Raw genomic sequence first — 57,671 nt, 5'->3', positions numbered from 1 at the left:
CCGAAGGCCGTGCTGTCGGCCCCTCCGGCTTGAGCGCCGTGGCTGGTGTAATGGCGTGTGCGTAACTGATCGTCGGCTTCAAGGCGCACACTGCCCTGTGCGTCGCAGCCGAGCAGGGTGGTCCGACGGATGCCGGCCGCCACTTTGCTGATCGCGAACAGACCCTGTTCGCCCGAGTGAAATTGCAGGCAGGCATTGCCCGTCAGTTCATGGGTCAGCTCGTCGCCACTGAAAAAACTGCGATTGAGAACGCCATCGACGATGCGATCTGCCAGCCGGCCACGGGCAGTGTATCGGTACTGACAGCGCTGATTGTTGTAGTGAACTTCGGTCAGCCGATCCTGCGCGTTCCACACCATGCGCCGGCCCAGGCTGTCGCGGATGACTCGGCCACAGGCGTCATAGGCGAGCCTGATCACCCGCGGCCAGGCCGCTTGGGTGTGGGTGACCTTCACCAGTTGCACCGGGTTGTTCACGGCATAGGTGAACAGGGCCTGGTCCGAGCTGCCATCAGCGTACCGGGTGACCACCTTTTCGTGGCCGTCCAGTGCATTGAAGGTGAACGACTGGCGCAGGATCCGGTTGCCGAATGGATCCTCAGGCGCGCAAGACTCATCGGCAGCATAGTTGACCAGCCGGCCTCGCAGGTCGTATTCGAAGGTTTCCGTGCCCGTCTGGCCATTGTCGGCCCAACTGCGTGAAGCGATCTTGTCGAATGCTGAATAGCCAAGGGTCTGAGTGACTGTCCGGGTGGTAGTGTTTCCTGTTTTGTCGGCTTCAGTGCTGGTAAAGGTACGCGTGGATTCGCGGCCGAGGCTGTCGTAGGTCAGGGTGGTGGTGAGGGTGCGCTGGTTATCCGGGTCGTCCACGATGGTACGCACCAGACGCGACAGCGCATCGTAGGCGTAGTGGGTGGTGAGGTTGCCTTCCCGGGTGTGCGCCACCCGACCCTGGGCATCGAAGCTGCGCCGATGGTTGACCCCTTGCGGGTCGTCGAAGCCCTGCAGCAAGCCGTTGAGCGAGTAATGCCATCGGGTTTCGTGGCAGGCCTGGTCGATGGTCCAGTTGTCCTGGCTCGGTTGGCCAGCAGCGCTGAACCCGAATGCCTCGGTCCCGAGCGCCCCGCTGGCCGAGACCGGCATGCCCAGCCTGTGATAGGTGATCTGCTGCGGCGTTTCGCCTTCGGGCGTCACACTGAACAGGCGGTTGTTCAGGTGCGACACATAGGTGAAGGCCACGCGTTTGCCGTCCGCCAGCCTGTTGGCCGTAGGGGGCAGTTGCCTGTCGGTGTATTCGAAGTGGGTGGTGTAGCCTGCGGCTTGCACGGAGCGTTGACGGCCCAGGCCGTCGAAGGTCTGGCGACCCAGGATAAAGGGCGTATTCATGGTTCCAATCCTTGGAAGTGATGTTGAGGGTTTGCACAACGGCGTGTCGGCTGCCTCAGACAGGGGTCACCCTGCCGTCGGGGTGATAGATGTTCGAGCGGGCCTCGCGAAATGCAGTCTTCCACGCCTTGACCGGGTTACCGGAGGTGCGCAGGCGCTCAAGGTAGGGGATGGCTTCCAGCGGCGTATTGGATGGGTTGCGTGCGCCCTGGAGGCTGGCGAAACCCTTGACGTAGACCTTGTTGGTGAAGCCTTGCACCGGGCGGCCCAGCTCCCTGGCGATTTCCAGCGCCGCGCCATTTTTTCCTCCCCAGCACGACAAAAGCACAAAGGTGTCGTCCGCAGCCGCTCCAAGGGACTGGAGCCTGGGTGCGATCACATCTCTGGCGATGTCGGCTGCGCGCATCACGTTGCCATCTGCGCCCATGAGCAGCGCGCGGGCAGGATCGCCGTGGGTCAGTAGCGCGGCCCGGTTGGTGGAGTGATAGGTTTCGATGAAACCGACGTCCACGCCTCTGGACGTATGTTGAGCGAGTACTTCAGCGTTGCCCAGGCGCCCTGGTTTTGGGGACGTCCAGCCTTGCTTGAGGTCAAGGGATCGTTGGCGTAAGCCTGCCTGTCTGAGAGCACCCAGTTTCATGGCCGCCCCGGCACCCGCCAGGCCTGTGACCAGAGAGATGCCGCCGAGGATGTCCGAGGCGGTGCCGCTTTGCCCCGCGGCCTGAAGCACTGTGCTCGCAACGCCTGTGGCCAGGGACACGATATCCAGCGTTGCCGCCGCAAGGGCAATGATCTGTGCGGTGGTCAACGTACCCAGCCCGGCACTCAACAAGGCCCCGGCGGCAGGCAATGCAGCCTGCAGGCCGGGAATCAACGCCAACGCACCCAGCACCAGACCCGCGCCCGCCAGTGCGTGATTCACCCAACTGTGGCCGTCGGGGTCGACTCGGTTGACTGGATCTCCTGCGCACCAGGCATAGGGGTTTATCCCGCCGCGGCCGAAGGGGCTCTCGGTGTCCGGGGCCAGGAAGCACATCAGCAGCGGGTCATAGGGGCGGTTGCCACCGGGTATGTAAAACCCCGACAGGGGTTCGCGCAGCTCGCCAGCGTAGCCGAATGCCAGATTGCCGGATCGGGAGACGTCCGCGCCATGGGCGGTGTACTGGCGCCGGCGTACCGTGCTGTCGGCTTCCACGCGTACGCTGCCCTGAGCGTCTGTACCGAGCAGAATGGTTTTGCGAACACCGCCGCTAACCTCGTTGATCGCAAACAACGCACCCATGTCACCGATCAACTGGACGCTGTCGCTGCCCGTTTGCCTGTGGGTGAGTTGGTCGGCACTGAAAAAATCCCGGGTCAGTGTTTTGTTTACCAGACGGTCAGTCAGCTGCCCGCTGGGATCGTAGCGGTAGCTGCAAGTACCCGCCGCTGAACGAACTTCGGTCAGTCGCCCCTGGGTGTTCCAGCTCAGGTAACGACCGAGGCTGTCTGCAATTACGCGGCCGCAGGCGTCGTAGGTCAGCGTGATGTTTTTGGGCCATGAAGGGTGGGTATGGGTGATCCTCGTGACGCAGGTGGGATCGTCACTGGCGTAGCGGAATCGGGCTTCATCGCGGGTGCCGTCGGCATAGATGGTGACCACGCGCCTGTGACCGTTCAACTCATTGAACGTGAACCTCTGCTCGACGATCCGGTTGCCGAACGGGTCCTCCACTGCGGCGGCAGCGTTGGCGGTATGGCGCACGAGGCGGCCGCGCTCATCGTACTCGAAGTGTTCTTCGCTGCGTTGCTTGCCGTCGGTGCAGATTCTGGAAGTGATCTGATCGAGTGCCGAGTATCCCTGGGTCTGGGTGATCGTCCTGACGCTGGCTCCAGTGGCCTGCACGATGCTGAACGTGCGGGTGTGCTCGCGGCCCAACGGGTCGTAGGTGAAGGCCGTGGTGAGGGATTGCCCGGTTTGCGGATCGGTTACCCTGACGGCCAGCGGGCGCGACAGCTCATCGTAGTGGTAGGTGGTTTCCACGGTGCCGACGCAGGTCTTCGCGACGCGGCCTTGCGCATCGAATTCCCGCCGATGGCTCACGCCCTGGGCATCACTGAAGCCTTGCAGCAGGCCACTGAACGACTGTCGCCACGTGCTGGTGTAAGTCGTCCCGTCCACGGTCCAGCGGTCCATGAGCGGCTGGCCGGATGCGGTGAACTCGAAGGTCTGCGTGCCAAGGGCGCCTGTGATGGACGTGGGCAGGCCGTGTTTCGGATGACGGCTGATGAGTGTGGCCGTCTCGCCGTCGGCGGCGACACCGAGCAACGTTTGGCCCAGGTTTTTTTCATATTTGAACAGGGTGACCCTGCCATCGGCCAGGGTGTTCGACGCGGGTGGGAGTTGCCCCTTGTGGTAGTGAAACACGGTGGTGCTGCGGCCGACTTCGACGCTGAGTTGGCGGCCAAGGCCGTCGAAGGACTGCCGGCCGATGATGGTTGCTGTGTTCATGTCTTCGATCCTTGAAGAAATTACCGGCCAACGGGAAGCCTTCGTCAGGGCAAGCTTCCCGCCAATGTTCGTGGCTACCGAGAGGTCCTATCTGGAGTTGGCGCGGTGACGGCGATGGTTTCGGGATGGTTGCCATCGCTGTGCGGGGCGTATGTCCAGTTCACCACCGTGGCGTCGGCCAGCCGTTGTTCGGTGAACCGTCCGTATACATCCAGCTTCACGGTGGTCACGCGATCCGGCAGACCGGGCACCGCAAGGGTGGTGCGGGTGACACGGTCCAGCCCGTCGCGCAGCCATGCGCTGCTGCGAACCAGCGTGCCATGGGTGTCGTACAGCTCGGCGCGGATGGCGCTGCCGGCCGCGTTGTGCCAAGTCAGGGTGTGCGGGCCTTTCACCGTTCCGTTCTGGTGCCAGGCCTTGAGCGTGAGCTGCACCGGATCGTGCTGGCTATGACTCACGACCCCGTTGGGCGCGATGCTCTGGCTCACTTGCCCCCAGTCATCGTAACGGGTGTCGGTGGTCAGTTTGAGAGGGGTGACCAGTGCCGGGTTGTCAGGGTCGCGCAGCCAGTCCTGCTGGGTTTCGCTGATGGTTCTGCCTTCGGCATCGAACAGGGTGCGGCCGATCTCGCGGAACGTGCCCGGCGCGTGATCGAGGTCTTCCAGTTCGATACGTACGCTTCGCCCCTCGCCGTCGAGCCATTGGCGGTGATGCTGACCGGTAGCAAGCACGTTCTCGATCATCACCGGGTTTTCGCCCATGAGTACGTGCTTGAGTGCGACCTTGTCTCTCACGTGATAGGTGGTGGTGCAACGGGCTTCATAGGGGCTGCCAGCGGCCGTGACCACAAGTGTCACGCGGCCGAGGCTGTCGTACTCGTAGCACGAAACCGCTCCGGCTGCATTGGTTTCCCGGACCACTTGGCCGGTGCCCAGCGACCGCGTGCTGCTCTGGCTCGAACGCACCTGATCGGTGTTCTCGAAGCCGATGGTGGTGGTGCGAGTGGTCACTTCGCTGTCAGTCAGCTCATAGTCGTAGCGGGTGCTGGTGGCCTTGCCGTTGAGCGTGGTGACTTTGCTTCTGATGCGGGCGTAGTGCGGGCCTTTCTCCGTGATGTAGGTCTGGGTCGTGGACTCGATTTCCCGTGAGTGAGATTCATCGCAGGCCGTTTCATGTTCTACCACTACGCATGGGCGCCCGCCCTCGATGAGCGAATCCAGAGACTTGTAGGTATAAGTGGTGGAGGTCTCTGATGCCCCGCCAAAGCTGCCGTCGGCCAGGCCCAGCGGCCTGGTGGTTTTCTTTTTCAGAAACCTGACGATGCCCAGAGGGCTGGCTGGGCAGAGCTTGGGATTCTTATCACCTTCGGCAGGGTAATACTCGCTGTGCTCTTCGATGCCGTTGGGCGTGCGCGTGAACAGGACGTTGCCGAACCTGTCGTAGCGATACTCGGTCTGCTCGCTGCGCCTGAGGTTCGCGGCGCTGTGGTCGATGAAGGTCAGGGTCTGTTTGTGCGGCAGTTGGCACCAGGCGGGTTGATCCTTCCAGAGGGTGCCCGCAGCTATGCCGTAGGTGGTGTCCTGACGGATTTCGCAGTGGCCCCGGCGGCTGGTTTCCTGAGTGAGCAGGTGAAAGCGGTTCCAGGTCCGGGTGATAATAGACAGCGGCTTTCCCTTGGCGTCGGTCTGGGTTTCGACCACGCTGTAGCGGTATTCCTGCTCCACTTGGTAGAGGTTGTCGCGACCCTTCTGCCAGTCGAACGCCTGGGCGCTGGCGTAACCCAGGAAGTTGTGCGCGCCGATCCATTCATAGGTGTGGTGCAGCCGGGTATGGTCTGCGCCCGAAGAGTGGGTCCATCTCTGCACCCTCGGGAGGACCTCGAACGGCGCGCCGTCCGGAAGCTGATGGCCATCTTCGCCCTTGGCCCAGGTCACGGTGTCCGACGCCCCCAACGGGGTGATGAATTCGGTGGGCAGCAGCAGGTGAGTGGTTTCATCCAGAGGATGGTGGTCATAGGTGATGGTGCAGGGTGTCTTGATGCCGGGAAGGTGAACGGCCACCAGCTTGTCGTTGGTGGTGCGCATCCTCAAGGTATGTGCTTCGCGCCCGGGTGCAGAAAATTCAATCTCGCCTTCGTCGTAGGCGACCTGCAGCAGCGTCCGCGTTTCGTCGCGGATGCTCCTCAGCCGCAAGCCACTGCGAAACGGCGTCCAGCGCACATGAACCCGTCGACCCTCCGGGCTGCGCATTTCGGTGACCAGAAACCGGCTGCTGTCTTCCTGGCGGGTCAGTATCTCGCTCTGGCCATTCTTGTACTCCACAAGGTAGGCATCGCTGCCCAGGCACGTGACCGCCATCGACTTGAGCTTGGCATCGAGCAGTTTCAGTTCGCTGCCCGGGGTGGTGGCCGGGCTGTCGGTGTCGACTGCAAAACTCTCCCCCGACGACAGGCGCAACGAGGGAGCGTCCTGATTGAGGTCCAGTTCGCTCAAGTCCAGCGACCAGCCCAGCCCGAAACCCTTGTCGTGGGTTGAGCCCAGCACGCTGAACGACAGCGTGGGGTTGAGGCTGGGGCCGCACATGTTGTTGGCGGGGATGATGGGAAGCTGGAAGGCCAGGGTGAATTGGCCGGTGCGGGCATCGACACCGGTCTTGATGAAATCGGTGAAGTTTGTGGCTTGTGTGTGAACACCTGAAATGGGCATGGATAAATTCCGCAATGTCGTCGATCGTTGTCGGACGGGCACGCCGGTTCAACTATGACGGCTGAGAGGGCAGACCCGAGAGAAGTGAATGCACCGTGTTAACGAAGCATTCTGAAATCCATAAAGTTGCCCGCCCCCTCAATTGTCATTTTGATTTTGTACTTGTTACCGTACTGGTCGAGCACGGCGAAGGACCCTGGCGCCGGCGGCCCTGCCTCCGGTTTTGGGTCGATTCCACGTAATTGGAGCCGGATGAAATTCATGGCACCGGCGCGGGTGTTAATGGGGACGCTGAGGTGCCGATAGCCAAAGGCTTGAACTTGACTGAGAGGATCGACTAGATAGTGGAGGTTCATTTCCACCGATGGTGATGCAAAGTTGTTGCCCCAGAAAACTTCGCCGTCATCCCGTTCACCCAGAAAGGTTGCCGCCAATCCATCCTGAAATGCGGCATCGGCATCGACTATCCTGAAGGCTGGATTTTTGAACTCCAGATGATACAAGTCGATATCGACCGCCGTTTTCACTTTCCATGACTTGCGATCATGCTCGACGACGTCAGTCACGGTATCCATGAGCGCATCAACCCGCTCAAGCTTGAAGTCCGAACGCTGCCGGTTCGGACTGGTAATCGTCTCGACCTTGACCGATGAATTGAAGACGCTGGTGTGGCTGACGTAGTGGCTGTCTTCGTCACGGGTCACGGCGGCGTAGAGGGTCTTGATCGACCCTCCGGACGCGGTCGAGGAAACGTAGAATTTTCTGGAACAGGCCGTGGACTCCAGCAGCCGCGACGGGGCCATGCCTGTGTCGGCGTAATATTCGAACCGCTCATCCCGCTTGCGAGAAACCCGGTACTCGCCTGACAACTCTTGATACTGCCCATCATCATCAAGCGTGACCAGCCGGACGCTGTTCAGTTGCTCTTTGGTGATGCTCTCGTCCTTGCGGGGGGTCAACCCAACCGAAATTTGAAGCTGGTTGTTTCCATTGTTGAATATCCGGTTCGAGTTGGAAGTGATGTTGATGTTCAAGCGGCTCAGCCAGTTGGAATCGTTCATAGGTTTCATGCTGTAACCATCCTTGGTTTGTAATGGCAGGGTTGTAGTGGGGCTGCCTTGCAACGGGCTCCCCTTACTCTGTCGGGATCCCATAAAGTTCGAAATCGACCAGGCGTCCGTCATACATCGTGAAGTTGATGAGATTGCCGTCCTGCTCCTGCGTCATTTCAATCAGGTGTTCATGGCCGTATTGGTCAAAGACGCCGAAGATTCTGGGCGCCCGGTATGCTTCGCCCAGCACTGCACCTGCGCCGCGCAACTTGAGCCGTATGAAGTTCAGTGCACCGTCGCGGGTATTGGTCGCTACGCGGATGTGCCTGTAGTTGAACGTGCTGTCCGCAGCACGAGGGTCGACCACAAAATGAGCGTGCCGCTTGTATATTCGTGGCAAGGGCAGGGTGGGCCAGCCGATCGCCTCGACAGTTTGCGTATCGTCGTTGAAGTCGGAGTAGAAACAACCGGATCCGCTGAAGAACGGTACGCGGACATCGACGATCCTGAAGGCCGGGTTCTTGAATTCAAGGTAATAGAGATCCACATCGACAGAGGTCCTGGCTTCATAGGTGCTGTCATGCCAGCGGTAGGTATCGGTCACCGTGTCCTGAAGCAGGTCGACAGCCTCCAGCTTGAAGTCCGAGCGCTGGCGGCGCAGTTTGGTAATCGTCTCGATGGTCACCGATGAGTTGAAGATGCTGCTGTGACTGACATAGTGCTTGTCCGGTGCCTTGGCGATGGCGGCGTAGATGACCTTGCGCGAGCCGCCGGAGGCGATGGAGGTGACATAGAACTTCTTGCGATAAGTGGTCGACTCCAGCAGCGCAGAGGGGGCAGAACCGGTGTCGGCGTAATAGTCGAAGCGTTGGTCCCGCTCGTCGGCGTAGCCATACTCCCCTGACAGCTCCTGATAGCGCCCGTCATCTTCGAGAGTGACCAGTTGTATGCTGTCCAACTGTTCCTGGGTCACGGTCTGGCCGTTACGCGGCGTCAGGCCGATGGAAACTTCAAGCTCGTGGTTGCCGTTGTTGAATATCCGGTTGGAACTGGACGTGATGTTGATGTTGAAACGGCTCAGCCAGCCGGCGTCGTTGACAGGTTTCATACTCCGGACCTTCCGTGGTTGTTGAGAGGGCTCCAGAGTAGCGAGGCGCCTTGCGGGGGCTGATATATATATTTATCGCGTCCCTGGGGATCGGTATGCGAATGTGTCCGAGGCCTGGAAGCGTCGCGCCGACGCACGGCGGACCGATACCTGCGCATTTGGCCCCTTGGCCAAGGCCGGGCACGTTGGCGAAACGCCACGTTTCCTCTACATTGACCACTTCCCGGATGATCGATGTACCCGGCCTGCGATGCGACCCATGTCCATCTCGCCACCCAGGACGAGCCCCAGATCCATGACCAATCAACCTCCCGTAGCGGGATCGATACAGCGCCTGCTGTTCAAGCGCTTCGCGCTGGCAGCCGCCACCTACGTCCTGCTGACTGCGCTGGTCTGGGTGGCATTCTGCGCAGGCTATTACCATGCGTCGTTCTTTGGGGTGTGGCTGGCCAGCGTGCTGGTGCTGTTGTCGCAGGGCATCCTGAGCCTGGTGTTTTTCGGTGGTCACAACCAGCGATTCAAGGACCCCAGCCTCACTGAGTTTCAGGTGCTGATGGGGCTCGGCTGGCAGACATTCCTGCTGGCCCACATGGACGCTGCCCGTGGCACCTTCCTGGTGCTTTACGTACTGGTATTGTTATTCGGACTGTTTCACCTGCCGCCGAGAGTCTTCACCCGCTGTGCGCTGCTGGCGCTGGCGGGTTTCACCGGTCTGAACCTGTGGGAGGCCTTCAATGGCCAGCTCGACGACCCGGGCCTGGCGGCCCTCCAGACCTGCGCGCTGTTCATCGTCCTGGCCTGGCTGTGCCTGTATGCACGGTTCGTCCAGACGTCCCGACAGCGTATGCATCAGCGTCGGATCACGCTGCAGGCCCACCAGGAAACCCTGCGCGGCATGATGTTCCAGCTTGAAGAACTGGCCTCTACCGACGAGTTGACCAACCTCTACAACCGCCGCCATTTCCTGCGCCTGGCCACCCGTGAGCTGGAAACCATGGAAGGCAATTACACCCTCGGCCTGGCGCTGATCGACCTCGACCACTTCAAGCGGGTCAACGATCAGCTCGGGCATTCTGCCGGGGACCGGGTATTGCAGGTGTTCGCCACCACGGCCAGCCAGTGCCTGCGCTCCGATGACATTCTGGCGCGCTACGGCGGTGAGGAGTTCGTGTTGCTGATTCCCCGCGCCACCCGCGCGCAACTGGTCGATTGCTGCGAACGGGTGCGCGTGGCGTTCGAGCAGGTAACCATTCCCGGTCTGCCGGGTCTTGAGCTGAGCCTGTCGGTGGGGATGACGCTGATCGAATCCGGCGATGATCTGGACCGTGCCCTGCAGCGCGCCGACCAGTCGCTCTACCGCGCCAAACACCAGGGTCGCAACCGCTGCCATGGCGCCTGGGATTACGTCGATGCCTGAGCTGCGTGCCGGTGATCGGCAGTGGAGCGTTGCGCCGGGCGCCAGCCTGCTCGATGCTCTCAATGATGCAGGGCTTTCAGTGCCGTTCAGCTGCCGCGCGGGCAGTTGCCATGCCTGCCTTGTGCGCTGCACCAGTGGCGAGCCGCTGGATGGCCTGCCCGAAGCACTCGATGCCGCCAAGCGCGAGCAGGGCTGGCGCCTGGCTTGCCAATGCCGGGTGGTGGGCGATCTGGCCGTGGAAATCTTCGATCCGCTGCGTGACGGCCTGCCGGCGCGTGTCGCAAGTTGTGAATGGCCAAGCCCGCATGTATTGAGGCTGCGCCTGGCGCCCGAGCGTGGGTTGCGTTATCGCGCCGGTCAGCACCTGGTGCTCTGGACCGCCAATGGCGTTGCCCGCCCGTACTCGCTGGCCAGCTTGCCGGGCGAGGACCCGTTCCTGGAATTTCATCTCGATTGCCGCCTTCCCGGCGCCTTCACCGATGTGGCACGCACCCTTGCACCGGGTGATTCGGTGCGGCTGGGAGAATTGCGTGGCGGTGCCTTGCATTACGACCCTGACTGGCAAGCGCGGCCCCTGTGGCTGCTGGCGGCGGGCACCGGGCTTGGGCCGCTGTGGAGTGTGCTGCGCGAGGCACTGCGCCAGGAGCATCAGGGGCCGATCCGGGTAATGCACGTGGCCCACGAGCATTATCTGGCGAACGAACTTCAGCGGCTGGGCGAGGAGCATGCACGGGTGCAGATCGAGCTGGTCGGGCCGGATGCATTCCAGGCTGCACTAGCCGGGTTGCGAGTCACTTCTCGGCAAACCGTGGCACTTGTCTGCGGTTCGCCTTCGAGCGTCGAGGCGTTTTCGAAGCGGCTGTTCATTGCCGGATTGCCGCGAGGGCAGTTGCTGGCCGATGTGTTTCTGGAAAAGGCCTGAGCGTCTCTGCCTGAAATGAAAAAGCCCCGTGCTCTTGCGAGACGGGGCTTTTTCGGTCACAGCAGCGTCTTACACGATCGGGTCGCCGACGTGCAGGATCTTCATGCCGTTGGTGCCACCGATGGTGTGGTAGCTGTCACCCTTGGTCAGGATGACCCAGTCGCCTTGCTCGACCAGACCGCGCTTGACCAGCTCGTCCACAGCCGACTGGCTGACCTGACCCGCTGGCAACGAAGCCGGATCGAACGGAATGGTGTACACGCCACGGAACATGGCGGCGCGCGCCTGGGTTTCGCGGTGTGGGGAGAACGCGTAGATCGGCACCGAGGAGCGGATGCGCGACATGATCAGCGGGGTGTAGCCGCTTTCGGTCAGCGCGATGATCGCTTTGACGCCCGGGAAGTGGTTGGCGGTGTACATGGCCGCCAGCGCGATGCTTTCGTCACAGCGGGTGAACGAGTGACCGATGCGGTGGCTGGAGGTCTTGCCGGTCGGGTGACGTTCGGCGCCGACGCAGATGCGCGCCATGGCTTCAACGGCTTCGACAGGGTAGGAACCGGCAGCACTTTCAGCGGACAGCATCACGGCATCGGTGTAGTCGAGCACGGCGTTGGCCACGTCGGACACTTCGGCGCGGGTCGGCATGGGGCTGGAAATCATCGATTCCATCATCTGCGTGGCCACGATCACCGCTTTGTTGTGGCGACGTGCGTGCAGGATGATTTTCTTCTGGATGCCCACCAGCTCCGCGTCACCGATTTCCACGCCCAGGTCGCCACGGGCAACCATGACCGCGTCGCTGGCGCGAATCAGTGCATCGAGGGTTTCGTCGTCGGCAACGGCTTCGGCGCGTTCGATCTTCGCCACCAGCCAGGCAGTACCGCCCGACTCGTCACGCAGCTTGCGGGCGTATTCCATGTCGGCGGCGTCGCGCGGGAAGGAAACGGCCAGGTAATCCAGGTCCATTTCAGCGGCGAGCTTGATGTCTTGCTTGTCTTTTTCGGTCAGGGCCGGTGCAGTCAGGCCGCCACCGCGACGGTTGATGCCTTTGTGGTCCGACAGCGGGCCACCGATAGTCACGGTGCAGTGCAGGGCATCGGCGGTCTGCGTGTCTACGCGCATGACCACTCGTCCGTCGTCGAGCAGCAGTTCGTCGCCTACGCCGCAATCCTTGACCAGATCGGGATAGTCGATACCGACGATTTCCTGGGTGCCTTCAGTCAGAGGATGGCTGGTGGAGAAGGTGAACTTGTCACCGACTTTCAGCTCGATCTTCTTGTTGGCGAATTTGGCGATGCGAATTTTCGGGCCTTGCAGGTCACCCAGCAACGCAACGAAGCGGCCATTCTTGGCGGCGATGTCGCGGATCAGCTTCGCGCGAGCCTTGTGCTCGTCGGGCGTGCCGTGGGAGAAGTTCAGGCGGGCAACGTCCAGGCCCGCCAGAATCAGCTTCTCGATGACTTCGGGCGAGTTACTTGCTGGGCCAAGTGTGGCTACGATTTTGGTGCGACGAACGGACATGCACAAACTCCTTAAATGAAGCGCAGCGAGAGGCTACTACTGTATTGGCCTGTAGTCATTGTTCCTTTGCACTACCTTGTCGCCCAATCACTGGGCAATAGGCAGATCGGCAGTACCCTTCAATCGGTCTTGAAGAAATCCGGCGATGCGCCGATACAGTACAGAGCACAGGAGACTCTCATGCGAATCGTGATGATATTAGTGGCGCTGACTGCATTGGGCGGTTGCACACGCTGGGCGATGAACAGCCATCTGGACAATGCCAACCGCGCGTACGCCAAGGGCGACTGCGATACGGTCATGTACAACCTGTCCAAGGTCGACCGCGAAAGCCGTTCGCGTCGGTACGTTCAGCCTGAAGTGTCGATGTTGCGCGGGCAGTGCCTGGAGCGCCAGAAGTTCTACGTCGATGCGGTGCAGACCTATCAGTTCATCGTGACGCAGTACCCCTACAGCGAATACGCATTCCGGGCGAAGGCGCGTCTGGATACGCTGCATCAGTTGGGCTATGACAACCTGGCCCCGCCTGCCGTCACGCGACCTGCTTCACTTTAGTTACACTCATCTGGATAGACGGTGGTTTTTTTGAGTGGATGTCGGCGCAAGTTGAGCTAGGCTGGAAAACGGTAGGGACCTAAAGATTTCATCACAGGAGTGAGGAAGTGCGCGCTCCATTGCCGAAGCGGTTATCGACAGGCTTTGTTTATCGCCAAATCGAATAATCGGACGAGTGACTTCGGCAATCACTGGTGAGTCAGATGACGTCCCTGTTGTAATAAACAGGTTGGTTCGACTGTGCCTGACCGACAGACGAATCTCTTAGCATTAGCGCGGCCATGCTCAATGGCTACCCGAGGACCAGTGTCCAATGCTTAATGAAAGACGAATCGAACGTCACCAGCTTCCGTATTACCTGCAGGTGTTCAATCGCTACACCGACAAACCGATGGGCTGCCTGGGCAACGTCTCGGAGCAGGGGCTGATGTTGATCAGCGACCTGCCCATTCTGGTTGCCGCCGACTTTCAACTGCGCCTGAAAGTGCCGGATGAAAAGAACGGGCTGTATCACATCGATATCAACGCCAGTTGCCTGTGGTGCCAGGAAGACGAAACACCGGGTGTTTTCGACTCCGGGTTCAAGATTCAGGCTGCGCCACCAGAGTATTTCCACCTGATCCAGGCCTTGCAGCGCTATTTCAGTTTTTATCCACTGGAAGCGTCTGCCTGATACCGGTGCCCTATAGAGTGCCGGCTTTTTTCCAGGTCAAGTACCGATTGACCAACTGCGGCCCGAGTTCTCCCGGCCGCACATCCAGGACCGCAATCCCATGTGCACGCAGGCGCTCATGGAGGCCTGCACGTGCGTTGAGAAAATCCACCGTGCCGCAATAATCCAGCGCTTGCTGCCAGCTCTGTACCGGGGCAAGCCGCTTTTCGTCGAGCACCTCCTCGCGAAGGCTGGCGATCAATACGCGATGGTGGCGGCTCAGGTGCTTGACCGCAGCGAGCAGTTGATCGTCGTCCTCATCGCGCAGGTTGGTGACCAGCACCACCAGCGCGCGCCGTTTCTGCCGGGCAAGCAATTGCCGGATCGCCGCGCCGTAGTCGGCGGGGTGGCGGGTGCTGTCCAGGTCGTAGACGTGGTTGAGCAACAGGTTCAACTGGCTGGCGCCCTTGACCGGAGGGAGGTGACGATTCTGCTCGGCGGCAAAGGTCGAAACACCCACTGCGTCGCCCTGGCGCAGCGCGACGTAGCCCAGCAGCAGGCAGGCATTGAGCGCGTGATCGAAATGGCTGAGCTCGCCATCCTGGCTGCGCATCCGGCGCCCGCAATCGAGCAGGAAGACAATCTGCTGGTCCCGCTCGTCCTGGTACTCCCGGGCAATCGGGGTGCGCTGGCGGGCGGTGGCCTTCCAGTCGATCTGCCGCAGGCTGTCACCCTCGCGAAATTCGCGCAGTTGATTGAATTCCAGGCCCAGGCCCCGACGTTGGCGCTGGCGCACGCCGATCTGGCTGAGCCAGTTGTCGACTCCTTGCAACTGGCCGCCGTGCAGCCTGGTGAAGTCGGGGTAGACCCGTGCCGAGCTGCAAGCCGGCAGGTAGCGCCGCGACAGCCACAGGCGCAACGGGCTGCGCAGCTGGATCTCGATGCGCTCGAAGGTGAACAGGCCCCGGCTGGTGGGGCGCAGACGATAGCTCAAGCGTGCGCTGCGCTGCGCCCGCAGAACCACATCCTGGGACAGGTGTTGGCCTTCGAATCGGTTACCCGGCCCCACGGGCCCATGATCGAGCATCGTCAGCGGCAGGGCACGAGATGAATCCTGGGCGATCTCGATGCTGACGTCGCTCCAGCGACCCAGCGCCAGGCTGCCGGGCAGGTGCCGCTGGACGCGAGGGGAGGGCAGGCGCCACAACCAGAAGGCGTCCAGTGCTGCCAGCCCGCCGATCCCCCAGAACAGCACCCAGAACAGGCCATCGAGTTTTGCCACTGGTCCACGCCCCAGCGCCTGGAGAACCCCCAGCAAGAGGGCGATCCCGGTCAGGCTGGCAAGCCACCAGAGCAGGCGCGGGGAGGGCTTGAGCAGTTGCTTCATTGGCGCGGCGCCGGGACCTGATCGAGCAATTGCTTGAGCACCTGATCCACCGACATGCCTTCGATGTCCAGTTCCGGCGACAGCCTGACCCGATGCCGCAGCACCGCCAGGGCGCAGCCCTTGATGTCATCGGGAATCACGAACTCACCGCCGCGCAGCAGCGCCCGAGCCCGCGCACCGCGCACCAGTGCGATGGAGGCGCGCGGCCCTGCGCCGAGGGCCAGGCCCGGCCAGGTGCGAGTGGCGCGAGCCAGCCGAACGCCGTAGTCGAGCACCTGTTCATCCACCGGCAACTCGCTGGCGATGCGTTGCAGCGCCTGCACATCCTTGGCGTGCATCAGGGTGCGCAGAGGCTGCACCTCGAGCATGTCCGAGCGGGTGGAGCGGGTCACCTGGCGGACCATTTCCAGTTCCTGCTCGGCCTGGGGGTAATCCATGCGCAGCTTGAGCATGAAGCGGTCAAGCTCGGCCTCGGGCAACGGATAAGTACCTTCCTGCTCGATGGGGTTCTGGGTCGCCAGCACCATGAACGGCTGCGGTACCGGGAGGGCGCGGCCTTCGAGGGTGACCTGGCGTTCCTGCATCGCTTCGAGCAGGGCTGCCTGGGTCTTGGCCGGCGCGCGGTTGATTTCGTCCGCCAGCAACAGATGAGTGAACAACGGGCCCTTGCGCAGCTTGAACTGCTCGCTCTGCATGTCGTAGACCGCATGGCCGGTGACATCGCTAGGCATCAGGTCCGGGGTGAACTGTATGCGGGCGAAATCCCCGCCAAAGCAGCGTGCCAGGGCACGGACCAGCAGCGTCTTGCCAAGGCCGGGAACGCCTTCGAGCAGCACATGGCCGCCGCCGATCAATGCGGTCAGCACGTCATCGATCACCGTGTCCTGGCCGATGACGGCCTTCTGCAGCTCGTGGCGCACGGCCTGGGCCAGGTGGATGGCCCGTTGCCGCTGCTGCGCCGGATTGCTGGCCGGGGCCGGTTGATGTTCGGCGTCCCGTTGCTCGGCGGCGGGCTGCTCGAGGTGTTCGGCGGGGCTCGCTACGCTGCTCGACGGGCTGGTCGGTTGATCGCTCACAAATTCCGGAGCGCCATTAACCGTTACATGTGATTTATCGTCCATAATTCAAGAGGTTACCTAAACTAACGGTTTTTGGATGCTGAAGGGTGTCCGACCCCGAGCGAAAATGCCCAGCCGAAGGTCATTACAGACGCCAATCTACTAGAATTCATCGTGTGAGCGGCCTTGGTTCGATAGGCCAAACTCTCCAGTCAGAGATTTAAGTCTTTTTTCCGCAATCATCCTGAGGTTTCGATTTCTAGCGCTCCGGCTTTCGTAGTGACGTCAGGTGGCTGGAGTGAACGTGAACACCGCTCCCTGATCTCACGTGGGACATCATCACAGTCCTCGGCGATATTCCACTGTCAGCTTCTGATTCAGCAGACTGATACTCACCCGCGAATGGCATTGGCCTCTTCGATCTGCCCAGCATACTAGGCGTAAGGTTCTCGCGAAATTATATCCAAGCCGTGTGGTTGGGGCGCGGCAGCCATATGGACACGCTTGACTTAGACGGCTTGGTTACAGTGCTTCGGATGCTGTGAACTAATCAGTCATCGAGATTGGAAATTGGCGTGTCAAGGTAACTGGCTGTGTTCGGATGGACAGCTTGATATCAATTCAGTAGCCTCAAACCACGTCCTCCGAGCCTCATGCAGTTCTTGGGCGCCCACGGAGCGGGCTTATATTTCAATGGAGGTCAGGATGCCTTTTGCTGCGATACGTGGAGCCACAGCTCTTACTGACGAAATCGAGCTTGAGGCGCATCTCGCCTCTCTTCTTAGATTAGAAAATATTGGATTACTGTTAGGTGCCGGAGCATCAGTGGCTGCTGGCGGTCTGACCATGATTGCCTTATGGGGTCAATTTGTTCGTGAGTGCGGTGTTGAGGCCTCATGGATGGTCGAGCATGGCTTCATCGACGCTCAAGCCATCGCGCATCCAAAACCGACCACGCCGAATATCGAGCACCTAATTGATGCTCTCGAAATCGCCTTGTCCGATTGGACTCGGCAGATGAGGAAATTCGCAGAAGAAGTGGATTACGTGGATGGAGAGGAGGAGCTTGGGCAGAATCTTAATGATTTGAAGACTGCAAAAGCAGCGCTCTTCAGAACCGTTGTCAGCGCAGCGCTGCTTCGAGAGGAGTGGTGGCTTTCTCCAAGTGGTGTTGAAACGGATGACGCAGCCCTTGCGAGCCAAAGAACAATCCTCCAGAAGCTGGTTTCGGCGAGACAGCCCGGTCAAGCCTCTCCTTGGGTATTCACCACTAACTACGACCTGGCAATCGAATGGGCCGCAGAGTCAATAGATCTCCAAGTTTCTAACGGCTTCCTTGGTGTACATACCAGACGCTTTTCGCCTCAAAGCTTTGACTTGGGCTTTCGCAACACTCAAGCGAGGGGAGAGGCAAGGTTCGGCGTTTACAATATTTATTTGGCAAAGCTACACGGATCGCTGACTTGGAAGCAGGAGGGAGGACAGGTATTTGAGGTGGCAGCTCCATTGGCCCATCAACGTATCAGGCAGTTTATGGCTGAAACAGATGGTTCCGAGCTTGGTTTGATGGTGATGCCCAGGGCAGCCAAATACATGGACACTATCGGATATGTCTTAGGTGAGCTATTTCGCAGGTTTGCTGAGTTTATGTCTAAGCCGCAGAGCTGTTTGATCCTTTGCGGGTACGGGTTTGGAGATGAGCACATCAACCGGCTCATTCGGTCGGCGCTTCTCAACCCTACACTCCAGCTCGTGATTTACTCGGCTGGCTTCAGTGGCGATCCGGCAGATGCCAATTTGCCTTCAGCCCTGCGCAAATTGTTGTCATTAAAAAACCCTCGCATCACCGTGGTAGGTGGCGGAGCCGGTCACGCTTACATTGATTCCTTGGCCCGCCATCTACCAGATCCTCTTATCTACGATGAGGATATGCGGAAATTTGAGAAGGTTTTGAGAGACGAAAACGAAGTCGAAGATCCATTGCTGGGGGCCTTGATATGAGAAGCCGCCTGCCTGTCGGTTATGTGGTGAGAATCGAAGGTTCAGATGTAACGCTAAACCTCTTGGACATGCACCGAGGACAGTTGGCGTCTCACGCCCAAGGGATTTCGTCAGTGACCGAGGTTGGCAGTCTTCTCGTTCTGGACGCAGGCAGCCGCGCCTTAGTAATGAAAGTCATCTCGCTAAGTTTTGACGAGCCGCGTGAGGCTCACAGGCTTGGGATCGGCTCCAGCACACATCAAAGTGAGCCGCTTAGGAACATATCTGGTGTGGTCGTTGGAAGACTTTCTAGGGAGGACGGAAAACCTCGCTTCATCAGCGATTCCCTAGCCACGCCTCCACTCGGGGCTGAGGCCTTTCCTCTCAATACCGATGAGCTTGCGGCAATCCTCAACTGCGAAGACCTCAACGACATTCCCATCAAACTGGGCGACGACCTTCGCGGGGGAGGAAGCCTACATGTGGGGCTTGAGAGCCTTATTTCTAGGCATGTAGCAGTACTGGGCAGTTCTGGCCAAGGTAAAAGCTGCTTCACAGCAGCAGTGCTTCAACAGATCGTTAAATTGCCGAGCGCTAGGATTGTCGTATTCGACATCAATGGCGAGTACGAAGATGCGTTGGCCCTTCAGGATCTACCTGAAGGTGCCGTGAAATGTACAACCATAGGCGGGCAAGATCCCGGCGCTTTTAAGATTCCTTACTACGCTCTCGGTCGTCATGGCTTAAACAGGCTCCTCATTCCAAGCGAAAAGACACAGCGTCCGGCGCTGACCTTCGCTCTGGAGCATCTTCACCAAGTACGATGGTTTCCTCAGCCGAAGGGTGTCGGCCTCGCGAACGATGTTGGTCCTTTCCTATTCGATGATTGCCGTCAAGGGGGAGCCAATGAAGCTGATAATCGGATTCAGCAAATACGCAATGGACGGGCCGCTACAGCAGCTACTTGGCCCAACATGGCTGCGCTCGGAGCACTTGTCGCTGAGAGCCATGGAATTCAGCCCACTGCGAGAGGGCCCGAAAGAAATGCTTTCAGCTATTCCAATGTCTCACCGCTGATCACCAGGATAAACCGTTTCGCCGAAGACCCGATGTTCCGAGCTGTAGTAGACGTAGAGGGTGGCCCAGGTTCAGGGAATGGTCTCGATTGGGCACGGGAATCTACCCATCTGGTGGAGCAGATTTTCGGCGGGCAGGATGAGCCGTGGAGAGTGCATGTGATAAACCTGCGGCACCTATCGCATGATTTGACACCGTTTGTTCTAGGATCGCTTCTAGAGCTGTATGCGTATGAGTTATTTCGCCGGGGTCAGGAAAACAAAATTCCCACACTGCTGGTGTTGGAGGAGGCTCATCATTATCTACGCCCTATAGGGTCAGGCGAGGAGGCAGGTGAAAACTCGCTAGCCTACGAACGGCTCGCCAAAGAAGGGCGAAAATTCGGATTAGCGCTCTGGCTCAGTACCCAGCGGCCATCTGAAATCTCACCAACGGTGTTATCACAATGCAATAACTGGGTGACATTCAGGCTTACATCGGAAAAGGATCTTGCGTCTATCCAAGCTGCAAGCGAATGGGCTGACCGAAGAGAGATCCGTCGCATTGCTGGATTGCCTAGGCAGACGGCAATAGTGTTTGGAGGCAGCATATCCATGCCAACGCTGATCCGTGCTGCCGAGGCCTCTCCAACTCCCCGTTCAGGCGATGCGGAATTCCGAGCGTGGGCGGAGAATCGTCCCGCACCGAGAGCAGCAGCAGTCATTGCCGCACCCGAGCTTCCGGTCATACCGGCACAATGGCCAGAACCACAACCCTTCGATGAGGATGTTCCATGGTAGACCCAAGGGGCATCCTGGGGTGAGAGGCAACCAGTATCTGCGGCAAAAGCGGGGCTAATTGGTGTAGGCCAGGTTTTCACCAGCTTAAAGAAGACTCCACAAACCCTGCCATATAGAGCTGCTGCTCAATTTCTCGGATCGTCTGAGGCAGCGGTTCAGCGGGCTGCATGAAATGCTTTGCCAGAATTACAACCAAAGCTTCATGCACCTCCAACCGCTCAGCGATCTTCACCAGAACTGCAAGCGAGGGCGCTCGCTTCCCACGCTCCAAATCGCTCAAATACTGAGTAGATACCGTGCCCAAAAAGTCTTTTTGCGTGAGCCCCTTGTGACGACGCAATGCCTGCACGGCCAAGCCGACAGCTTCGTTGAAATCCATCAATCATCGTCCGAGCAAAGCTGGCATTGGACGCAGGGATGGGTTATTTTTGGAATCAACGATAGGCGAACATTAGATATGTCTTTATCTGTTAGAGGGGCTTTGAGATTGCCCTTGCGGGTGGCGTACCTTTTTTGGGGACTTAGAGGCGCAGTCGCGCTCCCCCATTTGTATGAGCGCAATGGAATGGATGACAGAACTAAAGCGGCAATATTAAAGCTGAAAGCAGACGCCGTTGGGGTCGTATTCACAGGCTTCGTGACGAACGCGAAGGTCCAGCCCCCCGCGATGCTGACGGGCGAGGTTTGGCGTCATGTGCTCGCAGATGGATTCGGAACATTTGCAGATGGGCACCGAATCGAGACGTCTGACATTGTTCAAGTTCATTCCCGTGGCGATAGCCTGTGGGTCTCCACGCGAAGTGGTTCCGATTACGGCATCCTCTCCTTCGCACCATTAGGCTGGATTTATTTCGCCGATCTCTATAAAGCTCACCAACGACTCGACCCGCACCCTCCTGGCTCACCAATCTGGCATATGGAATTACCTCAAGAGAGGGCTCCTGGCTTGGCTTTCGAGCGAAAGGGACTAGTCAGTCAAAAGACTGACCCGCAAGCCGTGAGGAAGCAAAAGCGGAAGCTGCTCGGGCCGGAGGAAAACACGGAGTACATGGACCGGATGGCAGTGTTTATTGATGAGACGATTGAGACGTTCAAGCGGACTGGTGTGAATATACCCGGATCTGATAACTGTCCAAGCGATGACTCCATCACAAGCTGTGCTCATACTTTAAAGGAGCTGAACAATGGCCAGCCAGACTGATCTGGAATCGGACCTCAGGAGTCGATTTCCTGCTGCGTTTCAAGCGCCTTCGCACTTCAGATATGACTGTGGCGAAGGATGGTTCGCAATCGTTGAGACTCTTTGTTCGCTCCTTTCCCACGCAAACGAACGTGGAGGTCATGCCCCGACCTATTTGGCGGAGGCGGTTGAGAAGATGGGAACGCTACGGGTCTTGGTAGCTGGCCGTGACTCTCGTACCAATGAATGGATCACATTTGCGGAACAGCACGCCGCTCGCACCTGTGAGATCTGTGGAGCGAGTGGCAGATTGTTGTACGCGGACGGTTGGCAGCGAGTGCGTTGCCAGCTCCATGCGCAAACTGCTCGACCACTCAGTGAGGGCGAGTAGTCGGCGCACAAGTCCGTTCCAAGGGCGAGATTCCAGTGGTGAAACGATTTTTACTAATCGTAACGCAGAATTTTTTACGTAACGCGAATATGTTACGAGTAAAAATAGCTACGTTCATGTGCCCAATACGTGGTGCAGTTGCCGACGCCGCCGAGTATTGAGCGGCGCTGCGCCCCTTCAATCTCTCTCGCGCTCAGTAGGCAGCGGGGCTTCTAGATCAATCTCGACTCCACACACTAAATCCCGGACTCGCTCTGCGATTGCGGGGGCAAGCGGTTTGGTTTGGTCTGGATGAGATTCGATGTCGTCGTCCAAAGCCTTGAGAGAACCAGGGACATCTTCGTGCGACAGCTTCATGGGCATCTGATTACTCCTTCGCGGTATGAGTAATGGTACGCCTCGTCGCGGTTGGTAGCCAAAGGCTTCCTACCTCCTATTTCTGATCATCCGTTATAGGTCGGTAGCTGCCCGTGGATGGCTGTCTCTCCCCAACCCAACACCGCGAGTTTCGAGGCGCGACGTCGTAGGGGCAAGCACGCAACCTACCCTCTCGCCCTGTCTAGGGTGTCGTGCAGCTCAATCCACGGATGCCTGGATTCATCATCGCTAATCTCGCAGGCATGGGCATGAGTAAAGGGGCTCTCACAATCCTCCAGTGGCTGGCTTTCAAGGCATCCACTGCACACCGCCCGCCCGGCCACAATCATCCACTTGGCATTCCATCTCTCAATTTTTCGCTCGCTATCCATAACCCGATCCGAACCCCGTGCGCTTCGACGAGCTGAGGATACAGTCGCGACAGCGGCTTTGATACGCTCGGAACCATACCCTCAATTGATGGTAATGGTGCTGGGATGATCGCGAGATGCAGCGCAGGGAGTATACGTTCGTCACTGGCTGCAATCGGCCAAAAGCAGCCGCTCAAAGGCGATGCCCCCCTCATCCAAAAGATATGCACCGCCCTGCGAGCATGGCTGAACGCTGGCAAGTCTCCTCTGCCTCGGAGGAGCGCTGATATTGAACGTGTCCATCTGCTGGTTTCCCCAGGAATTCTTGGACAGTTCAGCCTCAAAACGGCATCTCTTGTTGGATAACTCGATCGGAAAATGGCACTTGTATTCTTGTGCTTAATCCAGCTGTGCGACCATCGAGACGCTATCCTTGGGCTATTGCGCAATGCTGATAAGACAGCAGAAAAAAGCAGCAAGATATCATTGAGCCATCAAAAGAACGTGGGTACACTCAACGTGAGATATTGATCAGAATAAATCAAGGAGGAAATGTGAAGCTCGCGCAATTTTCAGCAACAGACGTGCATGATCATATTAATTTCAATGTAAGATTTAATGAGTCTGTAAATTTCATCGCGGGACTAAACGGCTCCGGAAAAACTTCAGCACTGAATATAATTACCGCGTTGCTCGCACCATCGCTAGAGGACTTAGCAAAGATCCGTTTTAAGAACGCTGAATTATCAATAAAAATGGACTCCGGTGACCTGCTGAACATTAGAGCTAATCAAGTCGATGAATGGCTGGAGCTGAGGGTGGAGAGTTCGTCAGCTCCCGCCGACCAAGTACTGCGCGCGAGCATTCAAGAGCTTAAACATTCCGTCGACCGCTCCAGCAGCAGCAAATTCTGGCAAAGCGAGGTGTTTCGATACATCACCAAATTACCTTCGCCGATGTACTTAAGCCTCGACAGACGGTTTATCAAAGAAGTAACACCCTACGATGCATCTCCGTTTTCCATAAATAAATTCTTCAACGAAAAAAATTCTGACAATTCATCTAGCGATACAGGGATGAAAGAAGCGCTAGATTTGATCTCCAAGCAAAGCGCAGAAATTAAAGACCGCCAAACGTTAGCAGACCACAAGCTGCGCAACAAAATAATCTTAGATTCTTTTTTTGTTGATAACAGCAGCTCTAATGGCGCGGCAATGGCACTCCCAAACAGCAAAAGCCTCCAGCAGCTCAAGGACAAGCAAAGGCGTATAAAAACAGCACTGATAAGTCTAGATGTTAAAAACGAAGAGCTTTCAGTAATGTATGATAAGTTCTTTGACAACCTTACAGCAATTTTAATAAATGTTCTTAACTTTTTTGAAGGGGAAAATGAAATTCAACAACACCCTAGAGGAGGCTCCGCATCTAAGAGCAGTGCATCTGAAAGAAAAAAAGATAGGGATTTGATTCCCACAGAGCGCAAAGTCACGCCGAAGGCGAGGCCTTTGTCGCTAGAGACTTCAAGGGTCCTAGGAACATGGTTTTCGAACAGTCATCAGATTGCGCGAATAGATCGTTTGATCAACCTAATCAGCGAATACGAGAAGGTTAAAGCTGACATATACGCTCCTCTACAAAAATTTGAAAGCTTGGTAAATCTTTTCCTAAAGCAGACAAATAAAAAAATAAGCGTAAACAATCGCGGCGAGGTGAAAATTTTCATCTCTGACGTGGAACGCCCTCTCACCGTGCTTTCCTCTGGGGAACGCCAGATATTAATAATGCTGGCGCACCTATCGCTGAACTCGCACCTACCAAAAAGCGGGGTTTTCATCGTCGATGAGCCCGAGTTATCACTCCACATCGCTTGGCAAGATATGTTTCTGGAAGCGGTTCAAGCTGCCGGACCTGATTTGCAAATCATCCTAGCGACCCATTCCCCTGCAATTATCGGCGGCAGAAGACAATATTATATTCCATTGAATGGAGGGATATAACATGTCAATAGAAACACTTCCATCTTGGTCTGCATCAGCCAGTGAAAGCATAGGTTTGCTTTACCGCGAGCTTCAGCCTGTAGAAGTCTATGTAGAAGACAGCAACTCTGAAGCATTTTACCTAGAGTTACTTAACAGAATGATTGAGGGTGACAAAAAAATAAGAAAAGTCATCCCGCTGCATGGGCGATCCCATGTTCTTAAGGTCTGCACAGATTACACCGATACAAGTCCCGCTTTATTTTTAGTTGACGGAGACTTAGATATCTTAATGGGCGTGCGACAAAAAGGATATAGAAATTTATTTCAGCTCAAGAGGTACTGCATTGAAAACTATCTATTCTGTAGCACTGCGGCACGCGAGCTAATTGTTGAGGGCTCAGGAGTTGTATTGCGAGACGATGCCCTCTCAGAACAGGAGTGGGGGGATTATTTCGGGCCTATTCAAGTCCCCCTCAAAGAACTCTTCATAACATTTGCAGCCGCCAGAGAGATTAAGCCAGATCTGAAAACCGTATCTCACGGACTTGACTCTGTAATTACTCAGAAAACGCGGGCAGCGGGGCCGAAGGTAGACGGTGAGAAAGTTGAGGCATTGAAGAATGCTATCGCTGACGCCTGCGTCCAAGAATATGGAGAAGCCGCTTGGGAAGCCGCATTGCGGTTGGTGCGCGAGAACTCAGAGAATCTGCCACCAATAGACGTAATCTCGGGTAAAGACTACCTCCTTCCTTTGCTAACATTTTTTATACGTGCGAAAGGGTGCGGTACTATGTCTACGCCCAGTCTGATGTTCAAACTTGCTAAATATTGCTCCCTTGAACAATTAGGGGATCTGAGCACTGCATTAAATGATGTGCGTCAAGGCAGAAACTTTCTCTCCAACTAAGAATTATGAGAAATTTATATCCGCCAATCTGGCTGTTAGTACGGGGCCGTTAGCCGTAATTCGTGCCCCACGCTAGCCTTGAACGGTAACCAAGGAGACTTCCAACGTTACCGTTGGCGTACCCTCGACCCGATTAGGGACAATTTTAACATCCTGACATGAAGTAAGACAGGAACATATCTGTGATTGAAATGCGAATCGCACTTTCGCGCCCTCACCTCAAGGCGTAGTGCGTGACTGTCCGCTTTGGGTCGATAGCCGTCGCTCGCGAGTGGCAACTCGCAGGCCTGAGCTATCTCAAATGGTATTCAGTAATACTCTTCAGCCTCGATGCCTGAGAGCCTACATACAGGTCGACCATTCTTGGTGATGACAAAGGTGTGGCCCTGAGCGACCAATGCGATCAGACGACGGAGTCGTCTACGAGCTTGGCTGCATGTGAAAGTAACTGGCATGGTTTGCGCCCCCGCTGTATTTGTACAGCTATCCTACGCCGACGAATCTGCGACAGTCAGCTTTCAATAGCTGCACCTAGGGTGCCTGCCTCCAAGCCACCCTATTCAGGCGGCTTCTTCGGGGTAAAGTCGACTATTTTTCGGTCGCTCTGTTTGGCCTTGAGCGTGCGATTTTCGTCCAATAGCACTTCATTGATAGATGCAATATTTGCGACCTTGGTGCGTAACTCTTCGTTCTCTTGGCGATAGGTTGTGGACTTATGGCGCTCGGCAACCAAATCTTGGTGCTTCACATCCCGTACTGCTCGACTTGATCGGCCCTGAATCTCACGGATAGCCTCTGCGATGAGTGGATAGTGGTTATGGATCAGTGCCGTTGATACACCCGCTTCGCGGGCGACAGATGCGATTGTTACCTTGCTTTCCTTGGTATGAGCACGTCCTTTCTGTATGCGGTAGATGGCTAACTTCAGATCTTTCTCACGTTCCACAGCCGGTCTGTATTTGGCTGTTTTCTCCTTCGGCTTCATGCGATCACATTCTCCACGCCCAATTGAATAAGCACGTCTCGGCAGCGTGTTAGGTCTCGTTCAACGCGTTGTCGTCCTCCCTCACCGATATCTTGGCAATCCAGTAGCTCCTTCAGTTCATTGTATTGTCGAAGGTAGATAGGAGCGTGTCGGGCATTGATGACGGCATTGTTGCAATCGCCGCAGCGAGTACGGTCGAGAGAATTACCGACGCAACCATCATTATCTGCCGTGCACCAAGCGTGGCCGTTGCTGCGGATCGCCGTGCTCTCTGCAATGGATTTCACCATAGAGGCTCGATCCTTGAAGATCAGTAAGTTTTGTGGATCGCGCTGCCAATGTTTAAGCGCCCGCCCATAGCCACCGGCCAATGGCTTGTCTCCCAACCAGTCATCGACGACGCTAACTTTGACATCCTCCATCTCGGCCTCAATTTCGGCATAAAGCTCTAGATCCAGATGCTGTCCCCAGGCTTCGTCCATGGCGTAACCTAGGGTCATATCCATCGACCAGTGTGCGTAATGTTCTTTTAGGTAGCGCAGGTCGCCGAAGCGACTATGGGCTGCGTAATTGGCGAATTTGCGGCGGAATTGGTGACTGGTGAGTTTCCAGCTCAGTCCGCAACGTTTGGCGAAGTTTTGGAGGTTCAGGCCCCAAGTCGTGTTGCTGAGCGTGCGCACTCTGTTGTTTTCATTTGGATATGCACCAAGAAATACCGAATGGCGTTCCTTTTGCGCCTCTGAGATTTGCGGGTCAAGTGGGTTGGCGCGCCGTCGCTGCACGATCTCAACAGCGATCATGGCTTGATAGGGCGCGGACCATCGTTCCATCAGACGTAGAGCGCGCACGGCGGCCTCAGGAATCATCCAGTCATGTATGCCTGCATCAGTCTTGTCGGAACGAGAACGCATCCAGTGATAGATGATGCCCTCATCATCTTCGGTGCGGTGCACAGCGCCCGACTGCAAATTGGCCAGCTCGTGGTTGCGGCATCCTGACGTGCTAGCGAGGATGATGTAGCAGGCCGTGCGTAGATCGAGCACTGCCTTGTTGAGCGCCTTCAACCCGCCTTCCCAGCCAGAAGTGCTCAAGTGGCGATTCTTAGCCCAATAGAGGCCTTCGGTAGACAGCGTCTTCCGTTGCGCCGAGATGGCATCAAGTTCATCGCGCAGATTAAGCAGGTGGTGGCCGCGATCAACCTGTTGATATGCCTGCTCGAACAAGGCGCAGAACACGTCATCGGGAATCAGCGGCGTTTTTCCACCTTGAGTTTCCTGCCCGATAAGTCCTGCCATCGCCATCCCGGACGTGTCTGGCCAGGGATGCAGAGGCATAGGGTCGTCGGTGTATTGGCTCAACTGATGGAGTGCTTCGACTGCTATGAAACGGGTTCTCAGCGCACCCTGAGATAACGGCTTGCCTTTAGAGCGGCGGGTCTGGCGGTGGGCTTTACACGCTGATACATACGCCGTACAGACCATCGGCGTGACTGCGCTCAAGCGGTCGATTTTCAAAATTTCCAGATGGCGCAAAAAAGGCATTGAATCATTAAACATTTGACGAACCGTGGTGCCCTTAGGTTGCCCCGCTTCTTGTCTCCCGCGTCGTAGGTAACGGTACAACATTGCTTTTACTACTGCTCTAAACGCTGGTGGTACACGGCTGAAGTCCAATCGTTTTTGATAAGATGCTCGGTTGCTGGCGAAACCGTCGAGATGCCAGATGTCGTCGCCGTATCGGCTGAGGATGACCCACTGCCCATCCACCTGAGTAGCAGTGATGATGAGAGCATCGCGTTCGGGCTCAGGGAGTCCGCGCACATCACCCGGCTGGGCGAGACTGGGCGTCCATGGGAGTGCCTGGAAGGTTTTATCACTCATTCAAAGATCTCCAAGCTAGGAATCAGATCAGCCGACCAGAATGGATGGGGCTGCAAGCGCGCGCGCTCCCTAGCGGCCTCAACGGCTGCGGCCTTGAAGATGCCACGCCGCAATCCCTCGGCAACGATGTAATGGTCGATCAGGCGAGGAATGTGGGCGTATTCCCGTGCCCAACGCTTTTTGTCCATCCGCGACCGCTCGCCAAGAACGCGGAAGTAGAAACTGAATAGTTTGTAGAGGTCCTCAGCAGTCACCGCATAGTGTGTGCAGCGCAGGCAGTTGATGAAATTCATGCATGTCGCATCCTTGCGCTGCGGAGCGAACTGGCCGTTCACAGGATCGGCGCAACGACCCATCGGGGTATCCTTATAGGTCGCACCGATGGTTCGGGCCTGCAATTCCTCCACCAAAGCTTCACCCATGAATTTCCAGTTGCGGCGAGCATCTTGGCTGGGCGCCAAGTAGTTTTTGTCGGCTACCTTCGTGGTATTGCCAAGGGCTGCGGCGGTGGTCGCGAGATCGGCATGGGTAAGCTCAAAAATGCGGTTGGCAAAGGTTTTTCGCAGGCGCGAGATATTGATGCGTAGCTGTTTTCCGTTGCTATCCTCAAGCTTATACTCAGCTACAAGGTTGCTTATCGCATCCTTCAGCGTCCCCGGACTTAACGCCGTCACTTGGCCGTCCCGCCCCAAGTTGCGTCGGCGATAAAGCCACACTCTCCCCTTAAGATCGTCTGGGGCTTCCGAATCGAAGGGCTCGGTCAAGAACATAACGCGGCGGATCAAACGCTCGATGTTAGTCCTAACGCTAGGCGTGGATTCGAGAAGTCGCTCAGCATCCGATTCGGCCCGCAACGCTACTTTGCTTGTGTTGTAGCCGCGCCGTTTCCAAAGTACTAGGAATACAGTGTTGTCCTTTGGATGCGGACGCAAGCAGTCGCGATCCATCTCAAAAAGTGGCGTGGCATTTCGTCCAGTGTGCAGGGCCACCGTCAACAGTGCTGAGGCCAGAAGATTGACGGTCACAATTGTGTTATCGGCCCATATTGGCCTAATGGCCTTGTTTAGCGCCGCTGCAAACGCTTGGCGCTCGCGTTTGGATAGCGCCGTTTCGCCCTTCGCTTTTCGGTTGCTGTTGGGGAAGGGGTTGCGTGGGAAGGTTGCTGCTTCCCCAGAAATGGCCAAGGGGAACAGACCACGCTGTCCAAGTGCGAGCAGCACGGTCTTTGTGTGCCCATAGACGGTTTTCTGAGAGATAGTCGACCATCCTCGCCCATCTAGATGGCTAAGGTAGCCGTCGATCAGGTCCCGGTTCATATCGGCCAAAACCAAGTTACGTCCAAAAGCTGCTGCCCGGAGTAGGCAGTAATCGAGGAAGTGACGCATCCCACCTTTGCAGAAGCTAGTCACGGTAGTGACTGTGACGTCGGCATCCTGACCGGCAAGGAAACGTTCAATTTGGCGCTGGCAGGCGTAGGTGACAGCGTCAATGCCAGCTCCATACCATCGCGCAAAGTCGAAGGTTTTGCGGTGAGCGCTGTTCCGCACAAACTTAATAATGGTGTTTGGTGGAGGGATAACGTCAGGCAGAACGACGACGTTGCCAGCGGTGTCGATACTGTGCTCGACTTGCGGCACGCTGAGATCGGTTCTGGTAAATTCTTTACGCTTCCCCATCAAGCCTCCTCCACCAAAGCGTGCAACTCATCGTCATAGGCCAGCACTGCGTCGTCAGCCATTTCGTTGACCACGTGCAGGTACACCATCGTAGTTTCAATCGAACTGTGGCCGAGTTGGCGCTGAAGGAAGACCAAGGGGTCAATCCCTTTTCCAGGATCGCGCCGAAGGCTGATCAAGGTCTGAGTTGCGTAGGTATGGCGGAGCATGTGGGCATTGGTTTTGAGCCCAGCCCTTTTGCCTGTCTCATTAATAATCCGGTTCAGGCTCTTACCATCACTTCCGTAGGATTGCCCGCACTGGTTTAGCAAAAGTGCCTGTTGCGGGATACTGCTCAAGGATGCTCGCTCGCCACGCACCTTTGACAGATAGCGATATAGCTGGGACATGAACTTACGGCTGACCATAATATCTCGGGGCTTGCTCCCTTTGGTCTGCATGCCGCTGCCGTCGAATGGGTCAAGTGAAACCCTCAGGTTGCGTTCAGTTCCCGCCACCTTGTCGGGGTCGTACACATATTCGTATGGGAAGGTAACAAGCTCGCTACGGCGGAGACCTGTATGCAACGCCAGACGCATCATCATTCGATGATGAGGATTCTCTGATGCGGCCAAAAGCAGCTTAATTTGGGACATGCTCAAGTACTTGGGGAGCGCCTTGTGAACCCGAGGCATCACATCGTTCGCCATGACTTTGTTACCACTGGCATCGAGATGTCCAAGGAAGCTGGTTGCACGCTTGATGCTGCGCTCTTCATAGCTGAAAGGAACCCGAGTAACCCACTTCTGGTTCAGGGCGAACTCGTAGAACTTGCAAACGTAGGTCAAGCGCTGGCGTGTGGTATTTGGCGCCAGCTTGCACGTCACCAAGCAATAGTCGCGATAGGCTGCGACGAGGGACTTGGCCTCCCCACGGTCCACGTCGCGCCAATCAAGCTCATGAGCCTGAAGAAAGCTGAAGAAGTCGTAAAGGGCGCGGCCAGTACTCGGCCAGGACTTGTTAGAACCGATTGATCCGCGAAGCAGGTAGCTCCGAAAAAACTGGTTGACCGGGATGCAACTCTCCATTGAATCCCAAAGCAGAATGGGAAACTGTACGTAGGTTTGCCCAGTTATCACAAAATCTTCAGTACCCCAGACAAGCTCCATTCACACCACCCCACAATGACTAGACAGTTGCCCCCTTTGTCTGCGCTTACAGACAGAGAGGATTCGCACCGCCCAAAACACTGTAGTGAGTTTTTTTCTAAGTGGTTGTTTCTAGTGCAAAGATTTCCTAACGATCCCCCAGCGCCAGTTCATAAGGCATTCCTGAGGGTTTGCAGGTAGGCAACCTGACGGGTGAATTCGCTGCTGGAAAGGCGCTCTTCAAGGCGCGGGCGCAGTGCGTGGCCGATGTCACTGGTGGGCTGGCGCGTCACGCGCGCCAGCATTTGCCACTGCTCGGTGACCGGCAGTGCGTCGAAGCCTGGGTGGCGCTGCCGGGCACGGCGCAGGATGTCCTGCTGCAAGGCACGCAGTAACGCCTGTTGGCCTCTGCGGCGCAACATGAAATCGGCGCTGGCGCGCAAATGCTCGCCCAACTGGCGACGGGCCAGGGAAGGCTCGGGTTGCAGTGGCCCCTGACGCATTCCGGCATGCCAGAGCCCTGCCCCCAGGCACAGCGCCAGGGCCAGCAGGGCCTGGGGAAAGTACTTCCAGAGCAGGCCGAAAAGATCGTCGTGATCGGTGCGCAGCAACATCGTGACATCGCTGTCCTGGCTCAGGTACCACAGCAGCCAGGCGTTGTCGTACTTGCCGATGGCGCGGGTTTTCCACAGGTCCGCATCCGTCAGCACGGTGATCAGCCCGTCGCCGTAGACCATCTGCAGCATGTGGGTTGCATCCGCGCTGTTGGCCCATGACTGGGCATGATCCTGCGGGTCGTCCAGATGGAAGGCCGGGTCGAAGCTCATGTACGCCGGATCGCTTTCGTTCTGCACATACAGGCGCGTCAGTTCCGGCCAGGGCGTGGGCGGCGCCTTGACGTCCGGGGTGCTCAGGGGGATGACCGGCTTGAGCTGCTCGCGCTCCCAGCGTTTGTCCTGTTCGCGCAGGTCGCGGGTGAGGAACTGGCGAATCTGCAGTTGATCGAGCAACGGATCGCCGCTGCGCCCCTTTTCTTCGTCCCACAGTTGCTCGGCGACGAACAGCAGCCGTCCGCCGGAGCGGGTCCAGCTAAGCACGCGCTTGACTTCGGCCGGGGTCATTTTCTCCCGGGTATCGAGCAGCATCAGGGTCTGCGCCTGCTCGCCAGTATCGGGGAGCGTGTTCAGCGCCTGGGTGGTCCTGACTGAAATCCCCCGCTGGCGCAGGAAGGTTTCGGCGGCCAGGTAAGGGTTGGCTCGCACTTCCGGAGACGGCCCCTGATCGACCGTTTCCTGATAGTGCTCCAGTTTCTTGAGCCACGGCACGGCAGCGGCGATAACAGACACCACAACCAGCGCTGCGACGAGCATCCCGAGGCGTCTGCTCATGTCGGCGCCCCGGTTCCGAACAACTGCCGCCAGTCATCGCACAGGGCTTTGTGCACCGCAGCAGCCGGTAGCTGGTGCCCGTAGGCGAGATTCTGCCAGTGCCGGGTGAGCTCCCGGCTGTAGCTGTGAAGCGAGGGCTGGTCCAGTGCGGCGACGCGCTCCAGTACCTGGCCTTCGGTATCGGCGTTTTTCAGCGGCAGTTGGTAGTCCGTCAGCAACCGGTTGAGCAGCCCCCGGTACAACAGGCTCAGGGCCTCGCGCGGTGACTGCTGCCAGAGCCTGTCTGCGGCAGCGGCGATGTCATCAGGCAGGCTTTCGGCGTTCACCTGCAGGCCAAACAGTTGCTGGGGGGCGTCATGCCGTGTTTTTTTCCTGCGGGGCGTGCGATTGACGAAGGTGGCGAACCAGCTTCGGTAGCGCCAGATCACCCACGCCGTCAGTACGCCGATCGATGTCCACAGCAACACTTCGAACACCGTCGACAGGGTTTTGCCGACGTTGAGCAATTGCACGATCAACTGCGCCAGCCAGTTGGGCGTGTCGCTGGTTTTAGCTCCGTGTTTCTTTTCGGGCAGGCGCCAGCCCGAAACAGGTTTTGGATTCTTGAAGGGCGGGCTGTCCAGCACCGCCTTGATATCGGCTCGCGAGTCCTGACTGTTCAGTGCCTGGCCCAGCAAGCGGGCAGCGGTAGGCCCGGCTACCTGTTCATCTGCCAGTGGTGAATCCAGTGGCGGCAGTGGACAGCTGTAGGGTTGCTCATCCAGAGGTTCATCCGCCATGACCGGCTGCGAGGCCAAACCGAATGCCAGGGAGCAGCCGATCAACAGGACGTAGGCGCTGCCAATGACGCGCTGGCGCAGGCGACGGAACGTCAGTTCGATGTCCCAGCCCTCTAGCGTGGTGCGCCGATTGAGGTAGAGGGCGAAGCCACAGGACACGTAGACAGGGCCCCAGATCACCAGCACCAGGGCGTAGAACGCGTTGGTCAGGTGTTCGAGCCAGTTCCACCGGCCTTCGATGTCCAGCAGGCTGCGCCATGACCAGTCGAGCTCGATCTGCTGGGGAAGCAGCGCATAGAACAGCACCAGCAGGCCGACCCAGAGGGAAAGTTCCAGCGAGCTGCCCATGGAGGTCAGGCAGCGCGCCACCCGCAGGTTCTTCTCCCCCAGCAGGGCGATCCGCTGTGCGCGGGCCAGGCCGTCTAGCCCTTCGAGTTGCTGAACCGGCAGATTGAAGCTGCGGCTCAGGCCGAAACGTCGCCACGTCAGGCTGGCGATCAGCTGTGGCTTCAGGGCGCGCGGCCATGCCTTGAGTGCCTGCCTGAGCGAGGGCGCCTCGCCGAACAGCGCCTGGGACAGGATCAGCAACGGCAGCCGTTCGAAAGCGGGCTTGAGCCACCAGAACAGCAAGATGGCCAGGGTCGGGTAATCCCAGAGCAAGGCAGTCAGCAAGGCGAAGACCGGGATCGTGACAATCGCCCAACTGCTCATCAGCAGACCCCGATGCCGGCCCGCGAGTACGACGCCCAGGTCGACCGCTTCCCAGGGATTGCGTGGGCGAATGGCGACGCAGGATTCAGTCAGGCGCATGAGCGGTGCGTCCGGCGAAAGTCAGATAGGCGGCCACCAGGGCCCACAATGCGGCGCCGACCAGATACTTGGTGACGGGGTGTGGCCAGGTCATCGATGACCAGTACGCCTCGATGAACGCGGCAATCAGCAGGAACAGCATCACGCCGCCGATCAGGCGCACGCTGGTCTTGGCCGCTATCCGCAAGGCTTCGCCCCGTCGCAGCGGGCCGGGGGCCAGCAGCGCCCAGCCCAGCTTGAGACCTGCAGCGCCCGCCAGGGCAATGGCGGTCAGTTCGAATGCACCGTGGCCGACCACGAAGGGCCAGAAGGTTTCGCCGAAGCCGACGCGGGTGAGGTGCCCGGCGACGGCCCCGATCATCAGCCCGTTGAACAGCAGGAAGAACAGGCTGCCCAGGCCAAACAGCAAGCCGCTGGCGAAGGTCTGAAAGGCGATGCCGATGTTGTGCATGATGTAGTAGCCGAACATCAGCCAGTCGGCGCTGGCCCCTCGCTCTGCCGCCTGGCCCAGACGCCGTGCGGCGGGGTCGTACATGGCTTCCATTTCAGTCACGTCAGCGGGGCTGACCACGCTGTAGATCAGGTCGGGGAAGGCATGGACCAGCAGCCCCATGACGATCAGGCTGCCAAAGAACAGCCCGCCGGCCAGGGCCACCAGACGCCATTCGGCGCGCACCAGCCGTGGAAAGTCGGCCAGCACGAAACCCAGGACTTGCGCGCCGAACTGGCTGCGATGCCGGTAAAGCTGCTGGTGACCGCGCATCGCCAGTTGTTGCAAGGGCTCGACCAGGTGCGTGCTGTAGCCGCGCTCCTGCGCCAGTGCCAGGTGCTGGCAGACTTGCCGGTAGTGTTCGGTGAAACCGTCCCCGGCCTGGCTCCTGCCCCGGCTGCGCTCGAGTGCTTCCAGGCGCTCACCGAAGTGCGTCCAGCTCTCCTGATGACGTTGTTCGAACTGGCTCTGTTTCATGGCGAACCCGCCAGGCCACGGGCCACGCCGTTCAGATGATCGACGGCCTGAGCCGGGGACGCGGGTGAGGGCATCTGCAACGGCACCGCCAGAATCGAAGCCAGCTCCTGGGCGCGGGCGGGTGAGAGCGCTTGCTGGCGCTCGGCGAACTCCAGCACCGCGCGCTGTTCCTCAAGCGTCAGCATCAGGGGCACGAGGATTGGTTCCGCCTCGGGCAGGACGGGCCGTTGCGCGGGGGCATCGCGGTAGATCACCAGGGTGCCCGCCGCCAGATCGCCCAGGCGTTTGAACCGGCGGTGCTGCAGGCAGGTGAACGCCCCCAGGCAGTAGCCGACCGGCAGCATGTCGACGAAGCGCAGCAGGTTGCGCAACAGCGAAGCTGACCAGCCGACCGGCGTGCCGTCGTCGTGGACCACGCGCAGGCCCATCATCTGTTTGCCAGGCGTGCGGCCCTGATTCAGCACTTCGAACAGCACCATGTACCCCCAGTTGGCCAGGAACAGCGCCAGCATGAACAGGCCGGTGCCGAAATCCCCAAGGGCGCCAAGTACCAGGAACAGGGCTGTGAGCAACGCGCCGCGTATCAGCAGGTCGAATGAGAAAGCCAGCGACCGGGACAGCAGGCCGGCCGGGCGCAGGACCAGGTCGATGCCCTCCGGGGTTTCCATGCGGATGCGGGTGTCCAGCGGGGCAGGCTGCGCAGCGATCCTTGGCCAAGCTTGCGAGGAGGACATTGTGGGGAAGGGTACGCCTGGAAATAAAGTTTGATGCTAGCCAGCGCGGCAGTGCTAAGCAACCGGAGGTTTCATCGCAGAGCTGTGGGAAACGTCTCTAATTGTCAGTGCCGGCCTCGGGCGGTCAGGCGACGAGGGTTCATCTGTTAAACTGCGCCGATCATCTGTTCAGGATCCACCCGTGACTTCCAGCATCTTCTGGTACGACTACGAAACCACAGGGATCAATCCGCGCAATGACCGGCCGCTGCAGGTGGCAGGCATTCGCACCGACGATCAGCTCAACGAGATCGGCGAGCCGGTCAATCTCTATTGCCAGCCCAGCGATGACATCCTGCCGCATCCGGCCGCGTGCCTGGTGACCGGCATCACCCCGGACCGGCTGGCCGAGAAAGGGTTGTGCGAAGCTGATTTCATGACCCGCGTGCACGCCGAACTGTCCTTGCCGGGCACCTGTGGCGCGGGCTACAACACCCTGCGTTTCGATGACGAGATGACGCGCTACAGCCTGTACCGCAACTTCTTCGATCCATACGGACGTGAGTGGCAGGGCGGCAACAGCCGCTGGGATCTGATCGATGTGGTGCGTACGGCCTATGCCCTGCGCCCGGAAGGTATCGTGTGGCCGCAGGAAGAGGGCCGTGTCACGCTCAAGCTTGAACGGCTGACTGCCGCCAATGGCATCGATCACGGGCAGGCCCATGACGCACTCTCGGACGTGCGGGCAACTATTTCGCTCGCGCGTCTGATTCGTGACAAACAACCCAAGCTCTACGACTATCTTTTCCAGTTGCGCAGCAAGCACAAGGTCCAGGACCAGATACGCCTGCTGCAACCGCTGGTGCATATATCGGGGCGGTTTTCCGCAGCGCGAAGTTATTTGAGCATTGTTGTCCCGCTGGCCTGGCACCCGACCAATCGCAACGCACTGATTGTCTGCGATCTGTTCCACGACCCTCGCCCGTTGTTGGAGCAAGACGGCGAAACCTTGCGCCAGCGCTTATATACCCGGCGCGAGGACCTGGGCGAAGGCGAATTGCCGGTTCCCCTCAAGTTACTGCATATAAACAAATGCCCGGTAGTCGCACCTTTTAGCGTGCTGCGCGAGGAAGATCGTCAGCGCTTAGAGTTGGATCTGGATGTCTACAGGCAGCGTACCATCGCGCTGCGGGAAGGTCAGGAAATCTGGCAGGACAAGTTGAAAACGGTTTATGCCAGCGAGGAATTCGCTGTCAGCCAGGATCCTGAACAGCAGTTGTATGATGGTTTTATCAACGACCGCGATCGCCGGCTTTGTGAACAGGTTCGTATTGCCGAGCCGCAACAACTGGGCAAAGAGGCGTGGCCATTCGATGATCCACGACTTCCCGAATTACTGTTCCGCTACAGGGCACGCAATTTCTCGGAAACCCTGACTGTCGAGGAGCATCAGCGCTGGCTGAGCTTTTGCCAGTTGCGCCTGAGTGATCCGCAGGCCGGGGCGCCGAACACGCTCAAAGCCTTTACCCGCGCCCTGATCGAACAGTCGCTCAAGGCCACGCCAGAGCAGCTCAAGGTGCTGAGCCAGTGGCAGGACTACGCATTGCAACTTCAGCAACGCGTGGGGTTGTGAACGTTATCGAACCCGCAAGCCGACCCATAAAAAACGCCAGCATCGGCTGGCGTTTTTTCATGTCGCACATCACTGTACAACGGCTGGCGTACTACCCGGGGGATTAGCCCAGCAGGGTTGCCCAGCTTTCAACTTCGTCACCGCCCCACTTGGCTTTCCACTCTTTCAGAGTCTTGTGGTTGCCGCCTTTGGTTTCGATGATTTCGCCGTTGTGCGGGTTCTTGTATTGCTTGACCTTGCGTGCGCGCTTGGTGCCGGTAGTTTTGACGACTGCGCCGCGTGGTGCTTTCAGTTTGGATTCTGGATCCAGCAGCGCAATGATGTCGCGCAGGGATTTCTGGTATTCGCCCATCAGCGTGCGCAGTTTGCCTTCGAACTCAAGTTCTTTCTGCAGTTTGTCGTCTGCTTGCAGGTTTTGCAGGCGGGCTTGCAGTTCTTTGATGGCTTCTTCTGTTGCGCGGTATTCGTTGATCAGGGACATGAGGGCTACCTATGTTGTGATGGGCACGTCGTAATGACGCAATAATAGGCAGAGTATTAGGCCAAGTAAACATTTAAGATAAGTTTTATCTGACGCATTTTGAAATAGCTGTACAAAAAGGTCGTTCGAAGAAACAAGAGTTGTGCAGCCCGGTGCAAAACAGCGCCTCTGTTTAGTGCAGTTATCGCGGGCCGGCGTGGCAGGTGCGCGCGCCTCGAAAACACTGACCCATTACCGCCGATCGGATCCTGATTCGGGCCCTGCAAAATCATCCTCACCCAAATACTGCACAGTCGCCGGGTAATCGCTAGAATAGCCGCCTTTGCGAAGTTCTGGAGTTTCCCCTCATGCGCACTTTTCGTCTGGTGATTGCTTGCCCGGACCGCGTCGGCATCGTTGCCAAAGTCAGTAACTTTCTGGCGTCGTACAACGGCTGGATTACCGAAGCGAGCCATCACTCTGACAACCTCAGCGGCTGGTTTTTCATGCGTCATGAAATCCGTGCCGATACCCTGCCGTTCGATATCGAGGGATTCCGCGAGGCGTTCGCGCCTATCGCCGAAGAGTTTTCGATGGATTGGCGCATCACTGATTCGGATCAGAAAAAGCGCGTCGTGCTCATGGCCAGCCGTGAATCGCATTGCCTGGCGGACTTGTTGCACCGCTGGCACAGCGATGAACTGGACTGCGAAATCGCCTGCGTGATTTCCAACCACCAGGACCTGCGCAGCATGGTCGAGTGGCACAACATCCCTTACTACCATGTTCCGGTCGATCCGAAAGACAAGGAGCCGGCGTTCGCCGAAGTCTCGCGTCTGGTCAAGCAGCATGAAGCCGATGTCGTGGTACTGGCGCGCTACATGCAGATCCTGCCGCCGCAGCTGTGCCGCGAATACGCGCATCAGGTGATCAACATCCACCACAGCTTCCTGCCGTCGTTCGTCGGTGCCAAGCCGTACCACCAGGCGTCGCTGCGCGGCGTGAAGCTGATCGGCGCGACCTGCCACTACGTCACCGAAGAGCTGGACGCAGGTCCCATCATCGAGCAGGACGTGGTGCGTGTCAGCCATCGCGACAGCATCGAGAACATGGTGCGTTTCGGTCGTGACGTCGAGAAGATGGTCCTGGCTCGCGGCCTGCGCGCGCACCTGGAAGACCGCGTGCTGGTGCATGACAACAAGACCGTAGTGTTTGACTAATCGCCAATTGTAGGAGCGCGCTTGCCCGCGACCGGCCGTGTCAGACACATCATAGGTGTCAGGATGGACGTGGTCGCGGGCACGCGCGCTCCTACAGGCAGCATTCTGGAGTCTTTCACCATGACCAACCCCCTAGACAAAGCCACATCCAAGGCACCGCCCACCCTGGGCGAGGGTTGCCTGAGCCGCTATGACCCTGACGCCCTGTCGCCTGAGGATGGCACTGACTTTGAAGGTGCGGCGCAGTTGTGGGAGCAGTTGAGGCCTGACGCCAAGTCCGATGACGAGCCTTCAGGCAGTCTTGATCCGCAGTAGCTTCATCAACAGCGGCCTGCCCACCATCAGCAGGAACACTGGCCCGCCCGCTACCAGATAGAAGTAATAGGTGACGATGCGCCAGATCAGGATCGCAGCCGCCGCCGTCGATTTCCCGACCATGGGCGCCAGCAGCGCGGCCGAGGTCAGTTCTGCTGCACCTGCGCCGCCCGGCGACAGGCTGAATTGACCGGCACTGAGCGACAGCATCTGCACCAGAAACGTCCACGCCCAGTCAATATCCACGCCCAACCCCAGCAACGCCAAATACATCACGCTGTAGCGCAGGCTCCAGTGGATGCACGTGAGCACGAACACCTTGAACAGGATCCGGTGGGGCATCTTCCAGGTTTCGGCCAGGGCGTCACGAAAATGCAGCAGCTTGCGCGCCCAGCGGATGCGGGTGCTGTTCTTGCGCTTGAGGGCCTTTAGCAGCTTTCCGTTGAACAGGATGATGCGTCGGTGATAACGGGCGAACCCTGCGCAGGCGCACAACCCCGCGCCGATCAGCAAGGCGCTGGCGATGAGCATCCATTCCAGGTTTTCACTGAGCTTGTGGAATACCGCGTAAATCAGGATGCCGATCAGGGCCAGCAGAAAGAACAGCAGGTCATTGAGTTGGTCAGTGGCAAAGGCCGCCGTGCTCTTGGCCGGGCCGATGCCACAACGTGACAGCAGCGCCACCAGCGTCAGCGGCGCACCGCTGCCTCCGGGCGTCGCGCAGTAGGCGAACTCGGTGGCCATGACCACTGCCAGGCTCTTGCGCATGCCGATGCCCTGGGCACTGTCTCCCAGCAGCAGACGCAGGCGCATGGTGTTCATGCACCAGCCCACCAGCACCATGGCGAACATCCCCAGCAACAGCAGCAGCGGAAAGTTGCGCAGACGATGAAACATGTCGAGGCCGCCCATGAAGAAGGGGATCGACAGGGCCAGGATGAGAATGACAGCCAGCCATAGGAGTCGCTTCACGCGGCGGGCCCGGAATCATGGCTCAAGGGGGCGGACCGGGCGGGCCGTTCTGGGGTATGCACGATGGGCACCTTTTTGTTTTGCGTCCTGTGTGGACCGTCCGCAGGGAGGGATGTTCGGCAAGCCTCGTTGGGTCGCGCGCCATTGTAGTGGTCATTTCGCGGGTTGAACTAGAGTGAAGAAACCGTCGCCGGCTGTCGAGGTTCGCCGCCGACGGCCATGTTTTTCTACAGACACGACCCGTGGGTGACGACATGCAGGATTCTCTACAGATACTCATCGGCGCCAGCCTCGACGGCCAGCCGGTCGGGCAGGCCATGCGCCTGGCCAACCGCCACGGACTGGTGGCGGGCGCGACCGGGACCGGAAAAACCGTGACCCTGCAGCGTCTGGCAGAAGTATTCAGCGATGCCGGTGTAGCGGTGTTCGCCGCCGACATCAAAGGCGATCTGTGCGGGCTGGGTGCAGCGGGCAATCCACAGGGCAAGATCGCCGAGCGGATCGCCGGGATGCCGTGGCTCAATCACAAGCCCCAGGCTTATCCGGTCACGCTGTGGGATGTGCATGGCCAGTCCGGTCATCCGTTGCGCACGACGCTGTCGGAAATGGGGCCATTGCTGCTGGGATCCCTGCTTGAACTGACCGACAGCCAGCAGTCTGCGTTGTACGCGGCGTTCAAGGTCGCCGACCGCGAAGGGCTGTTGTTGCTGGACATCAAGGACCTCAAGGCGCTGCTCAACTACCTGCGCGACAACCCGCAGGTACTGGGTGAAGACAGTGCCTTGATGACTACCGGCTCCAGCCAGGCGCTGTTGCGCAGGCTTGCAGTGCTGGAGCAGCAGGGCGCTGAAGCCTTGTTTGGCGAGCCGGCGTTGCAACTCGAAGACATCCTGCAACCGGCCAGCGATGGGCGAGGGCGCATTCATCTGCTCGACGCCAGTCGTCTGGTGCATGAGGCGCCCAAGGTCTACGCGACCTTTCTGTTGTGGCTGCTGGCCGAGTTGTTCGAGCAACTGCCCGAACGCGGAGACGCCGACAAACCGCTGCTGGCCCTGTTCTTCGACGAGGCGCATTTGCTGTTCGCCGACACGCCCAAGGCCTTGCAGGATCGTCTTGAACAGGTGGTTCGGTTGATTCGCTCCAAGGGTGTGGGGGTGTATTTCGTGACCCAGTCCCCCGGGGATTTGCCTGACAACATCCTGGCGCAACTGGGGTTGCGGGTTCAGCACGGGTTAAGGGCCTTCACCAGCAAGGAGCAGAAATCCCTGAAGGCCGTGGCGGATGGCTTTCGTCCCAATCCTGAATTTGATGCGCTGGCGGTGCTCACCGAGCTGGGGATCGGCGAGGCGTTGGTGGGGACGTTGCAGGAAAAGGGCACCCCGGAGATGGTCAGGCGCGTGCTGGTGGCGCCGCCGCAATCGCGTATCGGGCCGTTGAGCGAAGCCGAGCGTGCTGCGCTGATCGCGCAATCGCCACTGGCCGGGCATTACGACAAACCGGTCGATCGTGAATCGGCCTACGAGATGTTGCTGGCGCGCAAGGTGCCAGAGGCCCAGGCGGCACCGGCAGCCGAAGAAAAGTCCGAGGGCGGGTTTGCCGATATGGCGGGCGGGTTTCTCGGCGGATTGGCGGGGCAGGCGGTCAAGAGCGCCATGCGCCAGGCGGCCAGTCAGATTGGCCGGGAGTTGGTGCGGGGCTTGATGGGATCGTTGTTGGGCGGGAGCAAGAAGCGGCGCTAAAGCTAGTAGCAGCGCGGCTTGCCGGCGGGGCGATCTTGAGGACACCCCCGCCGGCAAGCGGAGCGCCGCCCGGCCGGGCTACGGGTCGTATGTCACAGTTTCCGTAGCAGCCGGGCTTGCCCGCGGGGCGATCTCAAGAGCGCCGCCGCTGGCAAGCCGGTCAGGTGTGCATCACGCCAACGCTTTGGACGCCAGCCAGAACAGGCCGGCCGACAACGCGACGGTTGCCGGCAGCGTCAATACCCACGCCAGCAGGATGTTGCGCACGGTGCCGCCTTGCAGGCCGCTCTTGTTGGCGACCATGGTCCCGGCCACACCCGAAGACAGGATGTGGGTGGTCGAAACCGGCAACGCGAACACGTTGGCCAGGGCGATGGCGCTGGCGGTGGTGATCTGCGCCGACATGCCCTGGGCGTAGGTCATGCCCTGCTTGCCGATTTTCTCACCGATGGTCAGCACCACACGTTTCCACCCGACCATGGTGCCGATACCCAGCGCCAGAGCGACCGCCAGGATTACCCAGAACGGTGCGTATTCGGTGGTGGTCGTCAGGTCCTTGCGCAGTTTCTCAAGATCGGATTTTTCCCGCGCGTCCAGCGATGGCAGCTTGCTGACCTTGCGTGCAGTGTCATCCAGGCACAGCAGGTAGCGGCGCACTTCGATACGGTGCTCCGGTGCCAGGCTGTGGTAGTCGGTCACGCCCTTGAGGGTGTTGAGCAGCGCGTCGATGGTCGGCTCGGTCTGCTCCGGGTTGCAACTGAAACGCTCGGGCAGGTCCCCGGTTTTCGACTTGCCCAGCGCCAGGTATTCGCCCAGCGTCGCATTGTTGCGCTGATAGAACTGGGACAGGTGCAGGGTCGCGTCGCGGGTGCGCTCGATCTGGTAGGTGGTGGTGCTCAGGTCGAGTACGAACTGCGCCGGCACGATACCGATCAACACCAGCATGATCAGGCCGATGCCTTTCTGACCGTCGTTGGAGCCGTGCACGAAGCTGACAGCCATGGCCGAGATCACCAATACCAGGCGATTCCAGAATGGCGGGTGCTTCTTGTCGTCGATGGTGCGGCGCTGTTCCGGGGTCTTGTGCATCTTGGACAGCGGGCGCCAGGCCTTCAGGCCGATCAGCACCAGGGCCGCGACGATAAAGCCCATCAGCGGCGAGAACACCAGCGAGGCACCGATATCGATCGCCTTCTGCCAGTTCACGCCATCGGCCAACGGAATGTGATTGATCAGTGCGTTGGCCAGGCCCACGCCCAGGATCGAGCCGATCAGCGTGTGGGAGCTCGACGCCGGAATGCCGAAGTACCAGGTACCCAGGTTCCAGGTGATCGCGGCCGCCAGCAACGAGAACACCATCGCCAGACCGTGACCGGTGTTGACGTTGATCAGCAACTCGACCGGCAACAGGTGAACGATGGCATAAGCCACGCCGACGCCCCCGAGCAGCACCCCGAGGAAGTTGAACACACCAGAGAAAAACACCGCCAGGTGGGGCGGCATGGCCTTGGTGTAAATGACTGTCGCCACCGCGTTGGCGGTGTCATGAAAGCCGTTGATGAACTCGAAGGTGAGGACGAAAGCCAGGGCGAGCAGCAGGCTCACAATCACCCAGGCATCCAGTCCGCTGAATAAATCGATCATGGAAGGTTTTCTGACCCGGTATTAAGGGGGCGGGATTATGACAGAAAAAAAACTAATCGATAGGCAAGCCGCCAATTGGTAGCGATCTGCGGCGAAATTTCTGTCCAGCCACCCCATTGACTTCCTGTCAGGAAGCAAAAGGCATGCTTCAACCTTAGCTGAAACCGGGTCGGGTGCAGGCAGGGCGTGATGGTCGTCCTGCTTGAAGCCTTGGGCAGCCTGGAAGATTCACGGCTCTTCTTTGAGCTCGTTTTCCATTTTCTGCAGTTCTTGCTTGAACGCCTGGTCGAGCAGGCTGGCACGTTTGCGCCATGGCTTGCGTTCAGGCTCGGGCTGAGCGGCGTAGGTGGTTACCTCACCGCCGTAGACTTCCTTGTAACGTTGTTCCTGGCGCTCTAATTCTGCGCGCAGTTCATCTTTGGTCACGTTGTTACCTGATGGTGTCGAGTTTGATTCTGGCGATAACGCAGTGGCGGGAAGTACTGAAGGCCATCGGCAAGTCGACTGGAAAACAACCAACGCGACGAGTCTTGGGCAACAGTATTGAACACTTCTGTCACAAGCGGCTACGTACACCAGAACGACAAAGCTGTCGTAGCTACATTCACTTTGATCCGGGTTGCCAGAGTACTGGCGTATTGACCAGGCTTGCGGCCTGTCTATCGCCGGGCAATGCACTCGGGTAGTGCACGCGTTGCGTGGATTGGATCCAGGCCTTGTTGGTCTGGGAAGCCCGCGCCATGGCGTAATAGCATGTCAATTGACGAGTACTATCTCCAAGAAGAACGCTTGAGTCAACTCTGTGCAAAGCCGTAATTGAATTAATGAGGATTAAATCCGATTTCTTGTACGAAGCGTCCGAAGTTTGTAGCAGCGGATGTCGTGACAGAAGTTTGTTATCTCTGTTGCAGAATGCCTGAGACAAAAAACTGGCGGCGTAATTCCATGGAGTTACGCATCGGGGGATCGGCGGAATGTATCTGAATGTCTACAAATGACATTGTTGATGAAGGGCGTAGAGACAAAAACGGCCTTGCGGTTAGCAAGGCCGTTGCCTGGGACTTCTCAGTGGGTACCTGACCAGTATTTCCAAGAAGCCACACAGTGGCGTGTGAAAGGTATAAGCAACAGCGCAGCGGGTCAATTGCGATTATCGGCCAGTCGTTCGATAATCGCCCAAATCCCCCTTGCCGTCGTTCCAAAAAGAGGCGAGAGTGGCGCTATAGATGGCCTGCGTGGCTGCGACGAACGGTGTCAAGATGAACGATCAACTGCGTAATTCATTCGCCTCGCTGGCTCCGCCCATCGTCGCATCACCTGCCAAACGCATTGCCGCCCTCACCGGTGATCCTGATTTCATGACGTCGCTGGCCCGTGGGCTGGCGGTCATTCATGCGTTTCAGGAGCGCAAGCGTCACTTGACCATCGCGCAGATCAGCCATCGCACCGAAATTCCCCGCGCGGCGGTCAGACGTTGCCTGCACACGCTGATCAAACTCGGTTACGCCACCACTGACGGACGTACCTATTCGTTACTGCCGAAGGTGTTGACCCTGGGTCATGCGTATCTCTCGTCGACACCGTTGGCTGTTTCGTCCCAGCCCTACCTGGACCGGATGAGCAACCAACTGCACGAGGCCTGCAACATGGCCACGCTCGAAGGGGACGACATTCTCTATATAGCCCGTTCTGCGACTACCCAGCGGCTGATTTCGGTGGATCTGGCCGTGGGCGGGCGCCTCCCGGCCTATTGCACCTCGATGGGCCGGATTCTGCTGGCAGCGCTAGACGATGTGTCATTGCATGAATATCTGGATCACGCTGACCTTCAGCCCAAGACCAGCCGCACCCTGTGCACGCCCGAGGCCTTGCTCGAATGCCTGCAGCAGGTTCGCCAGCAGGGCTGGTGCATCGTCGATCAGGAACTGGAACAGGGCCTGCGCTCGATTGCCGTGCCGGTGTATGACGCCTCGGGCCAGGTGTTGGCGGCGTTGAACGTGAGCACCAGCGCCGGGCGAGTGGCGCGCAGTGAACTGGAGCAGAAGTTCTTGCCGATCATGCTTGATGCCAGCCGGGATTTGAGTGCGCAGTTGTTTACCTGAGTTCGCTTGCGGGCGGCGGCGTTCTTGAGATTGCTCCCGCGGTCAAGCCCGGCTGCTACGGGAGCTGTGGCGTTCTGTATATCCAGGGCTGACCGCGCACCGTAGCAGCACGGCTTGCCGGCGGGGGCGATCTTGAAACCGTCGACGCCGGCAAGCCGGACTGCTACGGGATGAGACGCTCACAGGATCTGTTCGGTTATCGAACGCTTAGTCGATTATCGGATTGTCCCGCTGTGCGCTCAGGCATAACCTCCATCACATCCTGGCGATGCAAGCGTGTGCCGTTGCCAGACATGGTCAGGTAATGGGAGAAACATGATGCGTGACGTTTTTATCTGCGATGCAATCCGCACTCCGATTGGCCGGTTTGGCGGCGCGTTGGCCACCGTTCGTGCTGACGATCTGGCCGCGCTGCCGATCAAGGCCCTGATGGAACGCAATCCATCGGTGAACTGGAACGAGGTGGACGAGGTGTTCCTCGGTTGCGCGAACCAGGCCGGCGAAGACAACCGCAACGTGGCGCGCATGGCCGCACTGCTGGCGGGCCTGCCGTACACCGTACCGGGCGTGACCCTCAACCGCCTGTGCGCCTCTGGCCTCGATGCCGTGGGCAGTGCGTTCCGTGCGATTGCCAGCGGCGAGATGGAGCTGGCGATCGCTGGCGGCGTGGAGTCCATGTCCCGTGCGCCGTTCGTGATGGGCAAGGCCGACGCCGCCTTTGGCCGCGGCCAGAAACTGGAAGACACCACCCTGGGCTGGCGTTTCGTCAACCCGCAGATGAAAGACCAGTATGGCGTGGAAACCATGCCGCAAACCGGCGACAACGTTGCCGAAGACTTCAAGGTGTCCCGCGAAGACCAGGACGCCTTTGCCCTGCGCAGCCAGCAGCGCACTGCAGCAGCCCAGGCCAGCGGCTTTTTCGCTGAAGAAATCGTGCCGGTGCGCATCCCCCACAAGAAGGGCGAAACCATCGTCGACAAGGACGAGCACCCACGCGCCGACACCAACATGGAAGCGCTGAGCAAGCTCAAACCGGTCAACGGCCCTGGCAAGACGGTCACGGCAGGCAACGCAGCGGGCCTGAACGATGGCGCGGTGGCGCTGATTCTGGCCTCCGCCGAAGCCGTCAAGAAACACGGCCTGACCCCACGCGCTCGCGTACTGGGCATGGCCAGCGCCGGTGTCGAACCTCGGGTGATGGGCGTGGGCCCTGTGCCTGCGGTGCGCAAGCTGGTCGAGCGCCTGGGCCTGGCGGTGTCGGACTTCGACGTCATCGAACTCAACGAAGCCTTCGCAAGCCAGGGCCTGGCGGTGATGCGCGAGCTGGGTCTGGCGGACGATTCACCCAAGGTCAACCCGAACGGCGGCGCCATTTCCCTTGGCCATCCTCTGGGGATGAGCGGGGCGCGTCTGGTGCTGACGGCGTTGCATCAATTGGAAAAAACCGGCGGCAGCAAGGGACTTGCCACCATGTGCGTCGGCGTAGGACAGGGCCTGGCCCTGGCAATAGAAAGATAAACGCCACACAACGCGATCAACCACCCGAGCCCATCAGGTTGCCTCCACGAAAAGGCAACCCGAGGGCTTGGGCGGTTGTCCTTGTGATGTCGAAGTGTTACTGCTTAAGTCTTAGTGTTACAGGTTATGTCGTAGACTGACTGGCCTTTAAAAAATATGGGGAAACAATAATGACAACGACTCACTACACCGGAGAAGAAAGGAGCAAACGGATCTTTGCGATTGTGGGTGCCTCTTCGGGCAACCTCGTGGAATGGTTCGACTTCTACGTCTACGCCTTCTGCGCCATCTATTTCGCACCGGCTTTCTTCCCGTCCGACGACCCGACCGTGCAACTGCTCAACACCGCAGGCGTGTTCGCTGCGGGCTTCCTGATGCGTCCTATCGGTGGCTGGCTGTTTGGCCGCGTGGCCGACAAACATGGCCGCAAGAACTCCATGATGATCTCGGTCCTGATGATGTGCGCAGGCTCGCTGGTGATCGCCTGCCTGCCCACCTACGCCTCGATCGGTGCCTGGGCGCCATTCCTGCTGCTGGTGGCGCGCCTGTTCCAGGGCTTGTCGGTGGGTGGCGAATACGGCACCACGGCCACCTACATGAGTGAGGTGGCCCTGCGCGGACAGCGCGGTTTCTTCGCCTCGTTCCAGTACGTGACCCTGATCGGCGGCCAACTGCTCGCCGTGCTGACGGTCGTGATCCTGCAGCAATTTCTCAGCGCTGACGAACTCAAGGCCTACGGCTGGCGGATTCCGTTCGTGGTGGGTGCCATCGCCGCCGTGATCTCGCTGCTGCTGCGTCGCTCGCTCAAGGAAACCACCACCGCCGAAGTGCGCCAGGACAAGGATGCCGGCAGCATGTCCGCGCTGTTCCGCAATCACTCCGGCGCGTTCATCACCGTGCTGGGTTACACCGCCGGTGGCTCGCTGATTTTCTACACCTTCACCACGTACATGCAGAAATACCTGGTGAACACCGTGCACATGGACGCCAAGACCGCCAGCTACATCATGACCGGGGCGCTGTTCCTGTACATGTGCATGCAGCCGGTGTTCGGCGCGCTGGCCGACAAGATCGGGCGTCGTGCCTCGATGCTGTGGTTCGCAGGCCTGGGCACAATTTGCACGGTGCCGATCCTGATGACATTGAAAACCACCACCAGCCCGGTTCTGGCCTTCGTGCTGATCACCCTGGCGCTGGCCATCGTCAGCTTCTACACCTCGATCAGTGGCCTGGTGAAGGCCGAGATGTTCCCGGTGCATGTCCGCGCGCTGGGCGTGGGCCTGGCGTACGCCGTGGCCAACGCCATCTTCGGCGGCTCGGCGGAATTCGTGGCCCTGAGCTTCAAGAACATGGGCTCGGAAAACACCTTCTACTGGTACGTGACCGCCATGATGGCGATCGCTTTCCTCTTCAGCCTGCGTCTGCCGAAGAAGCCAGAATACCTGCACGAAGATCACTGACGTCATTACGCGCGCCTGCGATCGGGCGCGCGTCATCCATACTCTTCAATGACTTTCTCGCAAAGTGCTCGACATAAAAGGGAGCTGCTATGGCATTCGTACAACTTGAAGACGGTGAAATGCATTACCAGATCGACGGCCCAGCCAATGCGCCGGTGCTGGTGATGTCCAACTCGCTGGGGACCGACCTGCACATGTGGGACGCGCAGGTTCCGGCGTTGAGCAAGTCGTTCCGGGTGGTGCGTTACGACACCCGCGGCCATGGCAAATCCCTCGTGACCCAAGGGCCGTACACCATCGAGCAACTGGGGCGCGATGTGCTGGCGCTGCTCGATGCGCTGAAGATCAAGCAGGCGCATTTCTGCGGGTTGTCCATGGGCGGCCTGATCGGCCAGTGGCTGGGTATTCACGCCAATGACCGCCTGCACAAACTGATCCTGTGCAACACCGCAGCCAAGATCGGCGGTCCGGAAATGTGGGACCCGCGCATCAAGATGGTGGAGGAGGGCGGCGAACAGGCAATGAAGGAGCTGGGCGCCGGTGCCGTAGGACGCTGGTTTACCCCGGACTTCGCACGGGACCACGCCGACAAGGTTACGCCGGTGACCGACGTACTGGCCTCGACTTCCTCCCTGGGCTACGCGGCCTGTTGCGCGGCGGTACGCGATGCCGATTTCCGCAAGCAGTTGCACACGATCACGGTGCCGACGCTGATGATCTGCGGCAGCCACGATGCTGTGACCACCGTGGCCGACGGGCACTTCATCCAGAACCACATTGCCGGTTGCCAGCTCTCGGATTACTACGCGGCGCACCTGTCCAATGTTGAATTGGGCGAGGTGTTCACCTTGCGCGTGACGGAGTTTCTGCTGAGCTGAGCGAGCGCCGCGATCCCGTAGCAGCACGGCTTGCCGGCGGGAGCGTCGTGCCAGGCAATACATCTCTGTCTGATCAACCGCCCCCGCCGGCAAGCCGTGCTGCTACGGGATCTCGGCGGTACGGTAATCCGAGGCAATAAAAAACCCACCAAGAGGTGGGTTTTTTATGAAGCGATGAATCAGAACATCCGCATCGGCGGCACGTCGCCCGCCGTCGGCTTCTTCTCGCCGGTCTGGGTCTGTTCGTACCAGCCGCCACCCAATGCCTTGTACAGGTTGACCTCACTGGTCAGCTGCGACAGGCGATCGGTGATCAACGACTGCTGCGCGCTGAACAACTGACGCTGGGCGTCGAGGAAGGTCAGGTTGCTGTCGACGCCGATACGATAACGACGCTCGGCCAGGCGGTAGTAGTCCTGGTTGGCGGTGACGAAATCGGTCTGCGCCTTGAGCTGGTCGGTAAAGGTCTTGCGCGAGGCCAGGCCGTCGGAGACTTCCTGGAACGCGGTCTGAATCGCCTTCTCGTAGTTGGCAACGCCGATGTCTTTCTGGATCTTGGAGTAGTCCAGGCTGGCGCGCAGGCTGCCGGCGTTGAAGATCGGCAGGTTGATCTTCGGCGTGAACAGCCAGGTGCCCGAACCGCCCTTGAACAGGCCACTCAGATCACCGCTGGCGGTCCCGGCACTGGCCGTCAGGCTGATGCTGGGGAAGAACGCCGCACGGGCCGCGCCGATGTTGGCGTTGGCAGCCTTGAGGCTGTACTCGGCCTGCAGGATGTCAGGCCGGCGTTGCAGCAGTTCGGACGGCAGGCCAGGTGGCATCTCGTTGAGCATGTCGGCGCTCAGCGGTTTGGACGCTGGCAGGTTGGCTGGCAGACCGGTACCCAGCAGCAGGACGAGGTTGTTCTCATCCTGTGCCACCAGGCGCTGGTACTGCGCCAGCTTGACCCGGGCGCTCTCGACGGACGTGCGCGACTGCGCCAGGTCCAGTGCCGAGGCCACGCCGACTTCGCTGCTGCGCGAGGTCAGACGGAAGCTTTCTTCGAAGGCGCCGAGGGTGTCCTGCGTCACCTTGTACAGCTCTTTGTCGGCCTGCCAGGTCAGGTAGGCGTTGGCGACGTTGGCCACCAGGCTGATCTGCGTGCTGCGGCGGGCTTCTTCGCTGGAGAAGTACGTCTGCAGGGCTTGCTCGCTCAGGCTGCGAACGCGACCGAACAGGTCCAGTTCATAGGCGCTGACACCCAGGCCCACCGAGTACTGGCTGGTGATGCCGGCCTGGCCGCTCTGGGACAGATCGGCCGGCACCCGCTGGCGGGTCCCGGTGGCGTCAGCCGCGACCGCCGGGTACAGGTCCGCACGCTGGATGCGGTACTGCGCCCGGAAGGCGTCGATGTTCAAGGCCGCGACACGCAGGTCGCGGTTGTTTTCGAGGGCAGTCTGAATCAGCTGTTGCAGCGCCGGGTCCTGGAAGAACTGGCGCCAGCCCTGCTCGGCGGCGGCCTGGTTCGCCGCCTGGGCCGGCGAATACGCCGGGCCTTGCGGATACTGGGCGGCCACCGGTGCTGCAGGCTGCTTGTAATCGGGGATCAACGAGCAGCCGCTAAGAACGATCGCGGTCACTGCCAGAGAGATCAGGGACTTGCTCATTGGCCAGCCTCATCGTGTGGGATATGTTTCTGTTTGCTCTTGAACAACCCGGACACCGATACGAAGAACAGCGGTACCCAGAAGATCGCCAGGATGGTCGCGGTAATCATACCGCCGATCACGCCTGTACCGATCGAATGCTGGCTGCCGGAGCCTGCGCCGGTGGAGATGGTCAGCGGCACCACACCGAGGATGAACGCGGCAGACGTCATCACGATCGGGCGCAGACGCATCCGGCACGCTTCGACCGCTGCGTCGATCAACGACTTGCCTTGCTCATGCAGTTCCTTGGCGAACTCGACGATCAGAATCGCGTTCTTCGCCGCCAGACCCACCGTCACCAAAAGGCCTACCTGGAAGAACACGTCGTTGGACAGCCCTCGCAGACTGGTCGCCATCAGTGCACCGATGACACCCAGCGGCACCACGAGCAGTACGGCAATCGGAATCGACCAGCTTTCGTACAGCGCTGCCAGGCAGAGGAATACCACCAGTACCGAAATTGCATACAGCGCCGGTGCCTGGGAGCCGGAGAGACGTTCTTCGAACGACAGACCCGTCCAGGAATAACCGATGCCCTGCGGCAACTGCTGCGCCAGCTTCTCGATCTCGGCCATCGCCTGACCGGTACTGTAGCCCGGCGCCGGAGTACCGAGAATCTCCTCGGCCGGTACACCGTTGTAGCGCGACAGTTTTGGCGAACCGTAGACCCACTCGCCGGTGGCGAAGGCGCTGAACGGCACCATGGTCCCGCTGGCGTTACGCACGTACCACTTGTTCAGGTCCTCAGGGCTCATCCGCGACTTGGGATTACCCATGATGTAGACCTTCTTCACCCGACCGCGGTCGATGAAGTCGTTGACATAGTTACCGCCCATCGCCACCGACAGCGTGGTGTTGATGTCGGTTTGCGTCACGCCAAGGGCGCGGGCTTTTTCGTCATCGATGTTCAGCTGGTATTGCGGCTCGTCCGTCAGGCCGTTGGGGCGCACGCCTGCCAGGATCTTGCTCTGCGAAGCCAGGCCCAGCAGCTGGTTACGTGCCTGCATGAGTTTTTCATGGCCCAGGCCTGCCTGGTCCTGCAGGTACAGGTCGAAACCGGTGGCGTTACCCAGTTCCAGTACCGCAGGTGGCACCACGGCGAAGGACATCGCGTCACGGAAGCCGAAGAAGTGTTGCTGGGCACGCTTGGCGACTTCGAACACGCTGTTGGACGAATCACGCTCATCCCACGGCTTGAGCAGCACGAATGCCAGGCCCGAACTCTGACCGCGACCTGCGAAGTTGAAGCCGTTGACCGAGAACACCGATTTGACGCCCGGGTCGGTCAGCAGGAATTCGCGCATCTTGTCCAGGGTGCCCTGGGTCCGCTCGGCGGTGGAGCCGGGTGGAGTCTGGACCTGGGCGAAGATCACGCCCTGGTCTTCTTCTGGCAGGAACGCGGTCGGGATGCGGGTGAACATCCAGATCATGCCGGCGAAGATCAACAGGTACGCCAGGAACGCCGGGAATTTGTGGCGAATGACGTTGCTGACGCCGCGCTCATAGCTCAATACGCTGCGGTCGAAAGTACGGTTGAACCAGCCAAAGAAACCCTTGCGCGGCTGGCCGTGCTTTTCAGGGTCGATGGGCTTGAGCATCGTGGCGCACAGCGCCGGGGTGAAGACCAGCGCGACCAGTACCGACAGCGCCATGGCAGACACCACGGTGATCGAGAACTGCCGGTAGATCACGCCCGTGGAGCCTCCGAAGAAGGCCATCGGCAGCAGTACCGCCGACAGCACCATGGCGATACCGACCAGAGCGCCCTGGATCTGCTCCATGGACTTGCGGGTGGCTTCCCGAGGCGACAGATGCTCCTCGGCCATCACCCGCTCGACGTTTTCCACCACGACGATGGCGTCGTCCACCAGCAAGCCGATGGCCAGCACCATACCGAACATGGTCAGGGTGTTGATGGTGAAGCCGGCTGCCGCGAGGATCCCGAAGGTACCGAGCAATACCACCGGCACCGTCATGGTGGTGATGATGGTGGCGCGGAAGTTCTGCAGGAACAGGTACATCACCAGGAACACCAGGATGATCGCCTCACCCAGGGTGTGGACCACGCCGGTGATGGATTCCTGGACCACAGGCGTGGTGTCGTACGGGTAGACCGCTTTCATGCCAGGCGGGAAGAACGGCTCCAGACGGCTGATCGTCTCGCGGATGGCCTTGGAGGTGTCCAGTGCGTTGGCACCGGTCGCCAGCTTGATCGCCAGGCCCGAAGCCGGTTTGCCGTTGAACTGTGCATCGACGCTGTAGTTCTCGCCGCCCAGGCCGATGGTCGCGACGTCTTTGAGGCGGACTTGCGAACCGTCCTGGTTGACCTTGAGCAGGATGTTGCCGAACTGGTCGGCGTTCTGCAGGCGGGTCTTGCCGATGATGGTGGCGTTGAGCTGCTGGCCCTTGACCGCAGGCAGGCCGCCGATCTGGCCGGACGACACCTGAACGTTCTGCGCGGTGATCGCAGCTTTCACGTCGACCGGGGTCAGCTGATAGTTGTTCAGCTTGTCCGGGTCGAGCCAGATGCGCATCGCGTACTGGGCACCGAACACCTGGAAGTCACCCACACCCGGGGTACGGGCGATCTGGTCCTGGATGTTGGAGACGATGTAGTTGGACAAGTCTTCCTTGCCCATGCTGCCGTCTTCGGATACCAGGCCGATCACCAGCAGGAAGTTCTTCACCGCCTTGGTCACGCGCAGACCCTGCTGCTGCACTTCTTGCGGCAGCAGCGGGGTGGCCAGGTTGAGCTTGTTCTGTACCTGAACCTGAGCGATGTCCGGGTTGGTCCCCTGGTTGAAGGTAACGGTGATGGTCATGCTGCCATCGGAGTTACTTTCAGAGGAGATGTAACGCAGGTTGTCGATACCGTTCATCTGCTGTTCGATGACCTGCACCACGGTGTCCTGCACGGTCTGTGCAGAGGCACCCGGGTAGGTCACCTGAATGGCGATGGCCGGTGGCGCAATGGCCGGATACTGGTTGATCGGCAGCTTGAGAATCGACAGCGTGCCGACCAGCATGATCACGAGGGCGATAACCCACGCGAAAATGGGTCGATCGATGAAAAACTTCGACATGAATCAGTTACTCCCTTGGGCGGGAGCCGGGGCGGCAGCCGGTTTCACGTTGGTGGCGTCCGCTACAGTCACCTGGGCGCCCGGCTTGACGTACTGCAGGCCTTCGGTGATCACGCGATCACCCGGGTTCAGGCCCTTGTCCACGACCCAGTCAGTGCCGCTGGTACGGGTGGCCACCAGGCTGCGCAGCTCGACCTTGTTGTCCTGGTTGACCACCAGGGCGGTCGGTGTGCCTTTCAGGTCACGGGTCACGCCTTGTTGCGGCACCAGGATTGCCTTCTCGTTCACACCGGATTGCAGGCGGGCGTGCACGAACATGCCAGGCAGCAGGGTGTGGTTCGGATTCGGGAACACTGCACGCAGGGTCACGGAACCTGTGGTCTGGTCGACCGATACTTCGGAGAACTCAAGCTTGCCGTCAACCGGGTACTGGCTGTTGTCTTCCAGGGTCAGCTTGACCTTGGCGGCGTTGTCACCGGCCTTCTGCAGCTTGCCGCTTTCCAGTTCGCGGCGCAGACGCAGCATCTCGGTCGAGGACTGGATCACGTCGACGTAGATCGGGTCCAGTTGCTGAATGGTGGCCATCGCATCGGTCTGGCCATTGCTGACCAGGGCGCCTTCAGTCACGAGCGAGCGACCGATACGACCGGAAATCGGCGCATACACTTTGGTGTAGCGCAGGTTGATTTCGGCGTTCTGCACGGCAGCCTGGGCTTCGCGGGCGTTGCCCACTGCGGTGTCGTATTCCTGACGGCTCACGGCCTGTTCGTTGATCAGCTGCTTGTAGCGACCGGCCAGCGAGTTGGTGGCATCGTAGGTCGCCTTGGCGCTGTTCAGGTTGGCTTCATACACCGCTGGATCGATCTGATACAGCTGCTGGCCGGCCTTGACGTCGGTGCCTTCGGTGAACATGCGCTTGAGGATGATGCCGTTGACCTGCGGACGCACTTCAGCGACGCGGTAGGCGGTGGTGCGGCCCGGCAGGTCGGAAACCAGCGTGTAGGGCTGGGGCTGGATGGTCACGACGCCGACCTGAGGAGGTGGTGGGGCAGCAGCTGCCGCTTCTTCCTTCTTACTGCATCCGCTGAGCAGCGATGCCAGGGCGACGGCAGTGACCAGTACGGTAACAGCTGGCTTGAATTGCATGAAAATCCTCGGGTCAGGAGCAACGCTCATGAGAAGTGAAAAGGGCTTAAAGGGTTTTCCGGCTGGATAAGTAGCAAGCTAATGAATATACTTACGTTCACGGTTGTTTGTAAACACCCGCACGTGCGACAGACGAACGCACTGCCGGTATCGATCGCTCTCGCGGGACAAGGCAATACAAATGCCGCCCGCTATGCTGTTCAGGCCACTCGACCGCAGAGCCTGAAGCATCTTCATTGAGGTTTTACTGCCATGGTTCGACGCACGAAAGAGGAAGCACTGGAAACGCGCAGGCAGATTCTTGAAGCCGCCGAGCAGGCTTTCTTCGAGCGCGGCGTGGCGCGCACCACGCTGGCCGACATCGCGACCCTGGCAGGGGTGACTCGGGGCGCCATCTACTGGCACTTCAGCAACAAGGCCGATCTGGTGCAGGCGATGCTCGACAGCCTGCATGAGCCGCTGGAAGAAATGGCGCGCGCCAGCGAGAGCGCCGACGAATTGGACCCTTTGGGATGGACACGTAAGCTTCTGGTTCATTTGTTTCAGCAAGTTGCTACGGACCCAAAAACCCGCCGCATCAATGAAATTCTTTTTCATAAATTCGAATTCACCGATGAAATGTGCGACATGCGGCGCCAGCGTCAATTCGTCTGGCTCGACGCCAACGAGCGAATCGCCCTGGCCCTCGGCAACGCCGCGCGTCAGGGGCAGCTCCCCGCTGACCTGGACTCGCAGCGAGCGGCCGTTTGTCTGCATGCTTATATACACGGCATTCTGGGCCAGTGGTTACTGGTGCCTGACAGCTTCCCTCTGTACGAGGACGCCGAACGACTGGTCGATACCGTTCTGGATATGCTTCGTTACAGCCCCGCCTTGCGAGGCGCTGCGCCCCGGCGCCCAGCCGATGCCACCGCACTATAACGGCGTGGCGCATAGCCTGCATCTATACCTAGGTTCTACCGGGTTGAACAGGTGGTTTACCTGCTCTTTACCCTGAAATTTCTGTCATTCAGCCGGGCGACAGCAACGGGCCGTTCAGCGGTCCTTGTCTTCGCGGCCACGCAACACGGTGTTGGGCATCGCCAGCGCCGCCGACAACCCCAGTAACGAAACGGCGGCGCTTGCCAGCAACAAGTGCTGGAACGTCATCGCTAATTGACCTCGCAACAGCTCAAGCGCCGGGCCGCTGACCTTGTTCAGGCTGTCCATCAACAGGTTCCCGGACTGCCCCTCGCCACCGATCGCGCCAGCGCTGAGCTGATCCAGACCGGAGCCTGCCAGCATCGCCAGCAACAGCGCCGACATGCTCGCCACACCCACCGCGCCGCCCAGCGAGCGGAACAGGTTGGTGGTGCTGGTGGCCACGCCCATGTCTTTCATTTGCACTGAATTCTGCGAGCCCACCAGCGACGTCGGGAACTGCAAGCCGCAGGCGATGCCGGTCAGCACCATGAACAGGCTGGTCAGAATCACCGAGTCCGCCGGGGTGAAGGCAATGCCGATGATGGTCAGTGGCATCAGCAACGCGCCGCTGAGGATGATGGGTTTGTAATGGCCGGTCAGCGAGGTGCGGCGGCCGCCGAAGTAGGCGCCCATGGGCATGCCGATGGCCAGCGGCATCAGGTGCAGCGCTGCACTGTCCGCGCCGCCGCCGGTGACGGTCTGAAAGCGCAAGGGCAGCAGGACGATCAGCGAAATGGCCTGGAAGTTGGTGAAGAACACCGTGCACCAGCACAACACTGCACTGCGGTTGGCGAACAGGTGCATCGGCAGCAATGGCTCGCGCGCGCGGCGTTCATGGACAACGAACAGCATCAGTGCCAGCAGGGCGACACCCAGTTGCGTCAGCACATGAGGGTTGCGCCAGCTGTGGCCCTGACCAATTTCGGTGATGCCCAGGAGCAGCGCGGTCAGGCCGACGATCATCAGCACCGTTCCCAGGTAGTCGATGATCGGCTTGCGTTGCGGAACCGGCAGGCCGATGAGAGTCTTGCGCGCCACCCACCAGGCAATGAACCCCAGCGGCAGGTTGATGATGAACACCCAGCGCCAGGACAGGTATTCAGTCATGAAACCGCCGAGCACAGGGCCCGCGACACTGGCCACCGCGTACATGCTGCTGAAATAACCCTGATAGCGGCCACGCTCGCGGGGTGGCACGATGTCGCCGATGATGGCCTGGCTGACCGAGACCATCCCGCCCGCACCAATACC

Annotated in this window: 44 protein-coding genes (2 of these 44 running past the window's edge); 18 read left to right on the top strand and 26 right to left on the bottom strand. The window is 59.2% G+C overall.

What is annotated here, in order from left to right:
* The 5 genes from ACIPO9_RS13985 to ACIPO9_RS13965 all read right to left on the bottom strand — a co-directional run.
* A protein-coding gene (locus ACIPO9_RS13985; RefSeq protein ID WP_400781553.1) for an RHS repeat domain-containing protein crosses the window boundary here: on the bottom strand, positions 1-1,385 show its 5' portion. The gene continues 1,033 nt to the left of window position 1, outside the view; the window shows 1,385 of its 2,418 coding nt (coding positions 1-1,385); its start codon is at positions 1,383-1,385; its stop codon lies beyond the left edge, outside the window.
* 55 nt (positions 1,386-1,440) lie between these two features.
* A complete protein-coding gene (locus tag ACIPO9_RS13980) occupies positions 1,441-3,876 on the bottom strand; it encodes an RHS repeat-associated core domain-containing protein (RefSeq protein WP_400781550.1) in 2,436 nt (811 codons plus the stop codon).
* A 74-nt stretch (positions 3,877-3,950) separates the two neighbouring features.
* Entirely contained in the window at positions 3,951-6,581 is a 2,631-nt protein-coding gene (locus tag ACIPO9_RS13975) for a hypothetical protein (RefSeq protein WP_400781548.1), read from the bottom strand.
* A 98-nt stretch (positions 6,582-6,679) separates the two neighbouring features.
* A complete protein-coding gene (locus tag ACIPO9_RS13970) occupies positions 6,680-7,651 on the bottom strand; it encodes a hypothetical protein (RefSeq protein ID WP_400781547.1) in 972 nt (323 codons plus the stop codon).
* 64 nt (positions 7,652-7,715) lie between these two features.
* A complete protein-coding gene (locus ACIPO9_RS13965; protein WP_400781545.1) occupies positions 7,716-8,741 on the bottom strand; it encodes a hypothetical protein in 1,026 nt (341 codons plus the stop codon).
* Between the two features lie 295 nt (positions 8,742-9,036).
* On the opposite strand from ACIPO9_RS13965, the gene ACIPO9_RS13960 reads away from it, so the two are divergent.
* Together ACIPO9_RS13960 and ACIPO9_RS13955 are read left to right on the top strand one after the other, a co-directional pair.
* Positions 9,037-10,158 carry a diguanylate cyclase domain-containing protein gene (locus ACIPO9_RS13960; RefSeq protein ID WP_400781543.1) on the top strand — a complete coding sequence of 374 codons (1,122 nt, stop codon included), beginning with the start codon at positions 9,037-9,039 and terminating at the stop codon, positions 10,156-10,158.
* A complete protein-coding gene (locus ACIPO9_RS13955) occupies positions 10,151-11,080 on the top strand; it encodes an iron-sulfur-binding ferredoxin reductase (RefSeq protein WP_400781540.1) in 930 nt (309 codons plus the stop codon). The genes ACIPO9_RS13960 and ACIPO9_RS13955 overlap by 8 nt, the downstream gene beginning before the upstream one ends.
* A 69-nt stretch (positions 11,081-11,149) precedes the next feature.
* On the opposite strand, the gene pyk is transcribed toward ACIPO9_RS13955, so the two are convergent.
* Positions 11,150-12,601, bottom strand: a complete 1,452-nt coding sequence (pyk, locus tag ACIPO9_RS13950; protein ID WP_274134756.1) for a pyruvate kinase — start codon at positions 12,599-12,601, stop codon at positions 11,150-11,152.
* Positions 12,602-12,781: 180 nt separating this feature from the next.
* Between pyk and ACIPO9_RS13945 the strand changes: the two genes are divergently transcribed.
* Together ACIPO9_RS13945 and ACIPO9_RS13940 are read left to right on the top strand one after the other, a co-directional pair.
* On the top strand, positions 12,782-13,156 hold the full coding sequence (locus tag ACIPO9_RS13945; protein WP_274134758.1) for a tol-pal system YbgF family protein: 375 nt from the start codon (positions 12,782-12,784) through the stop codon (positions 13,154-13,156).
* A 313-nt stretch (positions 13,157-13,469) separates the two neighbouring features.
* The gene (locus ACIPO9_RS13940) at positions 13,470-13,829 is read left to right on the top strand and encodes a PilZ domain-containing protein (protein ID WP_274134760.1); all 360 of its coding nucleotides are present in this window, start codon (positions 13,470-13,472) and stop codon (positions 13,827-13,829) included.
* Positions 13,830-13,839: 10 nt separating this feature from the next.
* Here the strand turns inward: ACIPO9_RS13940 and ACIPO9_RS13935 are convergent, their stop codons facing one another.
* Entirely contained in the window at positions 13,840-15,195 is a 1,356-nt protein-coding gene (locus ACIPO9_RS13935) for a DUF58 domain-containing protein (RefSeq protein ID WP_400781538.1), read from the bottom strand.
* Positions 15,192-16,271: an AAA family ATPase gene (locus ACIPO9_RS13930; protein ID WP_400781535.1), complete on the bottom strand. Its 1,080-nt coding sequence runs from the start codon at positions 16,269-16,271 to the stop codon at positions 15,192-15,194. The genes ACIPO9_RS13935 and ACIPO9_RS13930 overlap by 4 nt, the downstream gene beginning before the upstream one ends.
* A 687-nt stretch (positions 16,272-16,958) precedes the next feature.
* On the opposite strand from ACIPO9_RS13930, the gene ACIPO9_RS13925 reads away from it, so the two are divergent.
* Positions 16,959-18,254: an SIR2 family anti-phage-associated protein gene (locus ACIPO9_RS13925; RefSeq protein WP_400781533.1), complete on the top strand. Its 1,296-nt coding sequence runs from the start codon at positions 16,959-16,961 to the stop codon at positions 18,252-18,254.
* Entirely contained in the window at positions 18,251-20,089 is a 1,839-nt protein-coding gene (gene herA / locus ACIPO9_RS13920) for an anti-phage-associated helicase HerA (RefSeq protein ID WP_400781530.1), read from the top strand. Before ACIPO9_RS13925 ends, herA begins: the two co-directional genes overlap by 4 nt.
* A 76-nt stretch (positions 20,090-20,165) precedes the next feature.
* Here the strand turns inward: herA and ACIPO9_RS13915 are convergent, their stop codons facing one another.
* Positions 20,166-20,468: a helix-turn-helix domain-containing protein gene (locus ACIPO9_RS13915; protein ID WP_400781528.1), complete on the bottom strand. Its 303-nt coding sequence runs from the start codon at positions 20,466-20,468 to the stop codon at positions 20,166-20,168.
* A 186-nt stretch (positions 20,469-20,654) separates the two neighbouring features.
* On the opposite strand from ACIPO9_RS13915, the gene ACIPO9_RS13910 reads away from it, so the two are divergent.
* From ACIPO9_RS13910 to ACIPO9_RS13900, 3 genes are all read left to right on the top strand, one after another.
* Positions 20,655-21,290, top strand: a complete 636-nt coding sequence (locus ACIPO9_RS13910; protein WP_400781525.1) for a hypothetical protein — start codon at positions 20,655-20,657, stop codon at positions 21,288-21,290.
* 1,652 nt (positions 21,291-22,942) lie between these two features.
* Positions 22,943-24,385, top strand: a complete 1,443-nt coding sequence (locus tag ACIPO9_RS13905) for an AAA family ATPase (protein ID WP_400781522.1) — start codon at positions 22,943-22,945, stop codon at positions 24,383-24,385.
* Between the two features lies 1 nt (position 24,386).
* Entirely contained in the window at positions 24,387-25,274 is an 888-nt protein-coding gene (locus ACIPO9_RS13900; RefSeq protein ID WP_400781521.1) for a DUF4435 domain-containing protein, read from the top strand.
* Positions 25,275-25,582: 308 nt separating this feature from the next.
* Here the strand turns inward: ACIPO9_RS13900 and ACIPO9_RS13895 are convergent, their stop codons facing one another.
* From ACIPO9_RS13895 to ACIPO9_RS13855, 9 genes are all read right to left on the bottom strand, one after another.
* The gene (locus ACIPO9_RS13895) at positions 25,583-25,729 is read right to left on the bottom strand and encodes a type II toxin-antitoxin system Phd/YefM family antitoxin (protein WP_400781518.1); all 147 of its coding nucleotides are present in this window, start codon (positions 25,727-25,729) and stop codon (positions 25,583-25,585) included.
* 101 nt (positions 25,730-25,830) lie between these two features.
* Complete coding sequence (locus ACIPO9_RS13890; RefSeq protein ID WP_400781516.1) at positions 25,831-26,259, bottom strand: TetR family transcriptional regulator; 429 nt, start codon at positions 26,257-26,259, stop codon at positions 25,831-25,833.
* Positions 26,256-28,139: an integrase gene (locus ACIPO9_RS13885; RefSeq protein ID WP_400781514.1), complete on the bottom strand. Its 1,884-nt coding sequence runs from the start codon at positions 28,137-28,139 to the stop codon at positions 26,256-26,258. Before ACIPO9_RS13885 ends, ACIPO9_RS13890 begins: the two co-directional genes overlap by 4 nt.
* Positions 28,136-29,815 (bottom strand): hypothetical protein, encoded by a 1,680-nt coding sequence (locus ACIPO9_RS13880; protein WP_400781512.1) that lies wholly within the window; start codon positions 29,813-29,815, stop codon positions 28,136-28,138. Before ACIPO9_RS13880 ends, ACIPO9_RS13885 begins: the two co-directional genes overlap by 4 nt.
* Complete coding sequence (locus ACIPO9_RS13875; protein ID WP_400781510.1) at positions 29,815-30,963, bottom strand: tyrosine-type recombinase/integrase; 1,149 nt, start codon at positions 30,961-30,963, stop codon at positions 29,815-29,817. The genes ACIPO9_RS13880 and ACIPO9_RS13875 overlap by 1 nt, the downstream gene beginning before the upstream one ends.
* A 149-nt stretch (positions 30,964-31,112) precedes the next feature.
* Positions 31,113-32,330: a DUF4350 domain-containing protein gene (locus ACIPO9_RS13870; protein WP_400781507.1), complete on the bottom strand. Its 1,218-nt coding sequence runs from the start codon at positions 32,328-32,330 to the stop codon at positions 31,113-31,115.
* Entirely contained in the window at positions 32,327-33,919 is a 1,593-nt protein-coding gene (locus ACIPO9_RS13865; protein ID WP_400781505.1) for a DUF4129 domain-containing protein, read from the bottom strand. Before ACIPO9_RS13865 ends, ACIPO9_RS13870 begins: the two co-directional genes overlap by 4 nt.
* Positions 33,906-34,886 (bottom strand): stage II sporulation protein M, encoded by a 981-nt coding sequence (locus ACIPO9_RS13860; RefSeq protein ID WP_400781502.1) that lies wholly within the window; start codon positions 34,884-34,886, stop codon positions 33,906-33,908. Before ACIPO9_RS13860 ends, ACIPO9_RS13865 begins: the two co-directional genes overlap by 14 nt.
* Positions 34,883-35,620: an RDD family protein gene (locus ACIPO9_RS13855; protein ID WP_400781499.1), complete on the bottom strand. Its 738-nt coding sequence runs from the start codon at positions 35,618-35,620 to the stop codon at positions 34,883-34,885. Before ACIPO9_RS13855 ends, ACIPO9_RS13860 begins: the two co-directional genes overlap by 4 nt.
* Positions 35,621-35,801: 181 nt before the next feature.
* Here ACIPO9_RS13855 and sbcB point away from each other — a divergent pair, with 181 nt between their 5' ends.
* Positions 35,802-37,232 (top strand): exodeoxyribonuclease I, encoded by a 1,431-nt coding sequence (gene sbcB, locus ACIPO9_RS13850; RefSeq protein ID WP_400604699.1) that lies wholly within the window; start codon positions 35,802-35,804, stop codon positions 37,230-37,232.
* A gap of 103 nt (positions 37,233-37,335) precedes the next feature.
* On the opposite strand, the gene mvaT is transcribed toward sbcB, so the two are convergent.
* Positions 37,336-37,713 (bottom strand): histone-like nucleoid-structuring protein MvaT, encoded by a 378-nt coding sequence (mvaT, locus tag ACIPO9_RS13845; protein ID WP_400604697.1) that lies wholly within the window; start codon positions 37,711-37,713, stop codon positions 37,336-37,338.
* A 347-nt stretch (positions 37,714-38,060) separates the two neighbouring features.
* On the opposite strand from mvaT, the gene purU reads away from it, so the two are divergent.
* Both purU and ACIPO9_RS13835 read left to right on the top strand, forming a co-directional pair.
* Positions 38,061-38,912 carry a formyltetrahydrofolate deformylase gene (gene purU, locus ACIPO9_RS13840; RefSeq protein WP_274134776.1) on the top strand — a complete coding sequence of 284 codons (852 nt, stop codon included), beginning with the start codon at positions 38,061-38,063 and terminating at the stop codon, positions 38,910-38,912.
* 120 nt (positions 38,913-39,032) lie between these two features.
* Entirely contained in the window at positions 39,033-39,227 is a 195-nt protein-coding gene (locus tag ACIPO9_RS13835; protein ID WP_400781497.1) for a hypothetical protein, read from the top strand.
* Here the strand turns inward: ACIPO9_RS13835 and ACIPO9_RS13830 are convergent.
* Positions 39,204-40,199, bottom strand: a complete 996-nt coding sequence (locus ACIPO9_RS13830) for a YbhN family protein (RefSeq protein ID WP_400781495.1) — start codon at positions 40,197-40,199, stop codon at positions 39,204-39,206. The two genes, ACIPO9_RS13835 and ACIPO9_RS13830, sit on opposite strands and share 24 nt — an antisense overlap.
* 254 nt (positions 40,200-40,453) lie before the next feature.
* On the opposite strand from ACIPO9_RS13830, the gene ACIPO9_RS13825 reads away from it, so the two are divergent.
* Positions 40,454-41,938, top strand: a complete 1,485-nt coding sequence (locus ACIPO9_RS13825) for a helicase HerA-like domain-containing protein (protein ID WP_400781493.1) — start codon at positions 40,454-40,456, stop codon at positions 41,936-41,938.
* 171 nt (positions 41,939-42,109) lie between these two features.
* Here ACIPO9_RS13825 and ACIPO9_RS13820 read toward each other — a convergent pair whose 3' ends face one another.
* Positions 42,110-43,582, bottom strand: a complete 1,473-nt coding sequence (locus ACIPO9_RS13820; RefSeq protein WP_274134783.1) for an inorganic phosphate transporter — start codon at positions 43,580-43,582, stop codon at positions 42,110-42,112.
* Between the two features lie 228 nt (positions 43,583-43,810).
* Positions 43,811-44,008, bottom strand: a complete 198-nt coding sequence (locus tag ACIPO9_RS13815) for a hypothetical protein (protein ID WP_274134785.1) — start codon at positions 44,006-44,008, stop codon at positions 43,811-43,813.
* A gap of 833 nt (positions 44,009-44,841) precedes the next feature.
* On the opposite strand from ACIPO9_RS13815, the gene pcaR reads away from it, so the two are divergent.
* The 4 genes from pcaR (at position 44,842) to pcaD (ending at position 49,540) form a co-directional block, all read left to right on the top strand.
* Positions 44,842-45,684, top strand: a complete 843-nt coding sequence (pcaR, locus tag ACIPO9_RS13810) for a pca regulon transcriptional regulator PcaR (RefSeq protein WP_274134786.1) — start codon at positions 44,842-44,844, stop codon at positions 45,682-45,684.
* A gap of 315 nt (positions 45,685-45,999) precedes the next feature.
* A complete protein-coding gene (pcaF, locus tag ACIPO9_RS13805; RefSeq protein WP_400781490.1) occupies positions 46,000-47,202 on the top strand; it encodes a 3-oxoadipyl-CoA thiolase in 1,203 nt (400 codons plus the stop codon).
* Between the two features lie 170 nt (positions 47,203-47,372).
* On the top strand, positions 47,373-48,662 hold the full coding sequence (locus ACIPO9_RS13800) for an MFS family transporter (protein WP_400781488.1): 1,290 nt from the start codon (positions 47,373-47,375) through the stop codon (positions 48,660-48,662).
* Between the two features lie 89 nt (positions 48,663-48,751).
* Positions 48,752-49,540 (top strand): 3-oxoadipate enol-lactonase, encoded by a 789-nt coding sequence (gene pcaD, locus ACIPO9_RS13795; protein WP_400781486.1) that lies wholly within the window; start codon positions 48,752-48,754, stop codon positions 49,538-49,540.
* Between the two features lie 179 nt (positions 49,541-49,719).
* Here pcaD and ACIPO9_RS13790 read toward each other — a convergent pair whose 3' ends face one another.
* The 3 genes from ACIPO9_RS13790 to ACIPO9_RS13780 are packed head-to-tail and all read right to left on the bottom strand — an operon-like array spanning position 49,720 to position 55,457.
* The gene (locus tag ACIPO9_RS13790; protein WP_274134795.1) at positions 49,720-51,186 is read right to left on the bottom strand and encodes an AdeC/AdeK/OprM family multidrug efflux complex outer membrane factor; all 1,467 of its coding nucleotides are present in this window, start codon (positions 51,184-51,186) and stop codon (positions 49,720-49,722) included.
* Positions 51,183-54,311: an efflux RND transporter permease subunit gene (locus ACIPO9_RS13785; RefSeq protein ID WP_274134797.1), complete on the bottom strand. Its 3,129-nt coding sequence runs from the start codon at positions 54,309-54,311 to the stop codon at positions 51,183-51,185. Before ACIPO9_RS13785 ends, ACIPO9_RS13790 begins: the two co-directional genes overlap by 4 nt.
* Before the next feature lie 3 nt (positions 54,312-54,314).
* Complete coding sequence (locus ACIPO9_RS13780; protein WP_274134798.1) at positions 54,315-55,457, bottom strand: efflux RND transporter periplasmic adaptor subunit; 1,143 nt, start codon at positions 55,455-55,457, stop codon at positions 54,315-54,317.
* Positions 55,458-55,709: 252 nt separating this feature from the next.
* Here ACIPO9_RS13780 and ACIPO9_RS13775 point away from each other — a divergent pair, with 252 nt between their 5' ends.
* Positions 55,710-56,378 carry a TetR family transcriptional regulator gene (locus ACIPO9_RS13775; protein WP_400604684.1) on the top strand — a complete coding sequence of 223 codons (669 nt, stop codon included), beginning with the start codon at positions 55,710-55,712 and terminating at the stop codon, positions 56,376-56,378.
* Positions 56,379-56,492: 114 nt separating this feature from the next.
* Here ACIPO9_RS13775 and ACIPO9_RS13770 read toward each other — a convergent pair whose 3' ends face one another.
* Positions 56,493-57,671, bottom strand: partial view of an MDR family MFS transporter gene (locus ACIPO9_RS13770; RefSeq protein WP_400604682.1) — the 3' portion only. 330 nt of this gene lie beyond the right edge of the window; the window shows 1,179 of its 1,509 coding nt (coding positions 331-1,509); its start codon lies beyond the right edge, outside the window; its stop codon occupies positions 56,493-56,495.

Source organism: Pseudomonas sp. NPDC090203 (assembly GCF_044746765.1).
GTDB lineage: Bacteria > Pseudomonadota > Gammaproteobacteria > Pseudomonadales > Pseudomonadaceae > Aquipseudomonas > Aquipseudomonas putida_AD.
The sequence above is the reverse complement of the archived record's forward strand: the minus strand, read 5'-3'. Positions and strand labels throughout refer to the sequence as shown.

Excerpts from the sequence above, each read along its gene's own strand:
- ACIPO9_RS13980 (WP_400781550.1), bottom strand. The coding sequence starts at position 3,876 with ATGAACACAGCAACCATCATCGGCCGGCAGTCCTTCGACGGCCTTGGC.
- ACIPO9_RS13975 (WP_400781548.1), bottom strand. The coding sequence starts at position 6,581 with ATGCCCATTTCAGGTGTTCACACACAAGCCACAAACTTCACCGATTTC.
- ACIPO9_RS13970 (WP_400781547.1), bottom strand. The coding sequence starts at position 7,651 with ATGAAACCTATGAACGATTCCAACTGGCTGAGCCGCTTGAACATCAAC.
- ACIPO9_RS13965 (WP_400781545.1), bottom strand. The coding sequence starts at position 8,741 with ATGAAACCTGTCAACGACGCCGGCTGGCTGAGCCGTTTCAACATCAAC.
- ACIPO9_RS13960 (WP_400781543.1), top strand. The coding sequence starts at position 9,037 with ATGACCAATCAACCTCCCGTAGCGGGATCGATACAGCGCCTGCTGTTC.
- ACIPO9_RS13955 (WP_400781540.1), top strand. The coding sequence starts at position 10,151 with ATGCCTGAGCTGCGTGCCGGTGATCGGCAGTGGAGCGTTGCGCCGGGC.
- pyk (WP_274134756.1), bottom strand. The coding sequence starts at position 12,601 with ATGTCCGTTCGTCGCACCAAAATCGTAGCCACACTTGGCCCAGCAAGT.
- ACIPO9_RS13945 (WP_274134758.1), top strand. The coding sequence starts at position 12,782 with ATGCGAATCGTGATGATATTAGTGGCGCTGACTGCATTGGGCGGTTGC.
- ACIPO9_RS13940 (WP_274134760.1), top strand. The coding sequence starts at position 13,470 with ATGCTTAATGAAAGACGAATCGAACGTCACCAGCTTCCGTATTACCTG.
- ACIPO9_RS13935 (WP_400781538.1), bottom strand. The coding sequence starts at position 15,195 with ATGAAGCAACTGCTCAAGCCCTCCCCGCGCCTGCTCTGGTGGCTTGCC.
- ACIPO9_RS13925 (WP_400781533.1), top strand. The coding sequence starts at position 16,959 with ATGCCTTTTGCTGCGATACGTGGAGCCACAGCTCTTACTGACGAAATC.
- herA (WP_400781530.1), top strand. The coding sequence starts at position 18,251 with ATGAGAAGCCGCCTGCCTGTCGGTTATGTGGTGAGAATCGAAGGTTCA.
- ACIPO9_RS13915 (WP_400781528.1), bottom strand. The coding sequence starts at position 20,468 with ATGGATTTCAACGAAGCTGTCGGCTTGGCCGTGCAGGCATTGCGTCGT.
- ACIPO9_RS13910 (WP_400781525.1), top strand. The coding sequence starts at position 20,655 with ATGGATGACAGAACTAAAGCGGCAATATTAAAGCTGAAAGCAGACGCC.
- ACIPO9_RS13900 (WP_400781521.1), top strand. The coding sequence starts at position 24,387 with ATGTCAATAGAAACACTTCCATCTTGGTCTGCATCAGCCAGTGAAAGC.
- ACIPO9_RS13895 (WP_400781518.1), bottom strand. The coding sequence starts at position 25,729 with ATGCCAGTTACTTTCACATGCAGCCAAGCTCGTAGACGACTCCGTCGT.
- ACIPO9_RS13890 (WP_400781516.1), bottom strand. The coding sequence starts at position 26,259 with ATGAAGCCGAAGGAGAAAACAGCCAAATACAGACCGGCTGTGGAACGT.
- ACIPO9_RS13885 (WP_400781514.1), bottom strand. The coding sequence starts at position 28,139 with ATGAGTGATAAAACCTTCCAGGCACTCCCATGGACGCCCAGTCTCGCC.
- ACIPO9_RS13880 (WP_400781512.1), bottom strand. The coding sequence starts at position 29,815 with ATGGGGAAGCGTAAAGAATTTACCAGAACCGATCTCAGCGTGCCGCAA.
- ACIPO9_RS13875 (WP_400781510.1), bottom strand. The coding sequence starts at position 30,963 with ATGGAGCTTGTCTGGGGTACTGAAGATTTTGTGATAACTGGGCAAACC.
- ACIPO9_RS13870 (WP_400781507.1), bottom strand. The coding sequence starts at position 32,330 with ATGAGCAGACGCCTCGGGATGCTCGTCGCAGCGCTGGTTGTGGTGTCT.
- ACIPO9_RS13865 (WP_400781505.1), bottom strand. The coding sequence starts at position 33,919 with ATGCGCCTGACTGAATCCTGCGTCGCCATTCGCCCACGCAATCCCTGG.
- ACIPO9_RS13860 (WP_400781502.1), bottom strand. The coding sequence starts at position 34,886 with ATGAAACAGAGCCAGTTCGAACAACGTCATCAGGAGAGCTGGACGCAC.
- ACIPO9_RS13855 (WP_400781499.1), bottom strand. The coding sequence starts at position 35,620 with ATGTCCTCCTCGCAAGCTTGGCCAAGGATCGCTGCGCAGCCTGCCCCG.
- mvaT (WP_400604697.1), bottom strand. The coding sequence starts at position 37,713 with ATGTCCCTGATCAACGAATACCGCGCAACAGAAGAAGCCATCAAAGAA.
- purU (WP_274134776.1), top strand. The coding sequence starts at position 38,061 with ATGCGCACTTTTCGTCTGGTGATTGCTTGCCCGGACCGCGTCGGCATC.
- ACIPO9_RS13835 (WP_400781497.1), top strand. The coding sequence starts at position 39,033 with ATGACCAACCCCCTAGACAAAGCCACATCCAAGGCACCGCCCACCCTG.
- ACIPO9_RS13825 (WP_400781493.1), top strand. The coding sequence starts at position 40,454 with ATGCAGGATTCTCTACAGATACTCATCGGCGCCAGCCTCGACGGCCAG.
- ACIPO9_RS13820 (WP_274134783.1), bottom strand. The coding sequence starts at position 43,582 with ATGATCGATTTATTCAGCGGACTGGATGCCTGGGTGATTGTGAGCCTG.
- pcaR (WP_274134786.1), top strand. The coding sequence starts at position 44,842 with ATGAACGATCAACTGCGTAATTCATTCGCCTCGCTGGCTCCGCCCATC.
- pcaF (WP_400781490.1), top strand. The coding sequence starts at position 46,000 with ATGATGCGTGACGTTTTTATCTGCGATGCAATCCGCACTCCGATTGGC.
- ACIPO9_RS13800 (WP_400781488.1), top strand. The coding sequence starts at position 47,373 with ATGACAACGACTCACTACACCGGAGAAGAAAGGAGCAAACGGATCTTT.
- pcaD (WP_400781486.1), top strand. The coding sequence starts at position 48,752 with ATGGCATTCGTACAACTTGAAGACGGTGAAATGCATTACCAGATCGAC.
- ACIPO9_RS13790 (WP_274134795.1), bottom strand. The coding sequence starts at position 51,186 with ATGAGCAAGTCCCTGATCTCTCTGGCAGTGACCGCGATCGTTCTTAGC.
- ACIPO9_RS13785 (WP_274134797.1), bottom strand. The coding sequence starts at position 54,311 with ATGTCGAAGTTTTTCATCGATCGACCCATTTTCGCGTGGGTTATCGCC.
- ACIPO9_RS13780 (WP_274134798.1), bottom strand. The coding sequence starts at position 55,457 with ATGCAATTCAAGCCAGCTGTTACCGTACTGGTCACTGCCGTCGCCCTG.
- ACIPO9_RS13775 (WP_400604684.1), top strand. The coding sequence starts at position 55,710 with ATGGTTCGACGCACGAAAGAGGAAGCACTGGAAACGCGCAGGCAGATT.